Annotated in this window: 65 protein-coding genes (1 of these 65 cut by a window edge); 5 read left to right on the top strand and 60 right to left on the bottom strand. The window is 69.2% G+C overall.

Annotated elements, in window-relative coordinates; all coding sequences use genetic code 11:
• On the top strand, window positions 1-65 hold the end of the coding sequence (locus tag IH09_RS24555; protein WP_052859644.1) for a YidB family protein. It extends 334 nt beyond the left edge of the window; 65 of the gene's 399 nt are visible here — the last part of the coding sequence; its start codon lies off the left edge, out of view; its stop codon occupies window positions 63-65.
• 261 nt (window positions 66-326) lie between these two features.
• On the opposite strand, the gene IH09_RS24550 is transcribed toward IH09_RS24555, so the two are convergent.
• A complete protein-coding gene (locus tag IH09_RS24550; protein ID WP_052859643.1) occupies window positions 327-650 on the bottom strand; it encodes a hypothetical protein in 324 nt (107 codons plus the stop codon).
• Window positions 651-875: 225 nt separating this feature from the next.
• Here IH09_RS24550 and coaA point away from each other — a divergent pair, with 225 nt between their 5' ends.
• Entirely contained in the window at window positions 876-1865 is a 990-nt protein-coding gene (gene coaA, locus IH09_RS24545; RefSeq protein ID WP_052859642.1) for a type I pantothenate kinase, read from the top strand.
• A gap of 161 nt (window positions 1866-2026) precedes the next feature.
• On the opposite strand, the gene glmM is transcribed toward coaA, so the two are convergent.
• The 4 genes from glmM to IH09_RS24525 all read right to left on the bottom strand — a co-directional run bounded on the left by glmM (window position 2027) and on the right by IH09_RS24525 (window position 6450).
• Complete coding sequence (gene glmM, locus IH09_RS24540; RefSeq protein WP_052859641.1) at window positions 2027-3385, bottom strand: phosphoglucosamine mutase; 1359 nt, start codon at window positions 3383-3385, stop codon at window positions 2027-2029.
• 139 nt (window positions 3386-3524) lie between these two features.
• The gene (gene rpsI, locus IH09_RS24535) at window positions 3525-4040 is read right to left on the bottom strand and encodes a 30S ribosomal protein S9 (protein WP_052859640.1); all 516 of its coding nucleotides are present in this window, start codon (window positions 4038-4040) and stop codon (window positions 3525-3527) included.
• A 41-nt stretch (window positions 4041-4081) separates the two neighbouring features.
• Entirely contained in the window at window positions 4082-4525 is a 444-nt protein-coding gene (rplM, locus tag IH09_RS24530; RefSeq protein WP_052859639.1) for a 50S ribosomal protein L13, read from the bottom strand.
• Between the two features lie 305 nt (window positions 4526-4830).
• Complete coding sequence (locus tag IH09_RS24525) at window positions 4831-6450, bottom strand: ABC-F family ATP-binding cassette domain-containing protein (RefSeq protein ID WP_052859638.1); 1620 nt, start codon at window positions 6448-6450, stop codon at window positions 4831-4833.
• A 56-nt stretch (window positions 6451-6506) separates the two neighbouring features.
• On the opposite strand from IH09_RS24525, the gene IH09_RS24520 reads away from it, so the two are divergent.
• Window positions 6507-7343 (top strand): hypothetical protein, encoded by an 837-nt coding sequence (locus IH09_RS24520; protein WP_052859637.1) that lies wholly within the window; start codon window positions 6507-6509, stop codon window positions 7341-7343.
• A 64-nt stretch (window positions 7344-7407) separates the two neighbouring features.
• On the opposite strand, the gene truA is transcribed toward IH09_RS24520, so the two are convergent.
• From truA to IH09_RS24315, 40 genes are all read right to left on the bottom strand, one after another.
• Entirely contained in the window at window positions 7408-8259 is an 852-nt protein-coding gene (truA, locus tag IH09_RS24515; protein ID WP_052859636.1) for a tRNA pseudouridine(38-40) synthase TruA, read from the bottom strand.
• A gap of 125 nt (window positions 8260-8384) precedes the next feature.
• Entirely contained in the window at window positions 8385-8876 is a 492-nt protein-coding gene (gene rplQ, locus IH09_RS24510; RefSeq protein WP_052859635.1) for a 50S ribosomal protein L17, read from the bottom strand.
• Window positions 8877-8969: 93 nt separating this feature from the next.
• The gene (locus IH09_RS24505) at window positions 8970-9992 is read right to left on the bottom strand and encodes a DNA-directed RNA polymerase subunit alpha (protein WP_003956430.1); all 1023 of its coding nucleotides are present in this window, start codon (window positions 9990-9992) and stop codon (window positions 8970-8972) included.
• A 108-nt stretch (window positions 9993-10100) separates the two neighbouring features.
• A complete protein-coding gene (gene rpsD, locus IH09_RS24500) occupies window positions 10101-10727 on the bottom strand; it encodes a 30S ribosomal protein S4 (protein WP_052859634.1) in 627 nt (208 codons plus the stop codon).
• Between the two features lie 26 nt (window positions 10728-10753).
• On the bottom strand, window positions 10754-11158 hold the full coding sequence (gene rpsK, locus IH09_RS24495; RefSeq protein WP_004571845.1) for a 30S ribosomal protein S11: 405 nt from the start codon (window positions 11156-11158) through the stop codon (window positions 10754-10756).
• A gap of 102 nt (window positions 11159-11260) precedes the next feature.
• A complete protein-coding gene (gene rpsM, locus IH09_RS24490; protein ID WP_006604894.1) occupies window positions 11261-11641 on the bottom strand; it encodes a 30S ribosomal protein S13 in 381 nt (126 codons plus the stop codon).
• A 200-nt stretch (window positions 11642-11841) separates the two neighbouring features.
• On the bottom strand, window positions 11842-11955 hold the full coding sequence (gene rpmJ / locus IH09_RS24485) for a 50S ribosomal protein L36 (protein ID WP_003956441.1): 114 nt from the start codon (window positions 11953-11955) through the stop codon (window positions 11842-11844).
• A gap of 60 nt (window positions 11956-12015) precedes the next feature.
• Window positions 12016-12237, bottom strand: a complete 222-nt coding sequence (gene infA / locus IH09_RS24480) for a translation initiation factor IF-1 (RefSeq protein ID WP_003956442.1) — start codon at window positions 12235-12237, stop codon at window positions 12016-12018.
• A 195-nt stretch (window positions 12238-12432) separates the two neighbouring features.
• On the bottom strand, window positions 12433-13275 hold the full coding sequence (gene map / locus IH09_RS24475; protein ID WP_052859633.1) for a type I methionyl aminopeptidase: 843 nt from the start codon (window positions 13273-13275) through the stop codon (window positions 12433-12435).
• Between the two features lie 143 nt (window positions 13276-13418).
• Complete coding sequence (locus IH09_RS24470) at window positions 13419-14072, bottom strand: adenylate kinase (RefSeq protein ID WP_052859632.1); 654 nt, start codon at window positions 14070-14072, stop codon at window positions 13419-13421.
• The gene (gene secY / locus IH09_RS24465) at window positions 14072-15385 is read right to left on the bottom strand and encodes a preprotein translocase subunit SecY (RefSeq protein ID WP_052859631.1); all 1314 of its coding nucleotides are present in this window, start codon (window positions 15383-15385) and stop codon (window positions 14072-14074) included. The genes IH09_RS24470 and secY overlap by 1 nt, the downstream gene beginning before the upstream one ends.
• Before the next feature lie 227 nt (window positions 15386-15612).
• A complete protein-coding gene (gene rplO, locus IH09_RS24460) occupies window positions 15613-16068 on the bottom strand; it encodes a 50S ribosomal protein L15 (RefSeq protein ID WP_052859630.1) in 456 nt (151 codons plus the stop codon).
• 1 nt (window position 16069) lies between these two features.
• Window positions 16070-16252, bottom strand: a complete 183-nt coding sequence (gene rpmD / locus IH09_RS24455; RefSeq protein WP_052859629.1) for a 50S ribosomal protein L30 — start codon at window positions 16250-16252, stop codon at window positions 16070-16072.
• On the bottom strand, window positions 16252-16854 hold the full coding sequence (gene rpsE / locus IH09_RS24450; RefSeq protein ID WP_006604888.1) for a 30S ribosomal protein S5: 603 nt from the start codon (window positions 16852-16854) through the stop codon (window positions 16252-16254). The genes rpmD and rpsE overlap by 1 nt, the downstream gene beginning before the upstream one ends.
• Before the next feature lie 46 nt (window positions 16855-16900).
• Complete coding sequence (gene rplR / locus IH09_RS24445) at window positions 16901-17284, bottom strand: 50S ribosomal protein L18 (protein ID WP_052859628.1); 384 nt, start codon at window positions 17282-17284, stop codon at window positions 16901-16903.
• A 3-nt stretch (window positions 17285-17287) separates the two neighbouring features.
• Window positions 17288-17827 (bottom strand): 50S ribosomal protein L6, encoded by a 540-nt coding sequence (rplF, locus tag IH09_RS24440; RefSeq protein WP_052859627.1) that lies wholly within the window; start codon window positions 17825-17827, stop codon window positions 17288-17290.
• 22 nt (window positions 17828-17849) lie between these two features.
• Window positions 17850-18248, bottom strand: coding sequence for a 30S ribosomal protein S8 (gene rpsH, locus IH09_RS24435; RefSeq protein ID WP_052859626.1), 399 nt, complete (start codon window positions 18246-18248; stop codon window positions 17850-17852).
• A 236-nt stretch (window positions 18249-18484) separates the two neighbouring features.
• Complete coding sequence (locus tag IH09_RS24430) at window positions 18485-18670, bottom strand: type Z 30S ribosomal protein S14 (protein WP_004571834.1); 186 nt, start codon at window positions 18668-18670, stop codon at window positions 18485-18487.
• 2 nt (window positions 18671-18672) lie between these two features.
• Window positions 18673-19233 (bottom strand): 50S ribosomal protein L5, encoded by a 561-nt coding sequence (gene rplE, locus IH09_RS24425; RefSeq protein WP_052859625.1) that lies wholly within the window; start codon window positions 19231-19233, stop codon window positions 18673-18675.
• A complete protein-coding gene (rplX, locus tag IH09_RS24420) occupies window positions 19233-19556 on the bottom strand; it encodes a 50S ribosomal protein L24 (protein WP_052859624.1) in 324 nt (107 codons plus the stop codon). The genes rplE and rplX overlap by 1 nt, the downstream gene beginning before the upstream one ends.
• Before the next feature lie 3 nt (window positions 19557-19559).
• Entirely contained in the window at window positions 19560-19928 is a 369-nt protein-coding gene (rplN, locus tag IH09_RS24415; protein WP_030831680.1) for a 50S ribosomal protein L14, read from the bottom strand.
• Window positions 19929-20063: 135 nt separating this feature from the next.
• Entirely contained in the window at window positions 20064-20345 is a 282-nt protein-coding gene (gene rpsQ / locus IH09_RS24410; protein WP_052859623.1) for a 30S ribosomal protein S17, read from the bottom strand.
• On the bottom strand, window positions 20345-20569 hold the full coding sequence (rpmC, locus tag IH09_RS24405) for a 50S ribosomal protein L29 (protein WP_006604881.1): 225 nt from the start codon (window positions 20567-20569) through the stop codon (window positions 20345-20347). The genes rpsQ and rpmC overlap by 1 nt, the downstream gene beginning before the upstream one ends.
• A complete protein-coding gene (gene rplP, locus IH09_RS24400) occupies window positions 20569-20988 on the bottom strand; it encodes a 50S ribosomal protein L16 (RefSeq protein WP_006604880.1) in 420 nt (139 codons plus the stop codon). The genes rpmC and rplP overlap by 1 nt, the downstream gene beginning before the upstream one ends.
• Window positions 20989-20993: 5 nt before the next feature.
• A complete protein-coding gene (rpsC, locus tag IH09_RS24395) occupies window positions 20994-21836 on the bottom strand; it encodes a 30S ribosomal protein S3 (protein ID WP_052859622.1) in 843 nt (280 codons plus the stop codon).
• Window positions 21836-22183, bottom strand: a complete 348-nt coding sequence (rplV, locus tag IH09_RS24390) for a 50S ribosomal protein L22 (protein ID WP_052859704.1) — start codon at window positions 22181-22183, stop codon at window positions 21836-21838. Before rplV ends, rpsC begins: the two co-directional genes overlap by 1 nt.
• Before the next feature lie 43 nt (window positions 22184-22226).
• On the bottom strand, window positions 22227-22508 hold the full coding sequence (gene rpsS / locus IH09_RS24385; RefSeq protein ID WP_052859621.1) for a 30S ribosomal protein S19: 282 nt from the start codon (window positions 22506-22508) through the stop codon (window positions 22227-22229).
• Between the two features lie 12 nt (window positions 22509-22520).
• The gene (rplB, locus tag IH09_RS24380) at window positions 22521-23357 is read right to left on the bottom strand and encodes a 50S ribosomal protein L2 (protein ID WP_052859620.1); all 837 of its coding nucleotides are present in this window, start codon (window positions 23355-23357) and stop codon (window positions 22521-22523) included.
• A 39-nt stretch (window positions 23358-23396) separates the two neighbouring features.
• Window positions 23397-23720 carry a 50S ribosomal protein L23 gene (rplW, locus tag IH09_RS24375; protein ID WP_052859619.1) on the bottom strand — a complete coding sequence of 108 codons (324 nt, stop codon included), beginning with the start codon at window positions 23718-23720 and terminating at the stop codon, window positions 23397-23399.
• The gene (gene rplD / locus IH09_RS24370) at window positions 23720-24370 is read right to left on the bottom strand and encodes a 50S ribosomal protein L4 (protein WP_052859618.1); all 651 of its coding nucleotides are present in this window, start codon (window positions 24368-24370) and stop codon (window positions 23720-23722) included. The genes rplW and rplD overlap by 1 nt, the downstream gene beginning before the upstream one ends.
• Window positions 24371-24377: 7 nt before the next feature.
• Window positions 24378-25022: a 50S ribosomal protein L3 gene (gene rplC, locus IH09_RS24365; protein WP_052859617.1), complete on the bottom strand. Its 645-nt coding sequence runs from the start codon at window positions 25020-25022 to the stop codon at window positions 24378-24380.
• Between the two features lie 14 nt (window positions 25023-25036).
• Entirely contained in the window at window positions 25037-25345 is a 309-nt protein-coding gene (gene rpsJ / locus IH09_RS24360; RefSeq protein ID WP_004571821.1) for a 30S ribosomal protein S10, read from the bottom strand.
• 480 nt (window positions 25346-25825) lie between these two features.
• Window positions 25826-26929 carry a trypsin-like serine peptidase gene (locus IH09_RS24355; RefSeq protein WP_052859616.1) on the bottom strand — a complete coding sequence of 368 codons (1104 nt, stop codon included), beginning with the start codon at window positions 26927-26929 and terminating at the stop codon, window positions 25826-25828.
• 362 nt (window positions 26930-27291) lie between these two features.
• Entirely contained in the window at window positions 27292-27834 is a 543-nt protein-coding gene (locus IH09_RS24345; RefSeq protein WP_052859614.1) for a DUF1707 domain-containing protein, read from the bottom strand.
• Window positions 27835-28104: 270 nt separating this feature from the next.
• Window positions 28105-28314: a DUF397 domain-containing protein gene (locus IH09_RS24340; RefSeq protein ID WP_052859613.1), complete on the bottom strand. Its 210-nt coding sequence runs from the start codon at window positions 28312-28314 to the stop codon at window positions 28105-28107.
• Between the two features lie 38 nt (window positions 28315-28352).
• Window positions 28353-28562, bottom strand: a complete 210-nt coding sequence (locus IH09_RS24335; RefSeq protein ID WP_052859612.1) for a DUF397 domain-containing protein — start codon at window positions 28560-28562, stop codon at window positions 28353-28355.
• Between the two features lie 59 nt (window positions 28563-28621).
• Window positions 28622-28831: a DUF397 domain-containing protein gene (locus IH09_RS24330; RefSeq protein ID WP_052859611.1), complete on the bottom strand. Its 210-nt coding sequence runs from the start codon at window positions 28829-28831 to the stop codon at window positions 28622-28624.
• A gap of 38 nt (window positions 28832-28869) precedes the next feature.
• Window positions 28870-29079, bottom strand: coding sequence for a DUF397 domain-containing protein (locus tag IH09_RS24325; RefSeq protein WP_052859610.1), 210 nt, complete (start codon window positions 29077-29079; stop codon window positions 28870-28872).
• Window positions 29080-29141: 62 nt separating this feature from the next.
• Window positions 29142-29351: a DUF397 domain-containing protein gene (locus IH09_RS24320; protein ID WP_052859609.1), complete on the bottom strand. Its 210-nt coding sequence runs from the start codon at window positions 29349-29351 to the stop codon at window positions 29142-29144.
• Window positions 29348-30223 carry a helix-turn-helix domain-containing protein gene (locus IH09_RS24315; protein WP_052859703.1) on the bottom strand — a complete coding sequence of 292 codons (876 nt, stop codon included), beginning with the start codon at window positions 30221-30223 and terminating at the stop codon, window positions 29348-29350. The genes IH09_RS24320 and IH09_RS24315 overlap by 4 nt, the downstream gene beginning before the upstream one ends.
• A 153-nt stretch (window positions 30224-30376) precedes the next feature.
• Between IH09_RS24315 and IH09_RS24310 the strand changes: the two genes are divergently transcribed.
• Window positions 30377-30859, top strand: coding sequence for an ATP-binding protein (locus tag IH09_RS24310; RefSeq protein ID WP_404827279.1), 483 nt, complete (start codon window positions 30377-30379; stop codon window positions 30857-30859).
• A gap of 383 nt (window positions 30860-31242) precedes the next feature.
• Window positions 31243-32631: a hypothetical protein gene (locus IH09_RS39290; RefSeq protein ID WP_052859608.1), complete on the top strand. Its 1389-nt coding sequence runs from the start codon at window positions 31243-31245 to the stop codon at window positions 32629-32631.
• 196 nt (window positions 32632-32827) lie between these two features.
• Here the strand turns inward: IH09_RS39290 and tuf are convergent, their stop codons facing one another.
• The 15 genes from tuf to IH09_RS24230 all read right to left on the bottom strand — a co-directional run bounded on the left by tuf (window position 32828) and on the right by IH09_RS24230 (window position 54859).
• Window positions 32828-34021, bottom strand: a complete 1194-nt coding sequence (tuf, locus tag IH09_RS24300) for an elongation factor Tu (protein WP_052859607.1) — start codon at window positions 34019-34021, stop codon at window positions 32828-32830.
• A 158-nt stretch (window positions 34022-34179) separates the two neighbouring features.
• On the bottom strand, window positions 34180-36303 hold the full coding sequence (gene fusA, locus IH09_RS24295) for an elongation factor G (protein WP_052859606.1): 2124 nt from the start codon (window positions 36301-36303) through the stop codon (window positions 34180-34182).
• 39 nt (window positions 36304-36342) lie between these two features.
• Complete coding sequence (gene rpsG, locus IH09_RS24290) at window positions 36343-36813, bottom strand: 30S ribosomal protein S7 (RefSeq protein ID WP_030986135.1); 471 nt, start codon at window positions 36811-36813, stop codon at window positions 36343-36345.
• A gap of 2 nt (window positions 36814-36815) precedes the next feature.
• Window positions 36816-37187, bottom strand: a complete 372-nt coding sequence (gene rpsL, locus IH09_RS24285; protein WP_030062899.1) for a 30S ribosomal protein S12 — start codon at window positions 37185-37187, stop codon at window positions 36816-36818.
• Between the two features lie 397 nt (window positions 37188-37584).
• Complete coding sequence (locus IH09_RS24280) at window positions 37585-38382, bottom strand: phytanoyl-CoA dioxygenase family protein (protein ID WP_052859605.1); 798 nt, start codon at window positions 38380-38382, stop codon at window positions 37585-37587.
• Window positions 38383-38436: 54 nt separating this feature from the next.
• Window positions 38437-39183: a thioesterase II family protein gene (locus tag IH09_RS24275; RefSeq protein WP_094791262.1), complete on the bottom strand. Its 747-nt coding sequence runs from the start codon at window positions 39181-39183 to the stop codon at window positions 38437-38439.
• A gap of 12 nt (window positions 39184-39195) precedes the next feature.
• The gene (locus tag IH09_RS24270; RefSeq protein ID WP_052859604.1) at window positions 39196-40407 is read right to left on the bottom strand and encodes a cytochrome P450; all 1212 of its coding nucleotides are present in this window, start codon (window positions 40405-40407) and stop codon (window positions 39196-39198) included.
• Window positions 40408-40463: 56 nt separating this feature from the next.
• On the bottom strand, window positions 40464-41519 hold the full coding sequence (locus IH09_RS24265; protein ID WP_052859603.1) for a methyltransferase: 1056 nt from the start codon (window positions 41517-41519) through the stop codon (window positions 40464-40466).
• An 11-nt stretch (window positions 41520-41530) separates the two neighbouring features.
• A complete protein-coding gene (locus IH09_RS24260) occupies window positions 41531-42778 on the bottom strand; it encodes a cytochrome P450 (RefSeq protein ID WP_052859601.1) in 1248 nt (415 codons plus the stop codon).
• A gap of 39 nt (window positions 42779-42817) precedes the next feature.
• A complete protein-coding gene (locus IH09_RS24255; RefSeq protein WP_052859599.1) occupies window positions 42818-44059 on the bottom strand; it encodes a cytochrome P450 in 1242 nt (413 codons plus the stop codon).
• Between the two features lie 5 nt (window positions 44060-44064).
• Window positions 44065-45876 (bottom strand): non-ribosomal peptide synthetase, encoded by a 1812-nt coding sequence (locus tag IH09_RS24250; protein ID WP_110952553.1) that lies wholly within the window; start codon window positions 45874-45876, stop codon window positions 44065-44067.
• A 314-nt stretch (window positions 45877-46190) separates the two neighbouring features.
• Window positions 46191-46931: a thioesterase II family protein gene (locus IH09_RS24245; RefSeq protein WP_052859595.1), complete on the bottom strand. Its 741-nt coding sequence runs from the start codon at window positions 46929-46931 to the stop codon at window positions 46191-46193.
• Between the two features lie 49 nt (window positions 46932-46980).
• Complete coding sequence (locus tag IH09_RS24240; protein WP_240150418.1) at window positions 46981-48213, bottom strand: cytochrome P450; 1233 nt, start codon at window positions 48211-48213, stop codon at window positions 46981-46983.
• Between the two features lie 31 nt (window positions 48214-48244).
• Window positions 48245-48466, bottom strand: a complete 222-nt coding sequence (locus IH09_RS24235; protein WP_052859592.1) for an MbtH family protein — start codon at window positions 48464-48466, stop codon at window positions 48245-48247.
• Window positions 48467-48526: 60 nt separating this feature from the next.
• Window positions 48527-54859: a non-ribosomal peptide synthetase gene (locus tag IH09_RS24230; protein WP_110952552.1), complete on the bottom strand. Its 6333-nt coding sequence runs from the start codon at window positions 54857-54859 to the stop codon at window positions 48527-48529.
• Between the last annotated feature and the right edge of the window lie 192 nt (window positions 54860-55051).

The raw sequence follows: 55051 nt of genomic DNA, 5'->3' as shown, positions 1-55051 counted from the left end.
AGCTCACCCCGGCGGGCGAACTGCCGCAGGGGTCCCTGGAGGACCTGATCCGGCAGCGGATGTGACGGGCGGCGGGCGGCGGGCGAGGCTCGGCAGTCAGCGGGCGGCGGCCAGCGGGCGGCGCTCGGCCATCAGCGGACGGCGGCCAGTGGTCGGCGCTCAGCGGCCAGCGGCCAGCGATCTACGGTCCGCGGTCAGCGGTTGACGGCGACGGCGATGGCTTCCGGATGACGGCGGTGACCACGGGTCATCCGCGATGGCCGGAGGTCACCGGCGCTCGGCCGCGACACCCGCCCCCGTCCACGCCCCGCCCCGTCCACGCCCCCTCAGCGCCCCCGCTCGATCCGGTCGAGTGCCCCCCGTACCGTCTCCAGGAGCTCCGCCTCCTCGTCCTCGTCCACGCCGGGCCGGCTGCCCGGTTCGTAGTGCTCCAGGAAGTCGGCGAGGTCCTCCCCCAGGTCCTCGTCGGGGAGTTCCTCGGCCAGCTCGGCGTGGATCCGGGCCGCCGGCGCGTCCGTCGCCGCGTCCCCGGCCGTCTTCCTCGTCCCCTCCGCCCCCGGGCCGTCGCCCGGGGACCGGTTCCTCCCGCGGGCCGCCTTGCGCAGCAGCCCTGACAGGCGCGGTCGCACGCCCACCCCCATATTCGTCATGTTGCCTATCCGGCCCGTACCCGGCGCCGTCGCTTCATACGGCCCGTACGGGCGCCGTCCCCGCTGCCGACCGTACCGGCGAGCAGCCGCCGGGTACACCGGTTACGGACACGCCGGACGGCGTACGCCCCGGCCCGCGCCCCCGGCGCGGCGTACGGGAACCCGCGCCCCGCACAGGGACCACCCCGATATGAACCGCGCGACGCGCCTGCGCACAATGGGCGCGTGCCCCTCACGACAGAGCCGCAGCAACGACGCCGCGCCGACAGCTCCCCGTACGTCGATCTGACGCGTGCGGAGTGGAGCGCCCTGCGCGAGAAGACCCCGCTGCCGCTGACCGCTGCGGAGGTCGAGAAGCTGCGCGGTCTCGGCGACGTCATCGACCTCGACGAGGTGCGCGACGTCTACCTCCCGCTCTCCCGCCTGCTCAACCTCTACGTCGGCGCCACCAGCAATCTGCGCGGCGCGCTGAACACCTTCCTCGGCGACGCGGGCGGCGGCCACGGCGCACAGCCCGGCACCCCGTTCGTCATAGGGGTCGCGGGCAGCGTCGCGGTCGGCAAGTCCACCGCCGCCCGGCTCCTCCAGGCGCTGCTGGCCCGCTGGCCCGAGCACCCGCGCGTGGAGCTGGTCACCACCGACGGGTTCCTCTTTCCCAACGCCGAGCTGCAAGAGCGCGGTCTGATGTCCCGTAAGGGCTTCCCGGAGTCCTACGACCGCCGGGCGCTGACCCGCTTCGTCGCCGATGTGAAGTCCGGCAAGGCCGAGGTCACCGCCCCGGTTTACTCACATCTGATCTACGACATCGTGCCCGGCGAACGGCTGACCGTGCACCGCCCGGACATCCTCATCGTCGAGGGCCTGAACGTCCTCCAGCCGGCGCTGCCCGGCAAGGACGGCCGCACCCGCCTGGGCCTGGCCGACTTCTTCGACTTCTCCGTCTACGTCGACGCGCGCACCGAGGACATCGAGCGGTGGTACCTCGGCCGGTTCCGCAAACTGCGCGAGACCGCCTTCCAGAACCCGTTCTCGTACTTCCGCAAGTACACCCAGGTCTCCGAGGAGGAGGCGCTGGAGTACGCCCGGATGATCTGGCGCACCGTCAACAAGCCCAATCTCCAGCAGAATGTCGCGCCCACCCGCAGCCGCGCCAACCTGGTGCTGCGCAAGAGCGGCGACCACAAAGTGCAGCGGCTGTCCCTGCGCAAGCTCTGAACTCCGGCCCGCCGGCCGGTATTCGTACGGCGCCGGTGCGGCGCGCGCCCCGGCCCGCCAACGCGAAACGGGCGGGTTCCCGGCCGTAATGGCCACGAACCCGCCCGCGAGGCAACCGTCCGGCGCCCCGTCCCGCACCGGGCGGACCCGGCGCCGTCCGGTCAGCCGAGCGCCGACTTCACCGCGTCCGCGAGCCGCCCCGCGACGGCCCGCGCCTGCTCGATGTCCGCGGCCTCGACCATCACCCGTACGAGCGGCTCGGTGCCGGACGGACGGAGCAGCACCCGACCGGTCGCACCCAGCTCCCGCTCCGCCTCGGCGACCGCGGTGGTCAGCTCGGGCGAGGTGGCCACCCGCGACTTGTCGACGTCCGGGACGTTGATGAGGATCTGCGGCAGCCGCTCCATGACGCCCGCCAGCTCCCCGAGGGACCGGCCGGTGGCCGCGACCCGGGCGGCCAGCATCAGACCGGTCAGCGTGCCGTCACCGGTCGTGGCGTGGTCCAGCACGATGACGTGCCCGGACTGCTCACCGCCCAGCGCGAAGCCGCCCGCCTTCATCTCCTCCAGGACGTAGCGGTCGCCGACCCCGGTCTGCACGAACTCGATGCCCTCGCGCTCCATGGCCAGCTTGAAGCCCAGGTTGGACATGACGGTGGCGACGACGGTGTTCTTGCGCAGCACACCGGCCTCGCGCATACCGAGCGCGAGGACGGCCAGGATCTGGTCGCCGTCGATCTCGTTGCCCGCACCGTCCACGGCCAGGCAGCGGTCCGCGTCACCGTCGTGCGCCACACCCAGGTCGGCGCCGTGCTCGACGACGGCCTCGCGCAGCAGCCGCAGATGGGTGGAGCCGCAGCCGTCGTTGATGTTCAGGCCGTCGGGCTCGGTGCCGATGGGGATGACCTCGGCGCCGGCCCGCGCGAACGCCTCGGGCGAGACCCGCGCCGCCGCGCCGTGCGCACCGTCGATGACGATCTTCAGCCCGTCCAGGCGGTTGGGCAGCACGCCGATCAGGTGCGCGACGTAGTTGTCGAAGCCCTCGTCGTACACCGTCACCCGGCCCACCCCGGCGCCGGTCGGCCGCTCCCACGGCTCACCGGTGCGGTGCGAACGGTAGGTCTTCTCGATACGGTCCTCCAGCTCGTCGGCGAGCTTGTGGCCGCCGCGGGCGAAGAACTTGATGCCGTTGTCGGGCATCGGGTTGTGGCTGGCGGAGAGCATCACGCCGAGGTCCGCGCCGAGCGATCCGGTCAGATACGCGACGGCCGGGGTCGGCAGCACGCCCACCCGCAGCACGTCCACGCCGGCGCTGGCCAGCCCCGCGACGACGGCGGCTTCCAGGAACTCTCCCGACGCACGCGGATCGCGTCCGACCACCGCCACCGGCCGGTGACCTTCGAAGGTGCCCGCTTCGGCGAGCACATGCGCCGCAGCGACCGACAGACCGAGCGCGAGCTCCGCCGTCAGATCCGCATTGGCGACACCGCGCACACCGTCCGTGCCGAAGAGTCGTCCCACTGGTGTCCTCCGAGTAGATGAGCTTGGACCAGAACCTGAAGTCCAGGTATACGCCCCTGGTCGCGGATAGCCGAACGCCCCGGCAGCACGGAAGTGCCACCGGGGCGTTCGCCAAGAGCTGCCGTCGCAGCGAGCGCGATTAGCGCTTGCTGTACTGGGGCGCCTTGCGGGCCTTCTTGAGACCGGCCTTCTTGCGCTCGACCGCACGGTCGTCGCGCTTGAGGAAGCCGGCCTTCTTCAGCGGGGCGCGGTTGTTGTCGACGTCCGCCTCGTTCAGCGCACGGGCGACGCCCAGACGCAGCGCACCGGCCTGGCCGGAGATGCCGCCACCGGAGATCCGGGCGACGACGTCGTAGCGGTTGTCGAGCTCCAGCACCTTGAAGGGCTCGTTGACTTCCTGCTGGTGCACCTTGTTGGGGAAGTAGCCCTCAAGGGTGCGACCGTTGATCTTCCACTGACCGGTGCCCGGAACGATCCGGACGCGGGCGATGGCGTTCTTGCGACGGCCCAGGCCGGCGGCCGGCTGGGGGTCGCCGAAACGGGAGGCGAGGGACTCGGAGGTGTACTCCGACTCGACGACCTCGGTCTCGGTGGTGTACTCCTCGACGGCCGTCTCTTCGTCGAGGACGGGGGTCTCAGGGGTGGTCTCGGCCACGATGCTCCTCAGATTCTTTTCGTCTTAGGGGGTGGCCGGACTTACTGCGCGACCTGGGTGATCTCGAACGGGACCGGCTGCTGCGCAGCGTGCGGGTGCTCGGCGCCCGCGTAGACCTTCAGCTTCGAGAGCATCTGACGGCCGAGGGTGTTCTTGGGGATCATGCCCTTGATGGCCTTCTCGACGGCCTTCTCGGGGTTCTTCTCAAGCAGCTCGTCATAGCGGACGGAGCGCAGGCCACCCGGGAAACCGGAGTGGCGGTAGGCCATCTTCTGGCTCCGCTTGTTGCCGGACAGGTGCACCTTCTCGGCGTTGACGATGATGACGAAGTCACCCATGTCAACGTGCGGCGCGTACACCGGCTTGTGCTTGCCCCTCAGGAGGGACGCGGCCTGGGAGGCCAGACGGCCCAGGACAACGTCCTGCGCGTCAATGATGTGCCACTGGCGCTGGACATCGCCGGGCTTGGGGCTGAACGTACGCACGGTCGTAGCCTTCGCTTCTTCAGTGATGGGGTCTCCCCGAGCCCGCGAGGGCCGGGAGGACGGGTCCTGTACTGGTCACCACGGTCGATCACACCAGCTGTGGCGGTACTACGGGTGACGCAACCCGATCGAACGCCGCTGGTCATCGGCCTGGTGGACCGGCGTAAGGGCCCCTCACGTGAGATAGAGCAAGCCAATACGCATAACGAACTGGCAGAATACCGGCCCGCCCCCGGCCGGGTCAAAACGCGCCCCGAACCCCCGTACGAGCACGGCCGCGCCACCCCCTCGCCCGGCCGCCCCGGCTACCGCTTCCGCGCCACCCGGCGCTCGTCCCAGACCGGCTCCGGCGTCTCCCGCACCCGGCCGTCCTGCCCGAAGACCAGATAGCGGTCGAAGGAGCGGGCGAACCACCGGTCGTGCGTCACGGCCAGCACCGTCCCCTCGTACGCCTCCAGCCCCTCCTGCAGCGCCTCCGCCGACTCCAGGTCCAGGTTGTCCGTCGGCTCGTCCAGCAGCAGCGCCGTGGTGCCCGACAGCTCCAGCAGCAGGATCTGGAAGCGCGCCTGCTGACCGCCGGAGAGCCGCTCGAAGCGCTGCTCGGCCTGGCGCTCCAGCTCATATCGGCGCAGCGCGCTCATCGCCCTGCCGCGGTCCTTGGCGTGCTCGGTCCACAGGATCTCCAGCAGCGTGCGCCCCTCCAGCTCGGGATGGGCGTGCGTCTGCGCGAAATGGCCCGGGACGACGCGGGCGCCCAGCTTCCACCCGCCCGTGTGCGCCACGTCCTCCCCGGCCAGCAGCCGCAGGAAGTGCGATTTGCCGGAGCCGTTGGAGCCCAGCACGGCCACCCGCTCGCCGTAGAAGACCTCCAGGTCGAACGGCTGCATCAGCCCGGTCAGCGTCAGGCCCTCACAGGTGATCGCGCGCACGCCGGTCCGGCCGCCGTGCAGCCGCATCGTGATCTCCTGCTCGCGCGGCGGCTCCGGCGGCGGGCCGATCTCCTGGAACTTGCGCAGCCGGGTCTGCGCCGCCTGATAGCGCGAGGCCATCACATCGCTGCGCGCCGCGTACTGCTGCATGTCCAGCACCAGCCGCTTGAGCTGCGCGTGCTTCTCGTCCCAGCGCCGCCGCAGCTCCTCGAAGCGCGCGAACCGCTCCTTGCGCGCCGCGTGATACGTCGCGAAACCGCCGCCGTGCACCCAGACCTCGGAGCCCGTGGGGCTCGTCTCGACGCTGACGATCTTCTCCGCGGCGCGGGCCAGCAGCTCCCGGTCGTGGCTGACGAACAGCACCGTCTTCTTCGTCTCGCGGAGCCGGTCCTCCAGCCACCGCTTGCCCGGCACGTCCAGATAGTTGTCCGGCTCGTCCAGCAGCAGCACCTCGTCCGCACCGCGCAGCAGCGACTCCAGCACCAGCCGCTTCTGCTCACCGCCGGAGAGCGTGCGCACCTGGCGCCACTGCGCCTTCTCGTACGGGATGCCGAGGGCGGCCATCGTGCACATGTCCCAGACCGTCTCGGCCTCGTAGCCGCGCGCCTCCGCCCAGTCACTGAGCGCCTGCGCGTACGCCATCTGCGCGGCCTCGTCGTCCGAGGTCATGATCGCCAGCTCCGCGGCGTCCACCGCCGCGGCCGCCGTCCGGATCCGCGGCGACGCCACGGAGACCAGCAGGTCACGCACGGTCCGCTCATCGCGCACCGAACCGACGAACTGCGGCATCACGCCCAGCCCCCCGCTGACCGTCACCGACCCCCCGTGCGGCTGCAGCTCCCCCGCGATCAGCCGCAGCAGCGTCGTCTTGCCGGCGCCGTTGGCCCCCACCAGCGCCACCGACGCGCCCTCGCCCACCCGGAAGGACACGTCCCCCAGCAGGACCCGCCCGTCCGGCAGGTAGTACTCCAGATGCCCGGCCTCCACATGTCCCATGGTCTGGATTGTCACCGCCCGGCACCCTTTCGGCCAAGCGCATTAAGATGCGCGCCATGAGCTTTGGGCAAGGGGGGCCGTTCGGCGGTCCAGGGGGATCCACGCCGGACTGGGACGCACTCGCCGACGAGAGCGCGACACGCTCCCGGCGCAGGCGCTGGCTGCTGATCGGAGGCGGCGCCCTCGCGGCGCTCGCGGTCGCCGCCATCGTCGCCACCGCCGTCATCACCAGCGGCAAGGACAGCAAGGCGACCGCCCTGCCCGCGGCCCCCGACCTGCCCAAGGAACCGACCGCCAAGCCGTCCTTCCCGGATGTCTCGGTGCCGCCCCCGCCGGACCCCCGGGACTACATCTCCGACCCGGCGAAGGACACCGCGCCGCTCACCCCCGCCACCCTCTTCCCCGACGAGAACATGATCGTCGGCGAGCACAGCTACCCGCGCGCGACGGCCTCCGCCACCACGGACTGCACCGCCGCCGCCCAGGGCGCGCTCGGCTCCCTGCTCGCCGGCAACGGCTGCACGCAGGTGCTGCGCGCCACCTACGCCAAGGACGGCGTCGCGGTCACCGTCGGCGTCGCGGTCTTCCCCACCCCGGCCAAGGCCGCCAAGGTCAGGGACCAGACCAAGCCCAATCTCGCCCCGCTGGTCGGTGGCGGGGTGCCGGCCGCCTTCTGCCAGGGCACCCGCTGCCGTACGACCACCAACGCCACCGGCCGCTACGCCTACTTCACGATCTCCGGCTACACCGACGGCAAGGCCGTCACCGAGTCCGAGACCCTGGCCCAGCAGATCGGCCGGGACGGCGCCTCGTACGCCTTCACCCGGATCACCCAGCGCGGCAAGGACCAGGCCGCGAAGGCCGCGGAAGAGCAGCTCAAGTCGCAGTCCTGACGGCGAGGGCCGGGCCCCGGGCCCGCCGGGGAGCACTCCCGGCTGCCGGGGCCCCGCGCCCGCCTCAGCAGCAGCCGCGCCCCGGCAGCGTCCGCTTGTTCCGCGCCTCCTGGTTGCGCGCCATCAGCAGCTCGTCGGCCGGATAGCCGACCTCCTCCAGCGTCAGCCCGTGCGGCCGCACCACGTGCACCGCCGAGTCCCGCACCCCCGCCGCCAGGACCTTCCCGGCCCACTCCACCGGCCGGTGCCCGTCCCCGACGAACAGCAGCGCGCCCACCAGCGACCGCACCATGTTGTGACAGAACGCGTCCGCCCGCACCGTCGCCGTCACGATCCCGTCCGCGTCCCGCACCCAGCTCAGCTCCTGGAGCGTGCGGATCGTCGTGGCACCCTCGCGCCGTTTGCAGTACGCCGCGAAGTCGTGCTCCCCCAGCAGCGCCCGGGACGCCGCGTTCATCGCCGCGACGTCCAGTGCCCAGTCGTGCCACAGCACATGGCCGCGCAGCAGCGGGTCCACGCCCCCGGGGTGATCGCTCACCCGGTACGCGTACCGGCGCCAGATGGCCGAGAACCGCGCGTTGAACCCGTACGGCGCCTCCGCGACCCGCCACACCCGGATGTCCTTGGGCAGCCGCCCGGCCAGCCGGCGCCGCAGATGCTCACCGTGCTCGGCCCACACCGCCTGCGGCAGGTCCACATGCGCCACCTGGCCGCGTGCGTGCACCCCGGCGTCCGTCCGCCCCGCGACGGTCAGCTCGTACGTCTCCTGTGACCGGGTCACGGTCCGCAGCGCGGTCTCCAACTCCCCCTGGACGGTGCGCCGTTCGCGCTGCTTCGCCCAGCCGGAGAAGTCCTTCCCGTCATACGAAAGATCCAGCCGCACCCGGACGTATCCGGGCTCCACCTCATCACTCACACCGCACTCCTCTCACACCCCGCACGCCACACATCTACTACCTGCCAACCTGCCGACCCGCCCGGACAAACGGAACGGGCCCGCTCCCCCGAAAGGAAACGGACCCGTCCGCGACACAGTCAGCCTCAGGCGTCCTTGGACTCCTCGGCCGGCGCCTCGTCGGCCTTGGCCGCAACGGCCTCGTCCTTCTTCAGCGCGTCTTCCTTGACCGCACGCTTGGTGGCGGCCTCGGCCTCACCGGTGGCCTGCTGGGCCACGGTCAGGGCCTCCACCAGCTCGATGACGGCCATGGGAGCGTTGTCGCCACGGCGGTTACCGATCTTGGTGATCCGGGTGTAGCCACCCGGGCGGTTCTCGAACCGCGGACCGATCTCGGTGAAGAGCGTGTGCACGACGCTCTTGTCCGAGATCAGCTGCATGACCTGACGGCGGTTGTGCAGGTCGCCCTTCTTCGCCTTGGTCACCAGACGCTCGGCGTAGGGGCGCAGCCGGCGCGCCTTGGCCTCGGTCGTCTTGATGCGACCGTGCTCGAAGAGAGCGGTGGCCAGGTTGCGCAGCATGAGCCGCTCGTGGGCGGCGCCGCCACCCAGACGAGCACCCTTGGCGGGCTTCGGCATGTGTTTCTCCTTCATTGCTGCACCGGCCGTATCAGGTACCGGTGTCAGTTCCCGCGAGGCGGCCGCCCCGCGGAAGATTCACGAGCCCGCGGCTCAGTACTGCTCGGTCTCCACGAACCCGGCGTCCGCGTCGTCGTCGGCGCCGAAGGCGTCGGCGGCGGCGGTCGGGTCGAATCCGGGCGGGCTGTCCTTGAGCGCCAGGCCCATACCGGCCAGCTTCGCCTTGACCTCGTCGATCGACTTCGCACCGAAGTTGCGGATGTCGAGCAGGTCCGCCTCGGAGCGGGCGACGAGCTCGCCCACCGAGTGGATGCCCTCGCGCTTGAGGCAGTTGTACGACCGAACGGTGAGCTCCAGCTCCTCGATCGGCAGCGCCAGGTCGGCGGCCAGGGCGGCGTCCGTGGGCGAGGGGCCCATGTCGATGCCCTCGGCGTCGATGTTGAGCTCGCGCGCCAGACCGAACAGCTCGACCAGGGTCTTACCGGCCGACGCCATGGCGTCGCGCGGACGCATGGCCTGCTTGGTCTCGACGTCGACGATCAGCTTGTCGAAGTCGGTGCGCTGCTCGACACGGGTCGCCTCGACCTTGTAGGTGACCTTGAGCACCGGCGAGTAGATGGAGTCGACCGGGATCCGGCCGATCTCCTGGCCCACCTGCTTGTTCTGGACGGCGGAGACATAGCCGCGACCGCGCTCGACGGTCAGCTCCATCTCCAGCTTGCCCTTGCCGTTGAGCGTGGCGAGGACCAGGTCCGGGTTGTGCACCTCGACACCGGCCGGGGGCGCGATGTCGGCAGCGGTGACCAGGCCGGGACCCTGCTTGCGCAGGTACATCACGACCGGCTCGTCGTGCTCCGAGGAGACGACCAGCTGCTTGATGTTGAGGATGAGGTCGGTGACGTCCTCCTTGACGCCCGGCACGGTGGTGAACTCGTGCAGGACACCGTCGATGCGGATGGACGTGACCGCCGCACCCGGAATCGAGGAGAGGAGCGTACGACGCAGGGAGTTGCCGAGGGTGTAGCCGAAGCCCGGCTCCAGCGGCTCGATCACGAACCGTGAGCGGTACTCGTCGACGACCTCTTCGGTCAGCGAGGGGCGCTGAGCGATCAGCATGTTTCGATCCTTCAGTCGTGGGCGCCCGCTATTTGACGCCCTCTGTACTACATAAGGGTACGGGCGGTACGGCGCCAATGGCTCCGTACCGCCCGGACCATTGAGCTGCTACTTGGAGTAGAGCTCAACGATCAGCTGCTCCTGCACCTGGGTGTCGATCACCGGGCGCTCGGGCAGGGAGTGCACGAGGATCCGCAGGTTCGACGGGATCGCTTCCAGCCACGCCGGAACGGTCTTGTCGCCTGCCTCGGCCTGCGCCACCGCGAACGGGGTCAGGTTCCGGGAGCCCTCGCGGACCTCGATGATGTCGTTCGCAGCCACACGGGCCGACGGAATGTCGGTCTTGCGGCCGTTCACGTTGATGTGTCCGTGACGGACCAGCTGACGGGCGTGGTCGCGGGACTTGGCGAAGCCGGCCCGGTAGACCACGTTGTCGAGACGAGTCTCAAGGATGCGCAGAAGGTTCTCACCGGTCTTGCCGGACTTCTGGTTCGCTTCCTTGTAGTAGTTCACGAACTGCTTCTCAAGGACACCGTAGATACGGCTGCACTTCTGCTTCTCACGAAGCTGGAGCAGGTACTCGCTGTCCTTGGTGCGCCCGCGTCCGTGCTCACCCGGGGGGTAAGGACGGATCTCGATCGGGCACTTTGCGCTCTCACACTTGCTGCCCTTGAGGAACAGCTTCTGCTTCTCCCGACGGCAACGCTTGCAGTCGGCCCCGGTGTAACGCGCCATATTGTCTTGTCTCCTACTTCAGCTGGTCAGACGCGGCGGCGCTTGGGCGGGCGGCATCCGTTGTGCGGGGTGGGGGTGACGTCCTGGATCGAACCCACCTCGAGGCCGGTGGCCTGGAGGGAGCGGATCGCGGTCTCACGGCCGGAGCCGGGACCCTTGACGAAGACGTCGACCTTGCGCATGCCGTGCTCCTGCGCGCGGCGGGCGGCCGACTCGGCGGCCATCTGCGCGGCGAAGGGGGTGGACTTGCGCGAGCCCTTGAAGCCGACGTGGCCGGCAGAGGCCCAGGAGATCACGTTGCCCGTGGGGTCGGTGATCGAAACGATGGTGTTGTTGAACGTGCTCTTGATGTGAGCGTGCCCGTGGGCGACGTTCTTCTTCTCCTTGCGGCGCACCTTCTTGGCGCCGGCCGTACGGCCCTTCGGAGGCATGAATTTCTCCCGTGGAGGTGGTCGGTCCTACTACTCGGACCGCGGTGACCTGCGATGACCTGGAGGTCGCCCTCCGGAACACCGCAGTGCGTCCGGTGAGGACTACTTCTTGCCCGGCTTCTTCTTGCCGGCGATCGCGCGACGCGGACCCTTGCGGGTACGGGCGTTCGTGCTGGTGCGCTGACCGTGCACCGGCAGACCGCGACGGTGACGCAGACCCTGGTAGCAGCCGATCTCGACCTTGCGGCGGATGTCGGCCTGGATCTCGCGACGGAGGTCACCCTCGGTCTTGAGGTTGTTGTCCACGTACTCGCGGATCTTGACCAGGTCTTCCTCGGCCAGGTCGCGGACCCGGGTGTCCGGGTTCACGCCGGTGGCGGCGAGGGTCTGCTGGGACAGCGTCCGCCCGATACCGAAGACGTAGGTGAGGGCGACCTCCACACGCTTTTCGCGCGGGAGATCAACGCCTGCGAGGCGTGCCATTGATGTGGCTCCTGATGGCTATTCGGAGGTCTTCCGCAGCACCTTTCCCGTAAGACTCTGAAGAATTACGAGCCGGGTCCCCGGCCTCCGAGCCGAGGGTGTCGTCCCCACGCGACAGATGCGGGGGTCGGGTGACTGCTTATGTACGTATGTGCTTGCGTCGCGCGAAGAACTGCGAAATGCAGGTCGGTCGGCGTGCGTCAGCCCTGGCGCTGCTTGTGGCGCAGGTTGTCGCAGATGACCATGACCCGGCCGTGACGGCGGATCACCTTGCACTTGTCGCAGATCTTCTTGACGCTCGGCTTGACCTTCATGGGATGTGAGGTTCTCCGGGTCAGTGCCGTCACCCCACGGGAGCGGGGCGGCGACAAGATCTACTTGTAGCGGTAGACGATCCGGCCACGCGTCAGGTCGTACGGAGAGAGCTCCACCACGACCCGGTCATCCGGGAGGATTCGGATGTAGTGCATCCGCATCTTGCCACTGATGTGCGCGAGGACCTTGTGACCGTTCTGGAGCTCCACCTTGAACATCGCGTTCGGCAGAGACTCGATCACGGTGCCCTCGATCTCGATGGCACCTTGCTTCTTGGCCACGCTTCGCCTTTCGAATCGGCTACCTTGATCGACTCCCCTGCCGCACCTGCTCCGCAAAGCGGGCACACGGATGCACGAGAGCCGACGCGTCAGTCTACGTCAGTGCACACGAAAAGACGAATCCACGATTATTGCCCACGGAAGGCGATCGTTAAGCGTGGGGGAATCCCCTGGTCATGGGGAATCCCCTGGTCATTAAGACCTTGCGGACGGGTCCGGGGCGGTGGTGATGCCCAGCTCGGCGAGTTTGGCCTTGCCGCCGTCCACCGCGGTCAGCACCAGCGGGCCGTTCTCGGTCAGCGCGACCGAGTGCTCCCAGTGCGAGGACCAGCTGCCGTCGTTCGTCTTGACCGTCCACTCGTCGTCCAGGACGTGCGTCTTCGCGGTGCCGAGATTGACCATCGGCTCGATCGCGATGCAGAAACCGGGCACCAGCTTGGGGCCCCGGCCGCGCTTGCGGTCGACGTAGTTCAGCAGGTGCGGGTCCATGTGCATCTGCGATCCGATGCCGTGGCCGCCGTAGTCCTCGACGATGCCGTACTTACCGCCGGCCGGCCGCGGCTGGCGGCGGATGTAGCCCTCGATGGCCTTGGAGATGTCCACCAGCCGGTTGCCCTTGGCGACCGCCGCGATGCCCGCCCACATCGACTCCTCGGTCACCCGGCTGAGCTCGACCAGCTCCGCGGAGTGACCGGACCCGACGAAGGCGGTGTACGCCGCGTCGCCGTGCCAGCCGTCGATGATCGCACCGCAGTCGATGGAGATCAGGTCGCCGTCGCTCAGCACGGTCTCCGTGTCGGGGATGCCGTGCACCACGACATCGTTCACCGAGGTGCAGATCGTCGCGGGGAAGCCGCCGTACCCCAGGAAGTTCGACTTCGCACCGTGCTCGGCCAGCACCTTGCGTGCCGCCTCGTCCAGGTCCTTGGTCGTGGCGCCCGGCACCGCGACCTCACGGGTCGCCGCGTGGATGGCGGCGACGACCAGCCCCGCCTCGCGCATCTTCGCGATCTGCTCCGGGGTCTTGATCTCCACCATGGCGGCTGACGCCTTCCTGAACCGACGACTACGACACTGCGTTTCACGCGTCGGCCGACCGCCGCGCGGGCGCGCCCGCCCTGTACACGATACGGCCGCGGCGCCCTGCCGGGCATCGCGGCCGTATCGGAGTGTGTGCGGCCCTACTCGCCGCGGCCCAGCGCGGCCATCGCCCGCCGGGTGACCTCATCGACCTTGCCGAGGGCCGGGATCGTGATGACCAGGTCCTGGCTCTTGTAGTAGTCGATGATCGGCTCGGTCTCCGTGTGGTAGACCTCCAGGCGCTTGCGCACCGTGTCCTCGCGGTCGTCGTCGCGCTGGTAGAGCTCGCCGCCGCAGGTGTCGCAGACACCCTCGGTGGCCGGCTTCTGGTACTCGACGTGGAAGACGTGCGCCGAGTTGCTGCGGCAGATACGCCGACCGGCGATCCGCTTGACGACCTCGTCCTCGGGGACCTCCAGGTCGAGCACCGCGTCCAGCGCGATGCCCTTGCCCTTGAGGAAGCCGTCGAGCGCCTCGGCCTGCTTGAGGTTGCGCGGGAACCCGTCCAGCAGGAACCCGCCGGCCGTGTCCGGCTGCTCCAGACGGTCCTCGGCCATGCCGATCGTGACCTCGTCCGGCACCAGGTTTCCGTCGTCCATGTAGGACTTCGCCCGAACACCCAGCGGCGTGCCCTCGCTGATGTTGGCGCGGAAGAGGTCGCCCGTGGAGATGTGCGGGATCGCGAGGTTGCCGGCGAGGTACGCGGCCTGCGTACCCTTGCCCGCTCCCGGGGGTCCGACGAGGACGATTCGCATCAGCGGAGGAACCCTTCGTAGTTGCGCTGCTGAAGCTGGCTCTCGATCTGCTTCACGGTCTCCAGACCCACACCCACGATGATCAGGATGCTCGTCCCGCCGAACGGGAAGTTCTGGTTCGCCTGGAACAGCACCAACGCCACTGTTGGTACGAGTGCGATCAGCCCCAGGTACAGCGAGCCCGGCCACGTGATCCGGTTGAGCACGTAGCTGAGGTACTCGGCCGTCGGGCGACCAGCCCGGATGCCCGGGATGAAGCCACCATACTTCTTCATGTTGTCGGCAACTTCTTCGGGGTTGAAGGAGATCGCGACATAGAAGAAGGCGAAGAAGACGATCAGCAGGAAGTACGTAACGATGTAGACCGGGTGATTTCCCTTGGTGAAGTTGGTGGCGATCCAGGTCGCCCACGCCGCCTTCGACCCGCTGAACTGTGCGACCAAGGCCGGAATGTAGAGCAATGACGACGCGAAGATGACGGGAATCACACCGGCCTGATTCACCTTCAGCGGGATGTACGTGGACGTACCGCCATAGGACCGGCGTCCGATCATCCGCTTCGCGTACTGGACCGGAATGCGCCGCTGGGCCTGTTCGACGAAGACCACCAGGGCCACCATCGCCAGTCCCACCAGGATGACCGCGATGAACTCGACCCAGCCGTCGGCGAGCTTGCCGGTGAGCTTGATCTGCCACAGCGCGCCCGGGAAGCTGGCGGCGATCGAGATGAACATCAGGATCGACATGCCGTTGCCGATACCGCGGTCGGTCACCATCTCACCGAGCCACATCACCACGGCCGTACCGGCGGTCATCGTGATGACCATCGTGATGGTGGTGAACATCGAGTCGTTGGGCACGATCTCGCTGGCGACCGGGCAGCCCTGGAAGAGCGCACCGCTGCGGGCGGTGGCCACCAGTCCGGTGCCCTGGAGGATCGCGAGCGCGATGGTCAGATAGCGGGTGTACTGGGTGATCTTCGCCTGGCCGGTCTGGCCCTCTTTCTTGAGGGCTTCCAGCCTGGGGATCACCACGGTCAGCAGCTGGAGGATGATGCTCGCCGTGATGTACGGCATGATCCCCAGCGCGAAGATCGTGATCTGGAGCAGCGCGCCGCCGCTGAACATGTTCACCAGGGCGAACAACTGGTTGTTGGCGCCGGTCTGCTTCACGCAGGCTTCGACGTTCGCGTAGTTCACCCCGGGGATCGGGACATGCGCGCCGATCCGGTAGAGCACGATGATGCCCAACGTGAACAGCAGCTTCTTGCGCAGGTCGGGCGTCTTGAACGCTCGGGCGAACGCGGTGAGCACGGTGCCTCCTGCGCCTCCCGCCTCGGGTGCGAGAGGTGACGGTCTTGAGGATCGACGGATACATAGCGGCCGAATGCCGCACAGCCACAGGCCGTGCGGCGGGGCCCGGAGGTCGCCCTCCGGAAAACAACAGTGCATGCCACCTTACCGGCGACCATGCCCCCTTGGAACGACCAACCGGGGATGCCCCAAACGATGGGCATCCCCGGTCAGTTGAACCAACGAACTCAGATCAGTTCGGTGACGGTGCCGCCGGCAGCGGCGATCTTCTCCTTGGCGGGGCCGGAAACGGCGTCAACCGTCACCTGCAGCGCCACGGAGACCTCGCCGGCGCCGAGCACCTTGACGAGCTCGTTCTTGCGAACCGCACCCTTGGCGACCAGGCCGGCCACCGTGACCTCGCCACCCTGCGGGTAGAGCTCGGCCAGCTTGTCCAGGTTCACCACCTGGAACTGCTTGTGGGCGGGGTTCTTGAAGCCCTTCAGCTTCGGGAGGCGCATGTGGAGGGGCATCTGCCCGCCCTCGAAGCGCTCCGGAACCTGGTAACGGGCCTTCGTGCCCTTGGTACCACGACCAGCGGTCTTACCCTTGGACGCCTCACCACGACCCACACGGGTCTTTGCGGTCTTGGCGCCCGGGGCAGGACGGAGGTTGTGGACCTTCAGCGGGTTGTTCTCCGCCATGTCAGTCGACCTCCTCAACCGTCACGAGGTGGCGGACGGTGTGCACCATTCCGCGGAACTCGGGGCGGTCCTCCTTGACAACCGAGTCGTGCAGGCGCTTGAGCCCGAGCGACCGCAGTGTGTCTCGGTGGTTCTGCTTGCTACCGATGTAGGACTTCGTCTGCGTGATCTTGAGGTGCGCCATTACGCGGTCACCCCGGCACGCGCCCGCAGCAGAGCGGCGGGAGCAACGTCCTCCAGCGGCAGGCCACGACGGGCCGCGATCTCCTCGGGGCGCTGAAGGCCCTGAAGCGCGGTCACCGTGGCGTGCACGATGTTGATCGGGTTCGACGAACCGAGCGACTTGCTCAGCACGTCGTGGATGCCGGCGCACTCCAGAACGGCGCGCACCGGACCACCGGCGATCACACCGGTACCGGGGGAAGCCGGCTTGAGCAGGACGACGCCCGCAGCCTTCTCGCCCTGGATCGGGTGCGGGATGGTGCCCTGGATACGGGGGACCTTGAAGAAGTTCTTCTTGGCCTCTTCCACGCCCTTGGCGATGGCAGCCGGAACTTCCTTGGCCTTGCCGTAACCGACACCTACGGTGCCGTCACCGTCGCCCACCACGACCAGCGCGGTGAAGCTGAAACGGCGACCACCCTTGACAACCTTGGCGACGCGGTTGATCGCGACAACGCGCTCAACGTACGCGGTCTTCTCGGCGGCAGCGCCACCGTCGCGACCCTTCCGGTCCCGCCGCTCGCCGCCACCGGCACCGCTTCCGCGGCGCTGGGGTCCAGCCATTGGATTTACCTCTCTCTGTTACGTCCGCTAGCTCCGGAACCGGGGCTTAGAACTTCAGCCCGGCTTCGCGGGCGGCGTCCGCCAGAGCGGCAATGCGCCCGGCGTACTGGTTGCCACCGCGGTCGAACACGACGGTCTCGACGCCGGCGGCCTTGGCGCGCTCGGCGACCAGGGAACCGACCTGCTTGGCCTGGTCGCCCTTGCTGCCTTCGCCGCCACGGATCGACGCGTCGAGGTGCGACGCCGACGCGAGCGTGTGGCCCGCGATGTCGTCGATGACCTGCGCGGTGATGCCGCGGTTGGAACGCGTCACCACCAGACGCGGGCGGTCGGGCGTACCCGCGATCCGCTTGCGGATGCGGATGTGGCGCCGCTTGAGGGCCGCACCCTTGCGAGCGTTACCCTTCGCGATCTTCACACCGTATGCCATGGCTTACTTACCAGCCTTTCCGACCTTGCGGCGGATGACCTCGCCGGCGTACTTGACGCCCTTGGCCTTGTACGGGTCAGGCTTGCGCAGCTTGCGGATGTTGGCCGCAACCTCGCCCACCTTCTGCTTGTCGATGCCCTCGACGCTGAGCTTGGTCGGGGACTCGACCTTGAAGGTGATGCCTTCGGGAGCCTCGATCACGATGGGGTGGCTGTAGCCGAGCGCGAACTCCAGGTTGGAGCCCTTCGCCTGGACGCGGTAGCCGACACCGCTGATCTCGAGAGCCTTGCTGTAGCCCTGGGTCACGCCGGTGATCATGTTCGCCACCAGCGTGCGGGACAGGCCGTGCAGGGCCTTGTTCTGACGCTCGTCGTTCGGGCGGATGACGTTCAGCACGCCGTCCTCACCCTTGGCGACCTCGATGGGGGCGGCAACGGTGTGCGAGAGGGAACCCTTGGGGCCCTTCACCGCGACCGTGCGGCCATCGATGGTGACGTCCACACCAGCAGGAACCTGGATGGGCAGCTTGCCAATACGCGACATTAGCTATTCCTCCGTTCCCTGGTTACCAGACGTAGGCGAGGACTTCCCCACCCACGCCCTTCTTGCTGGCCTGCTGACCGGTCAGGAGACCGTGGGACGTGGAGATGATCGCCACGCCCAGGCCACCGAGGACCCGCGGCAGGTTGGTGGACTTTGCGTAGACCCGCAGGCCCGGCTTCGAAATCCGCTTGATGCCGGCGATCGAGCGCTCGCGGTTCGGGCCGAACTTCAGCTCGAGGACGAGGTTCTTGCCGACCTCGGCGTCCTCGACCTTCCAGCCGGTGATGTAGCCCTCCTGCTGGAGGATCTCCGCGATGTGCGACTTGATCTTGCTGTGCGGCATCACGACGGTGTCGTGGTACGCCGAGTTCGCGTTACGCAGACGAGTCAGCATGTCCGCGATGGGATCAGTCATGGTCATGAATTGGCCTTCGGCCTCTCTCGCCGGGGTTTCCTATGTGCGCCATCCCTCTCCCCGATCAGAGTCGGGACGGGTGCGGCGCGGGGACCTACGGCGTAGTAAGCGACGTTATGCGGGCGATGCCCGCGGTCGGTCTTGGGCGGCGGGGCCCAACCCTTCTACCCTACGGGACAAAGGGACGGGCCCCTACCGGCCAGATGCTTACCGAGAGCTTCAGGTAATTCCCAACTAGGGAATTACCAGGAGCTCTTGGTCACGCCCGGCAGCTCGCCACGGTGAGCCATCTCACGAAGGCACACGCGGCACAGGCCGAACTTGCGGTAGACGGAGTGCGGCCGGCCGCAGCGCTGGCAACGCGTGTACGCGCGCACAGCGAACTTCGGCTTGCGGGCCGCCTTCGCGATCAGAGCCTTCTTCGCCACGGTCAGTTCTCCTTGAACGGGAAGCCGAGGTGACGAAGCAGGGCACGGCCCTCATCGTCGTTCTGGGCGGTCGTCACCACGGTGATGTCCATGCCCCGGACCCGGTCGATCTTGTCCTGGTCGATCTCGTGGAACATGACCTGCTCCGTGAGACCGAAGGTGTAGTTGCCCCGGCCGTCGAACTGCTTGGGGGACAGACCACGGAAGTCGCGGATGCGCGGCAGCGCCAGCGCCAGCAGACGGTCCAGGAACTCCCACATGCGGTCACCGCGGAGGGTGACGTGGGCACCGATCGGCTGGCCCTCACGCAGCTTGAACTGCGCGATGGACTTACGGGCCTTGGTGACGGCCGGCTTCTGGCCGGTGATCGTGGTGAGGTCGCGGATGGCGCCCTCGATCAGCTTGGAGTCGCGGGCGGCGTCGCCCACACCCATGTTGACCACGATCTTGGTCAGACCGGGGATCTGCATGACGTTCTCGAACGAGAACTCGTCCTTCAGCTTCCCGGCGATCTCTTCGCGGTAGCGCTGCTTGAGGCGCGGTGCGTTGGTGGTGGCAGTCATCAGATGTCCTCACCGGTCCGCTTGGCAACGCGGATCTTGTTGCCCTCGTCGTCGAAGCGGTATCCGACGCGGGTGACGACCTTCTTGCCGTCCTTCTCCACGATCAGCTGAACGTTGCTGACGTGGATGGGGGCCTCGGTCGTCACGATGCCGCCGGTCTTCGAACCACGAGCGGTCTGGCCGGCCTTGGTGTGCTTCTTGACCCGGTTGACACCCTCGACAAGGACACGGTCCTCGCGGGGGAAGGACTGCACGACCTTGCCCTGCTTGCCCTTGTCCTTACCGGTGATGACCTGGACCAGGTCGCCCTTCTTGATCTTCATCGGTTACAGCACCTCCGGCGCGAGCGAGATGATCTTCATGAACTTCTTCTCGCGCAGCTCCCGGCCCACCGGGCCGAAGATACGGGTGCCGCGGGGGTCGCCATCGTTCTTGAGGATGACGGCCGCGTTCTCGTCGAAGCGGATGTACGAGCCGTCGGGACGGCGGCGCTCCTTGACGGTGCGAACGATGACGGCCTTGACGACGTCACCCTTCTTCACGTTGCCACCGGGGATCGCGTCCTTGACGGTGGCGACAATGACGTCACCGATGCCCGCGTAGCGGCGACCGGAACCACCGAGAACACGGATGCAAAGGACTTCCTTCGCACCAGTGTTGTCGGCGACGCGCAGTCGCGACTCCTGCTGGATCACGTCTATCTCCTGATCGTCTGCCGGTTCCCGGCAGGGGCCTGACCTCTGTGAGGTGGCGGCCCCTGCCGAGCCTGGCGGAACTGACCTGAGCAGTGAGCTCAGGTGGTACTAACGGGTTTCCCTGACGGGAAGGGCCTACTTGGCCTTCTCAAGGATCTCCACGATGCGCCAGCGCTTCGTGGCCGACAGCGGCCGGGTCTCCATGATGAGGACACGGTCGCCGACGCCCGCGGCGTTCTGCTCGTCGTGCGCCTTGAGCTTGTTCGTACGACGGATGACCTTGCCGTACAGCGCGTGCTTGACGCGGTCCTCGACAGCGACGACGACGGTCTTGTCCATCTTGTCGCTGACGACGAGACCCTCGCGGGTCTTGCGGAAACCGCGGTCGTTGGTCTCAGTCACATTCTTCTCGCTCATCAGGCGCTCTCCACCGTCTCGATGCCCAGCTCGCGCTCACGCATCAGGGTGTAGATCCGGGCGATGTCCTTGCGGACGGCCTTCAGCCGGCCGTGGTTCTCAAGCTGTCCGGTCGCCGCCTGGAAGCGGAGGTTGAACAGCTCCTCCTTGGCCTCACGAAGCTTGCCGACGAGGTCCTCGTCATTCAGCTCGCGCAGCTCGGTCGCCTTGGTACCGGCCGCCATCACGACTCACCTGCCTCGCGCCGCACGATGCGGCACTTCATCGGAAGCTTGTGGGCGGCGCGGGTCAGCGCCTCCTTGGCAACCTTTTCGTTCGGGAAGGACAGCTCGAACATCACCCGACCGGGCTTGACGTTCGCGACCCACCACTCCGGAGAACCCTTACCGGAACCCATGCGGGTTTCGGCCGGCTTCTTCGTCAGCGGACGGTCGGGGTAGATGTTGATCCACACCTTGCCGCCACGCTTGATGTGACGGGTCATGGCGATACGAGCGGACTCGATCTGCCGGTTCGTCACGTAAGCGGGCGTCACGGCCTGGATGCCGTACTCACCGAAGGCCAGCTCGGTGCCACCCTTGGCCATACCACTGCGCTTGGGGTGGTGCTGCTTGCGGTGCTTGACCCTGCGAGGGATCAGCATGTCGGTCAGGCCTCCGTTCCGGGGGTCTCCGCCGGAGCAGTGGCTGCAGCCTCGGCCTTGGGGGCCTCGGCAGCGGCGCTCTGCTGCGGCTTGCGGCCGCCGCGTCCACCACGCTCGCCACGCTCGCCACCGCCGCCACCGCGACGGGGACGGTCGTTGCCGCCACCGCGGGCCGGGCGGTTACCCGCACGGGCGGCAGCGTTCTCGGCGCGGACCTCGGCGATGTTCTTGACGTCGCCCTTGTAGATCCAGACCTTCACGCCGATCCGGCCGAAGGTGGTCTTGGCCTCGAAGAAGCCGTAGTCGACGTTCGCACGGAGCGTGTGCAGGGGCACACGGCCCTCGCGGTAGAACTCCGAGCGGGACATCTCGGCGCCGCCGAGACGGCCACCGCACTGGATCTTGATGCCCTTGGCGCCGGCCTTCATCGTCGACTGCATGCTCTTACGCATGGCGCGACGGAAGGAGACGCGGGAGGACAGCTGCTCGGCGACGGCCTGGGCCACGAGCTGAGCATCGGTCTCGGGGTTCTTGACCTCGAGGATGTTCAGCTGGACCTGCTTGCCGGTCAGCTTCTCCAGTTCGCCGCGGATGCGGTCGGCCTCGGCGCCACGGCGGCCGATGACGATGCCCGGACGAGCGGTGTGGATGTCAACGCGGACGCGCTCACGGGTGCGCTCGATCTCCACCTTGGAGATACCGGCGCGCTCCATGCCCTTCGTCATCATGCGACGAATGGCGACGTCTTCCTTGACGTAGTCCTTGTACAGCTTGTCGGCGTACCAACGCGACTTGAAGTCGGTGGTGATGCCGAGCCGGAACCCGTGCGGGTTAACCTTCTGGCCCATTACCGGGTTCCTTCCTTGCTGCTGACGACCACGGTGATGTGGCTGGTCCGCTTGCGGATCCGGTAGGCACGGCCCTGGGCACGCGGACGGAACCGCTTCAGGGTCGGGCCCTCGTCGACGTACGCCTCAGTGATGACGAGGCTGCCGGCGTCGGTGTGGTCGTAGTTGTGCGCGGCGTTGGCAATGGCGCTGTCCAGCACCTTGCCAACCGGCACGCTCGCGGCCTGCGGGGCGAAACGCAGGACCGCCTGAGCCTCCGTGGCATCCATGCCACGGATAAGGTCCACCACGCGGCGGGCCTTCATGGGCGTGACGCGGATGTACCGCGCCTGGGCCCTGGCTTCCATGGTTGTCCCTTCGGTGTCAGTCATAGTCTTCGCACTCCGCCGATCAACGACGCCGCGACTTGCGGTCGTCCTTCTCGTGGCCGCGGAAGGTGCGGGTCGGCGCAAACTCGCCGAGCTTGTGGCCGACCATCGACTCGGTGACGAACACCGGGACGTGCTTGCGGCCGTCATGCACCGCGATCGTGTGGCCGAGCATGGCCGGGACGATCATGGAGCGGCGGGACCAGGTCTTGATGACGTTCTTGGTGCCGGCTTCGTTCTGGACATCCACCTTCTTGGTGAGGTGTCCGTCGACGAAGGGCCCCTTCTTGAGACTGCGCGGCATCTAAACCCGCTCCTAGCGCTTCTTGTTCGTCTTGCGGCGGCGGACGATGTACTTGTTGCTGGCCTTCTTCGGCGAGCGAGTACGACCCTCCTTCTTGCCCCAGGGCGAGACCGGGTGGCGACCACCGGAGGTCTTGCCCTCACCACCACCGTGCGGGTGGTCGACCGGGTTCATCACGACACCACGCACGGTCGGGCGGACGCCCTTCCAGCGCATACGGCCGGCCTTGCCCCAGTTGATGTTCGACTGCTCGGCGTTGCCGACCTCGCCGATCGTGGCGCGGCAGCGGGCGTCGACCAGCCGGATCTCACCGGAGGGCATACGAAGGTGGGCCATGGTGCCCTCCTTCGCCAGCAGCTGCACGGAGGCACCCGCGGAGCGGGCGAACTTCGCGCCGCCGCCGGGCCGCAGCTCGATGGCGTGGATCGTCGTACCCACGGGGATGTTGCGCAGGGCCAGGTTGTTGCCGGGCTTGATGTCGGCGCCGGGGCCGTTCTCAATCCGGGCGCCCTGGACCAGGCCGCGGGGGGCGATGATGTAGCGCTTCTCGCCGTCTGCGTAGTGCAGCAGCGCGATGCGCGCGGTGCGGTTGGGGTCGTACTCGATGTGCGCGACCTTGGCCGGCACGCCGTCCTTGTCGTGACGACGGAAGTCGATCACGCGGTAGGCGCGCTTGTGGCCACCACCCTGGTGGCGAACGGTCACACGACCGGCGTTGTTACGGCCGCCCTTGCTGTGCAGCGGGCGGACCAGCGACTTCTCCGGCGTGGACCGCGTGATCTCGACAAAGTCGGCGACGCTGGAGCCACGACGGCCCGGGGTCGTCGGCTTGTACTTGCGGATACCCATTTCTCAGTCCTCGTCCGATTCCGGACGACTCGGACTCCGTTAGGAGACCGGGCCGCCGAAGATGTCGATACGGTCGCCCTCGGCGAGGGTCACGATGGCGCGCTTGGTGTTGGCGCGCTTGCCGAAACCGGTCTTGGTGCGCTTGCGCTTACCCTGACGGTTGATCGTGTTGACCCCGGTGACCTTGACCGAGAAGACCGTCTCGACGGCCTGCTTGATCTGGGTCTTGTTCACGCCGGGCGCGACGATGAACGTGTACTTGTTCTCGTCCAGCAGCGCGTAGCTCTTCTCCGAGACAACCGGCTTGACGAGAATGTCGCGCGGGTCCGAGAAGGTCTTGCTGGTAACGGTCGCCTCAGTCATCAGGCGTCGCTCCCTTCGAGCTCAGCGGCCTTGGGACCAGCCACGAAGGACTCGAAAGCGCCCTTGGTGAAGACCACGTCGTCGGAGATGAGCACGTCGTACGTGTTCAGCTGGCCCGGCTCCAGGAGGTGCACCTGGGGCAGGTTGCGGGCGGAGAACCACGCGGCCTCGTCGCTGCGCTCGACGACCAGGAGCACGTTCTTGCGCTCGCTGACCTTGCCGAGGAGAGCCTTGGCGGCCTTGGTGGAGATCTCGCCCTCGACCACGCCGGAGACGACGTGGATGCGGCTGTTGCGGGCCCGGTCGGTGAGGGCACCGCGCAGGGCGGCGACCTTCATCTTCTTGGGCGTCCGCTGCGAGTAGTCACGCGGCACGGGACCGTGCACGACGCCACCGCCGGCGAACTGCGGCGCACGGGTCGAACCCTGGCGCGCGCGGCCGGTGCCCTTCTGGCGGTACGGCTTGCGGCCACCGCCGCGGACCTCGCCACGAGTCTTGGTCTTGTGCGTGCCCTGACGGGCCGCGGCCAGCTGCGCGACAACGACCTGGTGAATCAGCGGAATGCTGACCTTGGCGTCGAAGATCTCCGTGGGGAGCTCGACGGTCCCGGCCTTGTCGCCTGCCGGCGAAAGGATGTCAATGGTGCTCATCGTTACCTCAGGCCCCCTTGGCCGCGGTACGGACCAGGACGAGGCCGCCGTTCGGACCAGGAACTGCGCCCTTGATGAGCAGCAGACCCTTCTCCGCGTCAACGGCATGGACGGTCAGGTTCTGGGTGGTGACCCGCTCATTGCCCATACGGCCGGCCATCCGCATGCCCTTGAACACGCGGCCCGGGGTGGCGCAGCCACCGATGGAACCAGGCTTACGGTGCACGCGGTGGGCACCGTGCGACGCCTTGCCGCCATGGAAGCCGTGACGCTTCATGACGCCGGCGAAGCCCTTGCCCTTGCTCTTGCCGGTCACGTCGACCTTGACACCGGACTCGAAGGTCTCGGCGTTCACTTCCTGACCGAGGGTGTACTCGCCGGCATCGGCGGTACGGACCTCGACGAGGTGGCGGCGGGGGGTGACGTCAGCCTTGGCGAAGTGGCCCTTGAGGGGCTTGTTCACCTTGCGCGGGTCGATCTCGCCGAAGGCGATCTGGACGGAGTCGTAGCCGTCCTGGTCATTCGTACGCACCTGGGTAACGACACAGGGGCCGGCCTTCACCACGGTCACCGGGACGACACGGTTGTTCTCGTCCCAGACCTGGGTCATGCCGAGCTTCTCGCCCAGGATGCCCTTGATCTGCTTTGCCATCTGTTCCGCGCCTCTCAGAGCTTGATCTCGATGTCAACGCCGGCCGGAAGGTCCAGGCGCATCAGCGAGTCAACGGTCTTGGGCGTCGGGTCGAGGATGTCGATCAAGCGCTTGTGCGTGCGCATCTCGAAGTGCTCGCGCGAGTCCTTGTACTTGTGCGGCGACTTGATGACGCAGTACACGTTCTTCTCAGTGGGCAGCGGCACCGGGCCCGCGACCGACGCACCAGTCCTGGTCACCGTCTCGACGATCTTCTTCGCCGACGTGTCGATGACCTCGTGGTCGTAGGCCTTGAGCCGGATGCGGATCTTCTGTCCCGCCATGGCTACTCAGTAGTCCTGTCTCTCGTAACGCTCTGGGGCCCGATGCGCCGCGTTCCCTGGGGAACGCTGTCCAACCTCCGACCCACGCGGTCGGGCGTGTCGCACCCCTTCCCGTAAATCTCCATAACGGAGATCCTTCAAGAAGGAGGTTGTGGGGGAAGAACACCCACCGGGCGCCTGGCTGGTACCCCGCTGACGCTTCCCGGAAGATTCCCGTACTTCCGCCCCTGATCAGGGACGACGAATACCTGGGACTCGCTTCCGATCCTCCCGGCGGGAGGCGCGCAGCATCGGCACTCAACCGAGCAACCTGGCCAGTGTGCCATACGGGTCATGGCACTCGCCAATCGAGCCCACGAGGTTACCGCAGCCGCACGGCACCCCGTACCGGGCGACTCGCCCATCCTGCCCCGTACACGTCATTGGAATGACATGTACGAGACAGGACGGTCGGGGGGTCAGCCCCGATTCAGGGGAGTCCTAACGCGACTGCGCCCAGTCATAGAGACGGTGCGCGCTGTCACCGAAGCGCGTGGCGTAGAGCGTGGGGGCCGGTCCGCCCGCGAGCTCCTCGTCGGTGGTGGTGACGCCCACGACGGTGCCGGTGCCGGTGCGGGTGTCGAAGTGGGCCAGGTGCGGGCCGCCGCTCGACCCGGCCGACATGTCGCAGGTCTCACCCCACAGCAGGGGGACCTTGGGGCCGGGGTGGCTCGGGCCCGCGCAGTGGATCATGCGGGATCCGACGTACTTGTCCTTGGTGTCGTTGAGTCCGTTGCTCGGGTACCCGAAGGCGTGGACGAACTCGTCCGCGACGGGCTTGCCGAACCCGATCCGCTGGCTTCCGGTGACGTCCTCGATCGGCTTCCCATCAGCAGCGGGGTTCGCGACGAGGAGTCCCGTGTCGAAGCCGGCGGCGGCGACGTCCGACGATTCCGTGGTGGCCGGATCGACGTCCCAGCGGGAAGAGGTGGCCATGGCCTTGGCGCTGAAGCCGCCGAGCGGTTTCGTTCCGTTGCGGTAGCCGGGCACGAAGTAGAGGTTGTGGTTCCAGGTGTCGTCGGCGGACGGCGACCCGACGCCTCTCAGGCAGTGTGCCGCCGTGATGACGGTGCTGCGGTTGGCGCTGGTGACGACCGTCGCGGTGCAGCTGCCGTCGTAGCCGTCGGAGAAGGTGAAGAACAGGCGGCCCACGTTCTTCTCCACCGCCCCGCCGTGCGTCCACACGGCCCCGGAGTCCGGCGTGTTCGCGGGGAGCGGCCGCGGGTCGTCCGGCGTGTTGTCGTCCTTGGGCACGGGGGTGATCTCGGGGACCATGGCCCCGGCCAGCTTCATCCGCTCGGGGGTCCAGTAGGCGTTGATCCGGTCCCGCTCCGGTGCGGTCGTGGCGCCGGCGTGCGTGGTGGTGGTGTCCGGTCCCGCCGCGCCGCCGCCGGTGGACGACGGGGTGTGCGGTGCGGCGTTCGCGGCCGGCGTGACCAGTGCGACGACGGCCGCCGACACGGCGACGGTGGCGCCGATCGCGTGCCGGAGGGGCCTGCGGGTGCTGCCCGGGTGACCGGATGGGCGGTGAGGAGGTATGCGCATGCGCGGGACAGTAGCCACGGGATGTCAGCAAACGGTCAAAGAAGTGTGGAGGCGGTGTGCGCACGGCCGGTCGGCGGTTCGTACCGGACATCGACCGGCACGGCGACTGCCTCTCCCCCTACGACGAGATCGGCGATGTCCCCGGCCTGCACGCTTACCTCCGGTGGCGCGATGCCACCGCCCGCCACCGCGACGCCCTGGCCGCCGAACGCCGGGAACCCGCCCGTATCCGCAGCGAGCAGGGCATCCGGTGGGGCGCACGGACGCCCGCTCCGAAGTGCGGCCTGACCAACCCAACCGGTCTCTACGATCACGGCATCGGCGATCGAGCCGGGGCAGGTGGCCCTCATGCCGGATGGGTCTCAACGCCGCGCGTGGCGGATCTTCAACCGGCCGAACCCCATGGTCCCGGAGATCCGGATCCTCGGCCCGCCGGAGCGGGAGCGCCGCCCGGTCTTGTAGCGCGTGTCCTTCCACCCGGTGTGCAGACCGTCGAAGTCGACGATCGCGTCGCGAGGCACCGTGATCCTGGCTCTGCCGGTGCCGAGCTGCAACTCGATGTCCACCACCGGATGTTCGATGACCGCCCGGGACAGGTCCAGGTGCACCCTTCCGTATGCGGACTCCACCTTCAGGGTCCGAGGTACCCGCCATGCGCCGCGCCGCTTGATCCGTCCGCCGGCGGCGGCAATCGTGGACGTGGTACCCGCGTTCCCCTCCGGGAGCGAGGCCAGGACCGGCACCAGCTCGCTCTGCGTCTTGGCGGTGAGCACCTGGTGGAGGCGCTCCTCCATCTCCTCGCGCGAGAGGTGCCCTTCGGCGTACGCCTCCTGCACGCGCTGCACGGCCGTGTCGCGGTCGTCTTCGCCCAGCAGTTGCGGCGGGTCTTCCGGCAGAGAAGTCACCGTTTCACCCTAGTGCCGTCCCGGCGATACGGACGGGCCAAGTTCCGTAGCGGTCAAGCCGTGCGATGGGGCGGCCGACCGCTCGTCATGAGGGTCTCGGACGGCCCAACTCTGCGAACCTGTGCGTCACAGCAACTGGACCTCAACGTCGGCCGGACTGACGAAAGTTGACCAACCGCGCCGGAGGACCCCGGCAAGCGTCACGCCGGGGTCCTCCGTTGTTCAAGATCGAGTGCTTGGCGCGCTGTACCGATGCTTCCCGAGGCCGCGTCAGACCCGGGCTGCGTACGTTACGAAGTCGGCCCAGGCGTTCGGCGCGAACCTGAGGCTCGGCCCCTGCGCGTTCTTGGAGTCACGGACGTGGATGGTGGCGGGGGTGGCGGCGACCTCGACGCAGCTGTCAATTTCGGGGCCGCTGCTGTAGCTGCTCTTGAACCATGCCGGCTCGGCAGCGTCCCCGGCGGAGGGCTTCACGATCATGTGTCTCCTCTCGCTATCTCGATCGCGGAAGTACCGGATCAGACCCCGGACGCGTACGCCACGAAATCGGCCCACGCACCCGGCGTAAACCCGAGACTCGGCCCCCGCACGTCCTTCGAATCACGGACATGGACAACACCGGGGACCGTGGCAATCTCAACGCAGCTATCGCCTTCGGGGCCGCTGCTGTGGCTGCTCTTGAACCACTTCAGCTCGACGGCGTCCTCGGAAGCGGGCTTCACGATCATGTCTCTCCCAGCGCTTTCTCGATGAAGGCCGGCGATTCCTGCGAGGGCGCCCAGGGCCGTCAGTCCTGGGCCGCGTACGTCACGAACGCGGCCCAGGCATCCGGCGCAAACCCGAGATTCGGCCCCCGCACGTCCTTGGAATCACGGACGTGGACGACGCCGGGGGCCGCCGCAACCTCGACGCAGTCAGAGCCGTGCTCGTTGGTGCTGTAGCTGCTCTTGAACCACGCCAACGTGAGGCTTTCTGCGGCAACGGGCCTGCGGGTCATGTCTCTCCTCGCGCTTTCTCGGTCGCGGAGGTACCGGATCAGACCCCGGACGCGTACGCCACGAAATCTGCCCACGCACCCGGCGCGAACCCCAGACTCGGCCCCCGCACATTCTTCGAATCACGGACGTGGACGACGCCGGGGACCGTGGCGACCTCAACGCAGCTATCAGCTTCGTTGCCACTGCTGTAGCTGCTCTTGAACCACGCCAGCTCGGCAGCGTTCCCGGTGGAAGGCTTGAGGATCATGTCTCTACCAGCACTTTCTCGACGAAGGCCAGTGAATCCCGTGGTGTGAGCGCCTGCGGCTGTCAGACCTGGGCCGCGTACGTTACGAAGTCGGCCCAGGCATCGGGCGTAAACCCGAGGCTTGGCCCCTGGAGGTCCTTGGAGTCACGGACATGGACGGTGCCGGGGGCCGTAGCGACCTCAACGCAGCTATCAGCTTCGGTGCCACTGCTGTAGCTGCTCTTGAACCACGCCAGCTGCGAAGCGTCCCCGGCGGAAGGCTTGTGGATCATGTCTCTCCCAGCACTTTCTCGATGAAGGCCAGCGACTCCCGTGGAGTGAGAGCCTGGGCCCGGATGATGCCATACCGCAGATCGAGGATCCGGAGCTGCTTCGGGTCGGAGACAGGACGACCGGCGAACGCCCCCTCGGAGCGTCCCACCGCCGTACCGTCACCGAACTTCAGCATCTCGATCTCACCGTCCACTCCGGGGTGAGCCTCGCTGTGAGTCGGCATCACCTGGAGCGTGACATTGCGCAACTGCCCCACCTCCAGGAGGCGTTCGAGCTGTCGGCGCCATTCAATTGTGCCTCCAACCGGACGTCGTAGCGCAGCCTCTTCCTGCACGAAGCTGAGCGCAGGGGCAGGTGATCGGTCGAATACCGACCGCCGGGCCATGCGTGCGGCCACCCCGTGCTCCACCTCGTCTGGCGAGTACGCAGGCCGACGTGCTTCGAGCAGGGCCTTCGCATGCCCCTCCGCCTGGAGCAGGCCATGGATGCCGAGGCTTGCGTACACCGCGATCTCGACTGCCTGCGCTTCCAGCCTGGTCAGCGCCCGAACCTTCTTCGGGTACCGCACCTCCGCCACGTCCTGCTTCATCGCGGCGATCTTGCCGCCCGCACCCAGGACCTCGTCGGCTTTCTCCAGGTACTCCGGGCGCGGGATCCGCTTCCCGGTTTCGACCTTGTAGATCAGGTTCTCGCCGTAGCCGAGGGCCTCACCGAGCTCCGCCGCCCGCAGCCCCGCTCCCTCCCGCCACAGCTTCAGCTGGCGGCCTACGGATTTCAGTACCGCCTCGCCCTCGTCATCGAGACCGGGGCCCTGGTCGGGGTCGTCCACCCCGTCCGCCACCTTGCCCGTACCGCCGTCGTCCACGCTCATCGTGCCCACCTCCGACGCATCGTTGTTCATTGCGCGCGCTCACGGAAGGTCACGCTGGACGGGCCGGACAGTTCCGGACCACGCCGAGACAGTCACCGTACGTACAGGCGGCGCTACTTTTCAGCGTAAGCACACCCGGCCACGCTGAGTGATGTGAATCACGAAATCAGCGGTCAACGGCTCCTGCCACGGCCAGTCGCCGCCACCCATGCCGCCGCACCCACCCGGCAGTTCCGCGTCCAGTTGTCCGCCACCCGCCGGGGCGCCCGGCTCGCCCGGCTGCTCACGACCGAGCAACTCCGGTCCTGGGGGCTGCCGTTCGAGACGCCGGCGCAGATCGTCGCCGAGCTGGCCGCCAACGCCATCTCGCACGGACGGGTACCGGGGCGCGACTTCCGCCTCACGGTCACCGTAAAACGGAGTGCGGACGCGGAAATCGACACGATCCGTATCGAGGTGATCGACGCGCGCAGCGAGCGACTGCCGGTTCCGGAGGCCCAACAACCCACGGTAGAACAGGAGTCGGGGCGCGGGCTGCTCCTCGTCGCCGCGTTCGCGGACCGCTGGGGAACGGTGTCCGGGCCTCCGCCCTGCAAGACGGTCTGGGCGGAATGCGACCTGTCAACACGCGCCTGAGGCCCGTCAACCGGAGGCCGGAAACCTGGCCTTCGGTGATCTGGGCGCCACGGCTTCGGGACGTAAAAAGACCAAAGAACCACAGGTAGAGAACCCCAACCCACCAAACCCCACCAGCCCGCCACAGGCCCGCCGCCCGCACCGTCACCCACTCAGGTGATCCATGACCGGAAGGCTGGCCTTCGCGGCTTCCGGCGGGGCAGGCTCGGCCCCAACACCCCCTGAAACCCCAGACATGCGACGGCCCCCGGCCGGGACGGCAATCCCGATCGAGGGCCTGACCAACGAGGAAGACGAGCCCCTTCCTGATGGCTGAACAGCAGCTTAACGCGCCCTCGTACGCGCGGTACGTCGTTCGCCGATCCCTTGCCGGGGTCCGCAAAGTGACCGAATTCCAGCATCCGGGCTTCACGATCATCGGCGATCACCTCGCCCAGCACCGTGAGCTGTCCCTCACCGCTATCGGGCTGGCGACCTACATCCAGTCGCTGCCCGAAGGCGCCCCCGTCGACATCCGCACCCTCGCCGAAAAGTTCCCGGAGGGGCGCGAGCGGGTGGCCACGGCGCTGCGCGCGCTGGAGGCGTACGGCTACATCGAGCGGGTCCGCGAACGCACCGACAACGGCAAGCTCGTCACGGTGACGTACTCGTACAACAACCCCGAGGCCACCCGCGCCCGCCGCGCCCGCGAGGCCGCCGCCCGCTCCCCCCGCCGCACCACCGGCGCCCCGACCCCCGAGGAGCCCGCCCCAGCCCGGCCCACCACGGCCGAGGCCACGCCCGACGCCATGGTCGAGGCCGCCACCGACGCCATGGTCGAGGCCACGCCCGAGCCCGCACCTGGACCGGCACCTGAGCCCGCGCCCGAGCCGGTACCTGCGTACGAGCCGACGCCTGGGCCGGTGCCTCGGCCCGCTCCCGGCCCCGCTCCCCAGCCCGCACCTGGTCCGGTGCCCGAGCCCGCACTCGGCCCCGAGCCCGCATCTGAACCCGTACCCGAGCCCGCTACCGAGCCCGGACCGGTACCGCAGCCCGCTCGCGGCCCCGCTCCCGTACGCCGCGCGCATGGCGACCCCGTACGCACGACGAACCTCGACACCGCCCCCGCCCCGGAGCTCGCACCTGCATATGAGCCCGCGCCCGAGCCCGAGCCGGTACCCGCGTACGAGCCCACGCCCGGACCGGTACCTGAACCCGTACCCGAGCCGGTACCTGCGCACGAGCCCGCTCCCGTAGGCCACGCAGAGACCGCCCCCGTACGCACAGCGGACCTCGACACCGGCCCCGCTCCAGGCCCCGCCCCCGTACGCACGGCGCACGCCGCCCCCGCGCCCCGCCGCGGACCTTCCCGTCCCCGGCTCCCACTCCCCCGCCCCCGCACGTCCGAGCACCGGCAGGCGGCCGCCGCGCTCCTCGCGGAGCTGCGCCGCGCCGACCCGCGCCTGCTGCTCTCCGTGCGGGACGTGCACCGCCTCGCCCCCGCCGTGGCCGCCTGGCTGGAACGCGGCGCCGACCCCGACGCCGTACGCCACACCCTCACCACCGGCCTCCCGGCCCCGCTGCGCCACCCCGCCGCCCTGCTCGCCCACCGCCTCACCGCGCTGCTGCCGCCACGCCTCCCAGCCGCCCCAGCCGCCCCGGCCACCGGCCACCCCCACCCGTTCCAGACCTGCGACACCTGCGACCGCGCCTTCCGCGCCCCGGCCCCCGGCCACTGCCGGGACTGCCGGGAAGCCGCCGGACGAGCAGTGCCCCAGCCCCTCGCGGCCTGAGCTCGGCCAGGCTCGGCCATCCGGGTGCACCGCTGGGAGCCAGGCGCTGTACGGCTGTACGTACACCCGCGAAAACAGAGCCGGCGGAGAACACAGAAGTGCCCGCACGACCGAAGTCGTACGGGCACTTCACGAGCCAAGGCTCAGAGCCGAGGCTCACAGCTCAACCGAGCTACCGGGTCTCCCCGATCAACAATTACTTGTTGATCTTGGTGACCTGGCCGGCGCCGACGGTCCGGCCACCCTCACGGATGGCGAACTTCAGGCCCTCCTCCATGGCGACCGGCTGGATCAGCTCGACCGTCATCTCGGTGTTGTCGCCCGGCATGACCATCTCGGTGCCCTCGGGGAGGGTCACGACGCCGGTCACGTCCGTGGTACGGAAGTAGAACTGCGGGCGGTAGTTGTTGAAGAACGGGGTGTGACGGCCACCCTCGTCCTTCGACAGGATGTACGCCTGCGCCTCGAACGAGGTGTGCGGCGTGACCGAGCCGGGCTTGATGATGACCTGGCCGCGCTCGACGTCCTCGCGCTTGATACCGCGAAGCAGCAGACCGACGTTCTCACCGGCCTGGCCCTCGTCGAGGAGCTTCCGGAACATCTCGATACCGGTGACCGTGGTGGTGGTCTTCTCGGTCTTGATGCCGATGATGTCGACGGTCTCGTTGACCTTGAGGACACCACGCTCGATACGACCGGTGACAACGGTGCCACGGCCGGTGATCGTGAAGACGTCCTCGATCGGCATCAGGAACGGCTTGTCGACGTCGCGCTCGGGCTGCGGGATCGACTCGTCGACGGCCTTCATCAGGTCGAGGACGGACTTGCCCCACTCGGCGTCGCCCTCGAGCGCCTTGAGCGCCGAGACCTTGACGACCGGAACGTCGTCGCCCGGGAACTCGTACTCGGAGAGGAGCTCGCGGACCTCGAGCTCGACGAGCTCCAGGATCTCCTCGTCGTCCACCATGTCGGCCTTGTTCAGCGCGACAACGATGTAGGGGACGCCGACCTGGCGGGCCAGGAGCACGTGCTCCTTGGTCTGCGGCATCGGGCCGTCGGTGGCGGCGACCACGAGGATGGCGCCGTCCATCTGCGCCGCACCCGTGATCATGTTCTTGATGTAGTCCGCGTGACCGGGGCAGTCAACGTGGGCGTAGTGACGGCTCTCCGTCTGGTACTCGACGTGCGCGATCGAAATCGTGATACCGCGCTGGCGCTCCTCAGGAGCCTTGTCGATCTGGTCGAAGGCCGAGGCCTCGTTCAGGTCCGGGTACGCGTCATGCAGCACCTTGGTAATGGCGGCCGTGAGGGTCGTCTTACCGTGGTCAATGTGACCGATGGTGCCGATGTTGACGTGCGGCTTAGTCCGCTCGAACTTCGCCTTCGCCACTGGGGTCCTCCTGTGGAGTGGTTCTGTACGCCTTACTCATCGGCGCCAGGTGATCTTTGCTGGGGTGCCGGCTGCCGGGGCATTCCTCACGGATTGCGGGGTTTGCCCCGGCAGACGGTGTCAAGCCTAAAGCGTGTTCCGGCTAACGGGAGCAGGAACTACTCGCCCTTGGCCTTCGCGATGATCTCCTCGGCGACGTTCCGGGGAACCTCGGCGTAGGAGTCGAACTGCATCGAGTAGCTTGCGCGACCCGACGTCTTGCTGCGGAGGTCTCCGACGTAGCCGAACATCTCCGAGAGGGGAACCAGGCCCGTGACGAGCTTGGCGCCGCTGCGGTCCTCCATGGACTGAATCTGTCCACGGCGGGAGTTGATGTCGCCGATCACATCGCCCATGTAGTCCTCGGGCGTGGTGACCTCGACCTTCATCATCGGCTCCAGCAGGGCCGGGCTGGCCTTGCGGGCGGCCTCCTTGAAGGCCATGGAACCGGCGATCTTGAACGCCATCTCGGAGGAGTCGACCTCGTGGTACGCACCGTCGAGGAGCGTGACCTTGACGCCGGTCAGCGGGTAGCCGGCGAGAACACCGAACTCCATGGCCTCCTGGCAGCCCGCGTCCACGGACGGGATGTACTCCCGCGGGATACGGCCACCGGTGACCTTGTTCTCGAACTCGTACCCGTCGCCCTCAAGCGGTGCGATGGCGATCTGCACCTTCGCGAACTGGCCGGAACCACCAGTCTGCTTCTTGTGCGTGTAGTCGAGGCGCTCGACGGCCTTGCGCAGGGTCTCGCGGTACGCGACCTGCGGCTTGCCGACGTTGGCCTCGACCCGGAACTCACGGCGCATACGGTCGACCAGCACGTCGAGGTGCAGCTCGCCCATACCCGCGATGATGGTCTGGCCGGTCTCGTCGTCGGTGTGAACCTGGAACGAGGGGTCCTCTTCGGCGAGGCGCTGGATGGCGACACCCAGCTTCTCCTGGTCGCCCTTGGACTTGGGCTCAATGGCGACCTGGATGACCGGAGCCGGGAATTCCATCGACTCAAGGATCACCGGCTGCGCGGAGTCGCAGAGGGTCTCACCGGTGGTGGTCTGCTTCAGACCCATGACGGCGACGATGTCACCGGCACCCACCGACTCGATCTCCTCACGCTTGTTCGCGTGCATCCGGTAGATCTTGCCGATGCGCTCCTTCTTGCCCTTCACCGAGTTCTGCACCTGCGAGCCGGCCTCAAGGCGGCCCGAGTACACCCGGATGAAGGTGAGCTTGCCCAGGTGGGGGTCGCTCGCAATCTTGAACGCGAGAGCCGCGAGCGGCTCGTCGTCGGACGGCTTGCGGACGATGACCTCGTCCGCGTTCTTCACCGACTGGCCCTCGACATCGCCGATGTCCAGGGGCGACGGGAGGTAGCGGGCGACGCCGTCGAGCAGGGGCTGGACGCCCTTGTTCTTGAAGGCGGTACCGCAGAACACAGGGGTGACGGTCGTGGTGCCCTCAGCGCCGGTCGAGGCGATGGTGATACGACGGATCGCCTCGTGCAGCTGCTCCTCGGTGGGCTCCTGGCCCTCCAGGTACAGCTCCATCATGGCTTCGTCGTTCTCCGCGACGGCTTCGAGCAGCTTGCCGCGCCACTCGTCGGCCGCCTCGATGTGCGTGTCGGGGATGTCGACGGTGTCGTACATCTCGCCCTTGGCAGCATCCGCGGACCAGACCAGAGCCTTCATGCTGACGAGGTCGACGACACCCTTGAAGTCCATCTCGGTGCCGATCGGCAGCTGCATGACCAGCGGAACCGCGCCGAGGCGGTCCACGATCATGTCGACGCAGCGGTGGAACTCCGCGCCGGTCCGGTCGAGCTTGTTGACGAAGCAGATACGCGGAACGCCGTAGCGGTCCGCCTGACGCCAGACGGTCTCGGACTGCGGCTCAACACCGGCAACGCCGTCGAACACCGTCACCGCACCGTCGAGGACGCGCAGGCAGCGCTCCACCTCGACGGTGAAGTCGACGTGGCCCGGGGTGTCGATGATGTTGATGGTGTGGTCGACGTTGTTCAGCGGCCAGTGGCAGGTCGTCGCGGCAGACGTGATCGTGATGCCGCGCTCCTGCTCCTGCTCCATCCAGTCCATCGTGGCAGCGCCGTCGTGGACTTCACCGATCTTGTAAGAGACACCGGTGTAGAACAGGATCCGCTCGGTGGTGGTCGTCTTGCCCGCGTCGATGTGGGCCATGATCCCGATGTTGCGGACCTTGGCCAGGTCAAGCGAAGTGGTGGCCATATCGGCTCAATCTTCTCTCGGTCTCGATGTGGGTTGCGACTACCAGCGGTAGTGCGCGAAGGCCTTGTTGGACTCGGCCATCTTGTGCGTGTCCTCACGCTTCTTGACCGAAGCGCCGAGGCCGTTGGAGGCGTCCAGCAGTTCGTTCATGAGGCGCTCGGTCATGGTCTTCTCGCGACGGGCGCGGGAGTAGCCCACGAGCCAGCGGAGCGAGAGGGTGGCGGCACGACCGGGCTTGACCTCGATCGGAACCTGGTAAGTCGCGCCACCGACACGGCGGGACTTGACCTCAAGGGTCGGCTTGATGTTCTCCAGCGCGCGCTTGAGCGTGATGACCGGGTCGTTACCGGTCTTCTCGCGCAGGCCCTCCATGGCGCCGTAAACGATGCGCTCGGCGGTGGAGCGCTTGCCGTTCAGCAGCACCTTGTTGATGAGGGAGGTCACCAGAGGAGAACCGTAGACCGGGTCGATGATGACCGGGCGCTTCGGGGCGGGGCCCTTACGAGGCATTCTTACTTCTCCTTCTTGGCGCCGTAGCGGCTGCGGGCCTGCTTACGGTTCTTGACGCCCTGCGTGTCGAGGGAGCCGCGGATGATCTTGTAGCGAACACCCGGCAGGTCCTTCACACGGCCACCACGCACGAGCACGATCGAGTGCTCCTGCAGGTTGTGCCCCTCGCCCGGGACGTAGGCAGTAACCTCGATCCCACTGCTCAGCTTCACTCGCGCGACCTTGCGGAGGGCCGAGTTCGGCTTCTTCGGGGTGGTCGTGAAGACACGCGTGCACGTACCACGACGCTGGGGCGACCCCGCCAATGCGGGTGTCTTGTTCTTCTCGACCTTGTCCTGGCGGCCCTTGCGGACCAGCTGCTGGATCGTAGGCACCGTTTCTCCGGTTTCTCGTCTCGGTACAACTAACCTGGAACATCGCCGACCCACGCGGTCGGGTGTGTCGAAGGCTGCAAACCCCCACCAGAGGCGGGGAAGGCGCAGATTTCGGTGTCTCGGACCGGTAATCGGTCGACCCGGGTCCTACGTGATCTTCAGCGCACGCAGGAACCCAGGGACACCCCAGGCACAAGGTCAGAGCGTACCTACCGCATCAGTCGCGGTCAAAACAAATGCACATGCGAAGGAAACGCCGGACACGGCGATGTTGGAGCCACCGTAGTTGGCGCGGCGCCCCTACGGAAGGAAGGCGCCGCTTCTCCGTCGGATGTCGGCCACCGGCCGATCACTCATCCGTCGGGAGAAGCGGCGCCTTCCCGGCGGCCGCGGGGTATCAGCCCTGGTCGGAGCGGCCCAGGCCCTTGCGGATGGCCCGCTCCACGGCGTTGTACTCGGTGCCGGGCCCGCCGTCCACGACCAGCGTGCCCTGGGGGAAGAGCTGCGGCTGGGCGAGGAAGCGGGGCTCCTTGCCGCGGTGCTCCTGGGCGGAGTGCACGGTGAAGGGGTGGACGAGATACACGTCACCCGCCTCTCCGGTGACCAGCGCCTCCGGGCGGCCCTCGGTGCAGCTGAGCTGGTCGATGAGGGTGCGCAGGGACATGCCCGCCTCCCCGGCCGGCTCCAGCAGCGGGGGCACGTCCAGGTGGGAGCCGACGCGCACCCGGGTGGGGCCGTCGTCCTCGGTGACGTCGGAGTACAGGAAGAGGACCAGCAGGGCGCGGTCGCGGGAGCGGAGGTTGAGCCAGAAGAAGGGGTCGTTGTCGGACTGGTAGCTGCCGTCCACGTGCCAGGCGACGTCCTGGGGCGGATTCTTGTGCGGGAAGCGGATGGGGAAGGTGCCCATCGTCCGCATCGGCACCCAGCGGTCCCGGCCGACGAGCTGGTCGTAGGCGGCCCGCAGCCGCGGGGTGTTCGCCGCCTCGATGAACGGCTCCTCGCTGCTCTCCCAGACCCGTACGACCGGCTCGGTCCAGGTGGTGGGGTCGTCGGGGTCCAGGCCCGTCTCGCGCCACAGGGCGGCGCGGCACGCCTGGGCGGTCTCCTTCGAGAAGGCGTGGTCGAGCCGGATGAAACCGTTCTCGATGAACTGATCGATCTGTTCGTCCGTGAATACCGGTTCCAGCGTTTCCATCGTTCCGGCTCTCCCGTTCGTGAGGTGGGGCGGGTGGTAGGGGTGTGGCGCGGTTCAGCCGGCCGGGGTGAGGGCGGTGGCCAGCAGGGACCGCAGTCCGGGCGGACAGTCCAGGAAGGCGAAATGGGTGCCGGTGAGGGTGCGGTAGTCGCTCTCGGCGACCCGGTCCCAGCCGTGCAGCACCTGGTCGGGCGGGACGATCTCGTCGTCGCTCCAGCCGACCACCGTCACCGGTACGGGCACCGTGCGGCCGGCGGGGTAGACGTACCGGCGCTGGACCACCTGGTCGTGGCGGAGGATCTCGGCGCCCATGGCGGCCATCTCCGGGGGGATCTCGCCGCCCATCTTGCGGGCCATGGAGCGGACCTCGGCGACGAAGTCGTGGCGGTCCAGATCGACGAAGTTCAGCGGCCCGTACAGGCCCTCGTCGGGCGGGCCCCAGGAGGAGGCGATGATCCGGCGCGGCAGGGGCAGACCGCGGTCTTGCAGGTGGAAGGCGGTGTCCAGGGCGTAGGGCACCGCGCCGCAGTGGGCGAAGAAGCCGTAGGGCCGGTCGCCGAGCTCGGTGAGGAAGCCGGTGAGGGACTCGGAGAACTCGCGGTGGGTGGCCGGCCGCGGCTCGCGGAAGCGGTTCTCGCGGCCCGGGGGCTGGAGGGCGCGGATCAGGGTGCCGTCCAGGTCCCTGGGCCAGTTGCGGTACGAGGACGCTCCGACGCCGGAGTACGGGAGGCAGAGCAGGACCGGGCCGTCCCCCGCGGGGAGGGGCAGGAACGGCCAGCGGCCGGGCTTCTTGATCGCCATCGTCGCGCCGCCTCAGGCCCGGCCGACGACCAGGTCGATGCTGCGGACGCCGAGGACGCCGGGGGTCTCGTGGTAGTCCACGTTGCGGCACTCGATCGTCGCGTAGCGCTCCAGGAGCTTCGCCACGGCGATCCGGGACTCCATGCGCAGGACCGGGGCGCCGAGGCAGTAGTGGATGCCGTGGCCGAAGGAGAGGTGGGGGTTGGGGTCACGGCGCAGGTCGAAGGTCTCGCCGTGCGGGAAGGTCGCCTCGTCGCGGTTGGCGGACATGACCCAGGAGATGACCGGGGTGCCGTCGGTGACCGGGGTGCCGTCGAGTTCGGCGCCGTTCTTGGCCAGCCGGTAGGCGAAGACGACCGGCGGGTAGTAGCGGAGCGTCTCGTCGAGGAAGCCGGGGATCAGCGAGGGGTCGGCGCGCAGGTCCCGTTCGGCGTCGGGGCGCCCGCCGAGGGCCACCAGCGCGTTGCCCAGCAGGACGGTGGTGCTGACCTGGCCGCCGATGAGGATGCTGGCGGCGAGTCCGTAGACCTCGGCGTCGGAGAGCCGCTCACCGTCGATCTCGGCCGCGATCATGCGGCTGATCAGGTCGTTCCGGGGGTCCTTACGGCGTTCCTTGGCGACCTCCAGCAGGTACTCGCGCATCTGGTTGAAGGTCTCGCTCACGCTGTCGGGGACCGTGACCTCGTTGAGCTCGCCGATGGGGTTGTCGAACGCGCCGCCGGTGGCGACCTGGGCCCAGGTCCGGAAGAGCGAATGGTCCTCGGCGGGGACGCCGAGAAGCTCCGCGGTGACGATCGCGGGCAGCGGGCTGGCGAAGTTGGTGACCAGGTCGAACTCGTCGAGGCCGTCGAGGGCGCCCAGGAGGCGGTCGGTGACCGCGGCCATCCGGGACTCCATACCGGCGATGACCTTGGGGGTGAACGCCTGGTTCACCAGCGAGCGGTACTTGCGGTGCTTGGGCGGGTCGATGGTGCCGAGGTTGACGTGATCGCGCAGGCCCGGCTCGGTGGACTCGGGGACGAGGTGGCTGAAGTCGGAGGAGAAGTGGGTGGGGTCGTGGAGGATGCCGCGGGTCTGGGCGTAGCCGAGGACGTGGTAGGCGCCGGTCACCTCGTCCTGCCAGAAGTGGCTGTCCGCGCGCATCTCCCGCAGAAACGCGGCGAGCGCCGCCCCGCCGTCCGCGGTAGTGGGGATCTTGGTGCCGTCGAACGTCTTGATGGCCATGGTGCTGGGTCCGTTCTGTGTCACGTACGGGAAGGAGGCGGCGCCGGGGCGTCCCGTCAGGCCGCGCGGCCGGCGGCGACGTACTCCACGAGGGAGGCGCCCGAGCCCAGCGGACGGGTGGTGGCGTGGACCAGGCCCGCCCGGCCGGCCAGCTCGCCGTAGTGGTCCGGCGTCCGTTCCCGGCCGCCGAAGGTGACCAGCATGCTGAGGTCCACGGTGGCGTCGGGGTAGCCCGCGGCCTCGTCGCCCAGCAGCCGCTCCACGACCAGGACCCGGCCGGTGGGGCCGGCCGCCTCGGCGCACCGGCGCAGGATGCGGACGGCGTCCTCGTCGCCCCAGTTGTGCAGGACGTGCGCGAGGACGTAGCGGTCGGCGCCTTCGGGCAGCGGGTCGAAGAAGCTGCCCTCCCGGACCGCGCAGCGCTCCCGGACGTCGGAGGCGGCGATCCGCTCGCGGGCCCGTACGGCGGTGACCGGCAGTTCGACGAGCGTGCCGCGCAGGGCGGGCCGCTCGGCGAGCAGGTTCAGCAGGAGGCTGCCGGTGCTGCCGCCGACGTCGACGACGTGGGTCACCCCGGACCAGTCGTGGGCGGCGGTCACGGCCGGTGCCCAGTGGGCCGCCATGGTCTCCATCAGGCCGTCGAAGGCGGCGCCGAAGCCGGGGTCCTGGGCCGCGTCCGCCCAGACGGGGCGGCCGACGATCCGCTCGTAGACCGGGGTGCCGGTGCGTACGGCGTCCAGCAGTCCGGCGTAGGCGAGGTCCATCCGTCCCACGCCGTCGAGGTCGAGCCAGTCGCGCATCCGGGCGGGGTGCTCGGAGGTGAGGAAACCGGCGGCGTCGGTGGTGGCGAAGGTGCCGGGCTCGGGCTCGGTGAAGAGGCCCTTGGTGGTCAGCAGGCGCAGCAGGCGGACCAGGGCCTCCGGGTCGGTGCCGCTCGCGTCGGCGAGCCGCGCCACCGGTACCGGGCCGTCGGCCAGCAGGTCGGGCAGGCGCAGGGTGGCGGCCACCCGGATCGCCATCGGGGAGACGATGTCGCAGAGCGCGGCGAGCTGCGCCGGGTCGAGGGCGGCGGGCTGCCCGGCGGGGGCGGTGTCATTGCCAGAAGACGTCATGGGTTCTTTTCCTAGGAGGTTGCCGAGCGGAGCTTGGCGCGGACCGGCAGCCGGGTCAGGCCGTTGATGAAGTTGGAGGCCAGGTGCTCGACCGGGCCGTCCAGCTCGAACTGCTCGAATCCCGCGGCCAGTTCCTCGACCAGGACGTTGAGCACCGCGCGGGCCGCCGGGGCGCCGATGCAGTAGTGGGCGCCGAGCGAGAAGGCGATGTGCTTGTTGGGCTTGCGGTCCGGCAGGAAGGCGTAGGGGTCCGCGAAGACCTCGGCGTCGCGGTTGGCCGAGCCGATCCAGGCCGCGACGATGTCGCCCGCCGCGATACGGGTGCCGCGGATCTCGACGTCCTCGGTGGTGCGCCGCATGACGTGGTTGGTCGGCGTGGACCAGCGCAGCGCCTCCTCGACGCAGCCGGAGACCAGGGAGGGGTCGTCGAGGACCTGGCGCCAGGCGTCGGGGTTCTCGGCGAGGGCCAGGATCAGATGGGCGGCGACGTGCGGCGTCGTGGTGTTGGCGCCCATGACCATGCTGTAGCAGTTGAGCAGGACCTGCTGGTCGTCGAGTTTGCGGCCGCCGTAGTCGAGTCCGACCAGGACGCTGATCAGGTCGTCCTTGGGGGCGCGCCGGCGGGCGGCGATGACCTCGGAGAACATCGCGAAGAGCTGGTGGTGCGCCTTGCGCAGGGTGCGTTCGTTGCTGCCCTGACTGTAGATGGGGTCCTCGGGGGCGATACCGGCCATGGTCCAGCCGGGGATGTCCGGCCAGACCGACTCGGGGATGCCGAGGATGTCGCCGACGGCGAGCATCGGCAGATGCAGCATGATCTGGGTGATGTCGACGGTGCCGCCGTCGTAGCAGGGCGCCAGCATCGTGCGGATGCGGGCCCGGACGTCCTCGGTGCGGCGGCTCACCACGAGCGTGGACATGGTTTTGATGGCCGGGCTGCGCAGCCAGGCGTGCTCGGGCGGGTCGGTCAGCGGCATGGTCTTGCCCCCCGCGCTGTCCCCGCTGTCGGCGACGTCGAGGACGTTGCCGTGGGTGGAGGAGAACCGGGTGGTGTCCTTCACCAGCCGCACCACGTCGTCGAACCGGGTGAGGTTCCAGAAGGCAGGCTGGCCGGGGCGCGCCTGGCGCCAGACCGGTGCCTGTTCGCGCAGGGTGTGCCAGGCGTGGTGCTGGGGAACGGTGCGGTAGCTGGTGGGCGAGAACAGGTCGATCTCGTCCAGCGGCAGGTGCTCCCCGGACTGCGGGCCCGTCATCAACATGGTGTTTCTCCGTGTGCGAGGCGGCGGACGGTCACGTGATCAGGCGCCGGTGGTGAAGTTCATGGGCAGCCGGGTGATGCCGTTGATCCAGTTCGAGTAGAGGTGCGTCGGCTCGCCGGCGAGCTCGAAGCGGATGCGGCGGCGGGCCAGTTCCCCGAAGAGCGCGGCCAGGGCGACCTTGGAGGCCGGGGCGCCGATGCAGTAGTGCGGGCCGACGCCGAAGCCCATGTGCGGGTTGGGCGAGCGGGTGAGGTCGAACGTGTACGGGTCGCGGAAGACGTTCTCGTCGCGGTTGGCGGAGGCGACCCAGGCGCACACCCAGTCGCCCTCGGCCAGGTCGGCGCCGCCGAGGGTGGTGTCCTTGGACACCCGCCGTACGAGGTGGTGGGTGGGCGAGACCCAGCGGGTGCCCTCGTCCACCAGGGCGGGCACCAGGGAGGGGTCCGCCAGGACGGCTTCCCAGAGCTCGGGCTGCTCGGCCAGGGTCAGCAGCAGTTGCGCGGCGACGTGCGGGGTCGTGGAGTTGGCGCCGAGCGCGAAGCTGTAGCAGTTCATCAGGACCTGCTGCTCGGGCATGCGGCGGCCGTGGTACTCCAGCGTCAGCAGGCCGGATATCAGGTCCTCGCCCAGGTTCCGGCGCCGGCTGCGGAGGATGTCCGAGAAGACGGCGAAGAGCTTGTGGTGGACCCGGCGCAGGGTGTCCTCGACGTTCCGGCCGACCGCGTACTCCGGGTCCTGGGGGGCGATGCTGGCCGTGGTGTTGAAGGCGACGGTGTCCCAGTACTCCTCGGGGATGCCCATCAGGTCGCCGGCCGCGGCCATCGGCAGGGTGCGCAGCAGCCGCGCCACGTCGTGCTCGCCGCCCGTCAGCAGCGGGGCGGCCAGGGCGAGGACGCGGGCGCTGATGTCGTCGGTGCGGTTGCGGACCACGGCGTGTCGCAGCCGGCGCATGGACGGCTGGCGGATCTGCCCGTGGTCGGGCGGGTCCATCAGCGTGATGGCCATGCCGCCCGCCGAGTCCCCGACGCCGACCGACGCCAGGATGGTGCCGTGTTCGGAGCCGAAGGTGGCGGTGTCCTTGATGATCCGGTCGCAGTCGGCGTACGAGACGAAGGACCAGTAGTCGGTGCCGTCGGGGGTGCGCTCCCGGCGGACCGGCGCCTGCCGGCGCAGGGTGTGCCAGGCGCCGTGCTGCGAGCCGCGCAGGTATGCGGCGGGGTCGAAGAGTTCGATGGAGTCCAGGGGTACCGGGTGGTCCGGTTCGCCGAGGCCGATGCGCATGGTGGCTAGTCCTCCTGCGCGGCGGCGGGGTCGAGGCTGTACTCGGCCAGTTCCGCGATGGTCTGGTAGTCGAACAGGGCCTCCGCCTCGATCGGGATGCCCTCGTCGGCGAGGCGCTGGATGAGGGAGACGCTGCGCAGCGAATCGCCGCCCAGCTGGAAGAAGTTGTCGTCGACGCCGACCTTGTCCAGGTCCAGGGTCCGGGACCAGATGGCGGCCATGGTCCGCTCCAGCCGGTTGCGCGGCGCGACGTAGGGCTCGTCCAGGCCGAGTTCGTCGCGGCGGTCCCACGGGTAGGGCAGGGCCCGCCGGTCGGTCTTGCGGTTGGGGTCCAGCGGCATCTCGGCGAGGATCACGAAGGCCGCGGGCATCAGGTAGGCGGGGAGCCGGTCCAGCGCCCACAGCCGCAGGTCGTTGGTGACGAGTTCGGCGCCGTCGGCCAGGGTCACGAAGGCGGCGAGGCGCTTGAGCTGGGGGCCCTCGTCGAAGACCTCGACGACGGCCTGGGAGATGTCGGGGTGGCCGCCGAGGACGGCCTCGATCTCGCCGGGTTCGATGCGGTAGCCGCGGATCTTGACCTGGCGGTCGGAGCGGCCGTGGAAGGCGAACTGGCCGTCGGGCAGTTCGGCGGCGAGGTCGCCGGTGCGGTACATCCGGGTGCCGGGGTTCAGGGCTGCCGGGTCGGCGACGAAGCGCTCCGCGGTCAGGCCGGGCCGGCCGAGGTAGCCGCGGGCGATACCGCTGCCGCTGAGGTAGAGCTCACCGACGGTGCCCGCGGGCACCGGCCGCAGCCGCTCGTCGAGGACCCGCATGGTCATGCCCGCGAGGGGGCTGCCGATGGGGACGCTGTCCAGGTCGCGGTCGGCGTCGACGGCGTGCAGGGAGGTGAACACGGTGGCCTCGGTGGGGCCGTAGGCCGCGAAGGTGGTGTGCCGGGTGAGCGCGGCGGAGGCGCGGACGTGTTCCGGGGAGAGCACATCGCCGCCGGTGATGACCCGGCCGACCGAGGCGAGCGCCTCGCTGTCCCGCTCGACCAGCAGCCGGAAGAGGCCGGAGGTGGCGAAGAGCCAGTCGGGGGTGGTCTCGCGCAGCCGGCGTCCGAGGTCGGCGACGGAGAGCGGGTTGGTGGGGATGACGGCGACCGAGGCGCCGCGGCCCAGGGCCGACCAGATCTCGAAGATGGAGGCGTCGAAGGAGGTGGGGGCGAGCTGGGCGACGACGTCACCGGGCCGGATGTCCAGGCGCGCGTCGTCGAGCACGAAGCGGCTGAGGTCGGCGTGCGGCACCATCACGCCCTTGGGCGTACCGGTCGAGCCGGAGGTGTAGACGACGTAGGCGAGGTTGCCGGGCCGTACGGGCACCGCTTCGGCCGGGGCGTCCGCCTCGTCCGCGGCCTCCGGGGTCAGGGTCTCCAGGCCGTCGTCCGCGAACGCCTTGGCGCCGTACTCGTCGGCCACCACCAGCGCGGCGCCCGCGTCCCGGGCGATGAAGCTCTGCCGGTCCTGCGGGTAGTCGGGGTCGACGGGTACGTAGGCGGCGCCGGCCTGGAGGACGCCGAGCATGGCCGCCACCAGGCGGGGCGAGCGGGGCAGCGCGACGCACACCCGGGATTCGGGGCCGATGCCGCGGGCGCGCAGCGCGGCGGCCAGCCGGCCGGCGCTGCGGTCCAGCTCCGCGTAGGTCAGGGCGTCGTCGTCGAGGGCGACGGCCACCTGCTCCGGGGTGCGTGCCGCCCATTCCCGCACGAGGTCCTGAATGGGTGTGCCGTCGCTTCGCATATCGCCGTTCTCCGGCGCGTCCGAGACTCTAGAGTTCATGAGACAAAACCGCCTTCTGCTTCCCTGACGAGACCAGGTCAATAAATGGGCAGCACAGTGAAAACGCCGAATAACTCCTGGTTCGGCAGGCCCCCGACGCAAACCGGGAACAAGCTAGCCATTCACTCACCGCACCGTCAAGCACACGTGAATTCACTACGGAAAGCCCCCTGTCAACCGCCCTCCGGGCAGGCTTGACCGGACTCCGCACCGCCGTCTCTCATGAAACGGCGGAGCGAGCCCTCGGTAATTGCCGGACGCTTTTCCGTTACTCCGTCAGCCGTTTTCCCGGATGATTTTCACGACCCTTTGACTCAGCTGTTTTCCCGCATGGCCGCGAGGACGAGCCGGATGACGTCCCGCAACTGGTCCTGGAGGAAGAAGTGGCCGCCGGGCAGGACCTCGAACCGGTACGGCCCGTCGGTCTCCTTGCCCCACGGGTCCACCTTCTCCGGCGGCGCGATGGCGTCCGCCGCCCCGGCCAGGGCGAGGACCGGGCAGTCCAGCCGCCGGGGGTAGGAGGTCAGATCGCTGGTCTCCGAGAGCTTCAGATCGGACCGGATCACCGGCAGCATCAGATGCAGGATCTCGGCCGACCGGAGGATCTCGGCCGGTACTCCGCCCAGCTCACGCAGGTGCTCGATCAGGTCCTCGTCGCCGAGGTGGTGGGCGTGGCGCCAGTCGGTGACGCTCGGCGCAGGCGTCCCGGACAGCACCAGCCCGGCCGGGCCGGGCAGTCCGCGCGCCGCCAGTTCGTGCGCCAGCGCGAAGGAGACCCGGGCGCCCATGCTGTGCCCGAAGAAGGTGAACGGCGGGCGCAGCTGCGGCGCCAGTTCGTCGGCGAGGTCCTTGACCAGCGGCGCCATGGCCTCGTACGCGGGCTCCCGGTACCGGTTCTCCCGGCCGGGCAGCTGCACGTACCGGACGTCCACCCAGTCCGGCAGGTGTTCCGTCCATTGACGGAACGCCGAGGCGCCGCCGCCCGCGTAGTGGAAACACCACAATTGCGCCCGGCCGGCCGCGGCCCTGGCCGGGCGGCGCACCCATTTGCTCAACGGTCTTTCCTTTCCACATCGCCGGACATCCGGAGATCCGGCCGCCCGGTCAGCACCAGCGCACCTTCATGGGGAGCTTCTTGATCAGCGAGTACGAGCCGAAGTACTCGACACCGTCCGCCACCTTGAAATCGGCGAAGCGGTCCAGTACCAGCCGCAGCGCGATGGTCGCCTCCAGCCGGCCGAGCGGCGCACCGAGGCAGAAATGCACACCATGACCGAATCCCATATGCGGATTGGGGCGGCGATGGATATCGAATTTCTCCGGCTGCTCGAAACGGGCCTCGTCCCGGTTGGCCGAGCCGGTCCAGAACAGGACCCGCTCGCCGGCCGGGATGGTCTGCCCGGCGATCTCCACCTCGCGGGTGGTGTACCGCAGCTGGCGGTCGGCCGGGTTGCGGTAGCGCAGCACCTCCTCGATGGTGCTGGAGACCGCCATGTCGTCGGCCCGCAGCCCGGCCAGTGAGCGGGGGTGCTCGTCCAGGCAGAGCATCAGGTTGGCCAGCAGCATGGTGACCATGAGGTGCCCGGCGATCAGCAGCAGGCTGGCGACGCCCACGATCTCGTCGTCGGTCAGCCGCTCGCCGTCCTGCTCCGCGGCGGCCAGCCGGCCGAGCAGATCGTCGGTGGGCGCCGCCCGGCGCCGCGCGATGTGCTCGCGCAGATAGCCGTTCATCTCGCGCAGCGACGCCATCGGGTCCGGCGGGGCCTGCGCCCCGGCCGCGCCCGGGGGCGCCGCCTCGACGTCCACACCGGTCAGCACCTTCGCCCAGGTCAGCAGGTGACGGCTGTCCTCGCGGGGCAGCCCGAGCAGGTCGGCCAGGACGATGACGGGGATGGGGTGGGCGAAGGCCGCGATGAAGTCGAACTCCTCGGCACCGTCCAGCGCGTCCAGCAGTTCCTTGGCGACCGCGGTGATCCGCGGCGCGAGCTGCGCCACGGCCCGCGGCGTGAACGCGCTGCTGACCAGGGACCGGACCCGGCGGTGGGCCGGCGGGTCCATCATCATGAAGTTGCCCTGGGTGAACGGATGGAAGTCCGGCAGGGCCGCCATCTGGCCGCGGGCGTCGGACGAGAACGTCGCCGGGTCGGACAGCCCCTTCGCCACGTCCTCGTAGCGGAAGACCTGCCACATCCCGAACTGCTCCTCGCGGACGACCGGGTGCTCCCGGCGCATCAGCGCGAACCACGCGGACGGGTCCGAACTGTCCGTCAGCGCCCGCTCCTTCCCCTGCTGCACCCCGTGGCCTTCCTCTGTCATCTCATCCGCTGCCGTGCTCATGCGCTGCCTCGCTCCTCGTTCGCCGGCCGGGTCAGGCCGATGCGGCACCGTCCATGGCGGCCACCAGGCTCTTGGGGCGCATGTCCGTCCAGTTCTCGTTGACGTACGCCAGCGCGGCCTCGCGCTCCCCCGGCCCGAAGACCGAGGTCCAGCCGGCCGGGACGTCGGCGAAGGTCGGCCACAGGGAGTGCTGGCCCTCGTCGTTGACGAGCACCAGGAAGGTCGCGTTGGTGTCCTCGAAGGGGTTCGACATGGTTCTTCTCCCAGATCTCGATGTGTCGGGTGGTGGTGGACCGGTGCCGGAAGGCGCCGGTCACGGTGTCCGGTTGAGCTCGCGGGCCAGGACCGCGCCGATGCCGGCGATATGGTCCGGCCAGGTCATCCGGTGGTGCGGGCAGGCCACTTCGTGGACCGCGATCTCGCCGTCCACGTAGGGCTGCCAGGATTCGGGGCCGGGCACGCCGTCGGCCCGGTCCACGGTGGCCAGGAAGAACTGGAGAGCGCCGCGGAACCGGCGGGGGGTGAACTTCTCCGCGATGGTCCGGTTGTTGGCGTAGATCGCCACCATGGCCGCGATGTTGTCCTCGGTGAGGCTCGCCAGCGCACTGCCCTCGGCGCGGAAGATCTCCACCACCCGGGCGTAGTCCAGCTCGCCCTCGGCGAGCGCCGGGCCGGCCAGGCCGAGCTGTTCGAGCAGGGCGCTGAGCAGGCCCTCCTCGCTGAACGCCCGGCGCAGCAGATCGCCCACCTCGCTGCTGAGCCCCGCCGCCTCACGCGGCAGGGACGTGGGCGGATAGCCGTCCAGCAGCGCGACGAGGGCCACTTCCTCGCCCGCTTCCTGGAGCTGGACCGCCATCTCGTGCGCGATCATCCCGCCGGAGGACCAGCCGAGGATGTGGTACGGCCCGGCCGGCTGGACGGTTCTGATCTGCCGGACGTAGTCGGCGGCCATCTCCGGGACCGACCCCGGGCGCGGCTCGGGGCGGCCCAGGCTGCGGGCCTGGAGGCCGTACACCGGCCGGCCGGGACCCAGATGCCGGATGAGACCGGCGTAGGACCAGCTGATGCCCCACCCCGCGTGCACACAGAACAGCGGCGGGCGCTCGCCGTGCGGCCGCAGCGGCAGCAGGACGTCCAGCGATCCGTCGACGTCGTCCACGCCCAGCCGGGTGGCCAGTTCGGCGACGGTGGGCGCCTCGAAGAGCGCACGGATGGGGAGTTCCACGTTCAGCGTGTCGCGGATCCGGCTCACCAGGCGGGTGGCCAGCAGCGAGTGGCCGCCCAGGTCGAAGAAGTCCGCGTCGATACCGACCCGGCCGGCGCCGAGCACCTCGGCGAACAGCTCGCACAGCAGCTCCTCGTTCGGGGTGCGCGGGGTGCGGCCCGCGCCGCTCTCCGTCTCCGGAGCGGGCAGCGCCCGGCGGTCGAGCTTGCCGCGCGGGGTCAGCGGCAGCTCCTCCAGGGCCACCACGGCGGAGGGGACCATGTACTCCGGCAGCCGGCGCTTGAGGTAGCCGCGCAGCGAGGCGACCAGGGCGCCGCTGCGCCGCGCGCCCAGTGGCGCGCTGGTGTGCCGGGCGGCCGGCGCACCGGTCTCGTCCCGGGGCAGGGCGCCCGAGAGCACCGCGCCGGCGGGCCACGCCGCGCGCGGTACGAACACGGCCTCCATCCGGTCGTAGCCCGCCCGCGACCAGGTGACGGCCACCTCGTGGCCGAGCCGTTCGCCGAGCGCGTGCAGCTCCTCCGGGTCGACGCCCGACGGCGTACGGAGGCGGCGCAGCACCTCGTCCGGCTCCGCGCCCGCGTCCAGGGCCGCCAGCGCCGCGACCTCGGGCGCCGTACGGGCGTTGGGGATGCCGGTCACCCGCAGCGCGCCCGCGGGCCGCGCGCCGAGCAGCTGCGCGAGGGCGTCGAGGTCCGCGACGTCCGGCCCGTAGGCGCGGCGGGGGGCGTCGGACACCTCGACCACGGCGGCGGGCCGCTTGTGCAGGACGACCTCGTAGCGGTGCCGGGTGAGCTCGTTGTGCCGGGTGCCGCGCTTGAGCCGGATGTCGACGGCGCCGACGGCGGCCTCCTCCGCCGCCAGCGCCCAGAAGTAGTCCGGCGCGACGGTGAGTTCCTTCTCCATCAGCACGGCGTGCTCGACCGCGCGGCGTACCCGGTCGGCGTCCCCCCGCGTCTCGGTCCGCGCGCTCTGCACGGCGGCGGCGAGCGGGCGCAGCGACCGCTGTTCCCGTACGTCGCCGACGACCACCGCCCCGCCGGGGGCGACCAGCCGCAGGGCGCCGTGCAGCACCTGGCTGAGGTAGGTCTCGCTGGGGAAGTACTGCGCGACCGAGTTCAGCAGGACGACATCGAAGCCCTCCTCGGGCAGCCCCGCCAGCTCGTCGGCGGGCTGGGCCCGCAGCACCACCCGGCCGGCCAGCTCCGGCTGCCCGGCCACCTGTGCCCGCAGCGCGTCGATGGCCTCGGCGGAGAAGTCGGTGCCCCAGTACGTCTCGCAGTGCGGCGCGATCTTGGCCAGCAGCAGCCCGGAGCCGACGCCGAGCTCCAGGACCCGGCGCGGCCGCAGCTCCAGCACGCGCCGCACCGCCGCGTCGCGCCACTCCCGCATCGCGTCGAGGGGCAGGGCCGCGCCCTCGTCGTAGGTGCTGTTCCAGCCCGCGAAGTTCTCCCCGAAGCCGGTGGGCGCGGGGGCCGCGTATCCGTCGTCGAAGATCTGCCGCCACTCGCCGACGTGCTCGTCCTCCAGCGCGGCCGTGGCCGCGGCGGGCACGGCGGACGGGACCGCGGGGACGACGTACGCCACCAGCCGCGGGTCCCCCGCACGGTCCTCGCGGAGCACCACGGCGGCGCGGGCGACCTCGTCGTGCTCGGTGAGCTGCGCCTCGATCTCCCCCGGCTCGATCCGGAAACCGCGCAGTTTGAGCTGCTCATCGGCGCGGCCCAGATACTCCAGCGCGCCCCCGGCACCCCAGCGGGCCACATCGCCGGTCCGGTACATCCGGCTGCCCGGCGCACCGTACGGGTCGGCCACGAACCGCTCCGCGGTCTGCCCGGGGCGGCCGACATAGCCGCGGGCCACACCGGCCCCGGCCACGTACAGCTCCCCGGGCACACCACGGGGCACCGGTTGCAGACCGCCGTCCAGGACCTGTACCCGTACGTTGTCGATGGGCCCGCCGATGGGCGGCGGCGCCGCGCCGTCCAGCGGGCGGCTGGTCGTGGCGCAGATGGTGGTCTCGGTCGGACCGTAGGCGTTGAACATGGTCCGGCCGGCCGACCAGCGCGCGGTCAGCTCGGGCGAAACCGCCTCGCCCGCGGCCACGACGCAGCGCAGCGCGGGGAACTCCCCGTCGGGGATGGTGCCGAGTACGGCGGGCGGGGCCACCATGTGCGTGATCTCCGCCGCCGTGAGCAGCCGGCCCAGCTCCTCGCCGATCACCTGGCCGCGCGCGGCGGGCAGCACCAGCGTGGCGCCGCCGAGCAGGCTCATGACGAGGTCGCCGACGGCCATGTCGAAGCTGCTGGAGACGGTTTGCAGCACCCGGCTGCCGGGGCCCACGCCGAAGCGGGCGATCTGGTCCAGGGCGACGTTGGCGATCGCGCCGTGCGAGGCGACGACCCCCTTGGGGCGGCCGGTCGATCCGGACGTGTAGATCACGTACGCGGGCAGCGCGCCGCCCGGGTCCGCGGTCCGCGGGGCGGTGTCCGGCCGCTCCGCCAGCTTCCCCGGCAGGAACGGGTCGTCGACCAGCAGCTCCGGCACCCCCGAGTCGGCGGGCAGATCCGCCCCCAGCTGGACGTGCCGTAGCACCAGCGCCACCTCGGCCTCGGCGAGGATATGGGCCACCCGGTCCGCCGGGAACCCGGAGTCCAGCGGCAGACAGACCCCACCGGCCTTGAGCACCGCCAGCGCGCCGACGACGAAGTCCGCCGAGCGCGGCACCGCGAGCGCCACCACCTGCCCCGGCGCGACCCCCCGCGCGATCAGCAGATGGGCCATGCGGTTGGCCTGGGCGTCGAGTTCGGCGTATGAGAAGGCCCGGTCGCCGTCGAGCAGCGCCGGCGCCTGCGGGGTACGGGCCGCCTGCGCCGCGAACAGCCCGGCCAGCCCCTCCGCCGGCCGCGCCACGGCCCGGCCGGCGCCGATACCGCCGGTCAGCTCCCGGCGCTCGTCGGCGTCCAGGATGCCGACCAGTCCGATCGGCTGCCCGGGGCGCTCCACCGCGGCCGCCAGCAGCCGGCGGAACCGGTCGGTCAGCAGCCGTACCGTCCCCGCGTCGAACATGTCCGTGTTGTATTCGACGAACCCGGTGATGCCGCGCGCGCCGCCGTCGTCGGCCCGCCGCTCGCTCAGGCTGAAGAACGCGTCCACCCGCGAGGTCCCCAGCCGCGCCCCCGCGTAACTGACCTCCAGCTCCGGCAGCGCCAGCCGCACCTCGGGGGTGTTCTGGAGCACCAGGGAGACCTGGAAGAGCGGGTTGTGCGCGGTGGAGCGCTCCGGATTGAGGACCTCGACGAGGTGCTCGAAGGGCACGTCCTGGTTCGCGTACGCGCCCAGCGCGGTCTCCCGCGTCTGCCGCACCAGCTCGCGGAACGACGGGTTCCCGGAGACGTCGGTCCGCATCACCAGCGTGTTGACGAAGAACCCGACCAGATCGTCGAGCGCCTCGTCGGTACGGCCCGCGACACCGCTGCCGATCGGGATGTCGTCGCCCGCGCCCAGCCGGGACAGCAGCGCCGCCAGCCCCGCCTGAAGGACCATGAACAGGCTCGCGCCCTCGGCCCGCGCGAAGTCGGTGAGCCGCTGGTGCAGCGCGGCGTCCAGTTCGAAGACGAGCACGTCCCCGCCCTGGGAGGGAACATCCCGCCGGGGCCGGTCGGCGGGCAGCGCGATCCGGTCCGGGAGCCCGCCGAGCTGCTCCTTCCAGTAGGCCAGCTGACGGCTGAGCAGGCTTTCCGGGTCCCGGTCGTCGCCGAGCAGTTCGTGCTGCCAGAGCGTGTAGTCGGCGTACTGCACCGGCAGGTCGGGCAGCTCGGGCGTCCGGCCCTGCCGGCGCGCCTCGTACGAGGTCATCAGGTCCCGCGAGAGCGGGGCGAAGGACCAGCCGTCACCGGCGATGTGGTGGATGACGATGCACAGCACATGGTCCTCGGCCCCGAGCGCGAACAGCTGGGCCCGAATGGGGGCCTGGGCGGCCAGATCGAAGCCGTACTGGGCGGCCGCGTCGAGCGCGGGCTGCAACGAGGGCTCGTCGAGCGGTGTCACATCGAGGGCGGGCACCGCCTCCTCGGGGGCCAGGACGTGCTGGCAGGGCGCGCCGTCGCGTTCCGGGAAGACGGTACGCAGGGCCTCGTGGCGCGCCACGACATCGGCGAACGCGGCCCGCATCGCCTCGATGTCGAGGCGGCCGCGGAGCCGGACGACCCACGGCATGTTGTAGGTCGCGCTCGGCCCCTCGAAGCGGTGGATGAACCACAGGCGGCGCTGGGCGAAGGAGAGCGGTACCCGGTCGGGGCGCTCCTGCGGCTTCAGCGGTGTCCTTACGGGGCCGTCGCCGTCCGACCAGGTGGCGAGCTCGGCGATGGTCGGCGCCTCGAAGAGCGCGCGGATCGGTATCTCGATGCCCAGGGTGCTGCGGATCCGGCTGACCAGGCGGGTCGCGAGGAGAGAGTGGCCGCCCAGGTCGAAGAAGTCGTCGTCGATGCCGACCCGGCCCAGCCCCAGTACCTGCGCGAACAGGTCACAGAGCACCTCTTCCTGCGGGGTGCGCGGCGTCCGCCCGGAGCCGGCCTCGAATTGCGGTGCGGGCAGGGCGCGGCGGTCCAGCTTCCCGTTGGCGGTCAGCGGCAGCCGCTCCAGGCGGACCAGGGCGGTGGGCACCATGTACGAGGGCAGCCGCTCATCGGCCCAGGCGCGCACCTGCTTGATGAGGTCGGTGGTGTGGCGGGTGGCGGTGGGGTTGTTGGTGTAGTGGGCGAGGGGGGCGGTGCCGGTGGGGGCGGCGTAGGTGCCGATGAGGTCTTGGGCCCCGGTGACGAAGAGGGCGTCGATCCGGTCGTCCGCGGTGGCGGACCAGGTGACGGTCACCCGGTAGCCGAGACGCGCCGCGAACGCCGTGAAGAAGCCCGGGTCGACGACCAGCTCCTTCTCCAGCACCACATCCTGCTCAATCGCACGCCGAAGCCGCGCAGGATCGGAATCAGGGTCGGCGCCATGCAGCTGAACCGCCGAACGGAAAGTACGCAGCAGACGCCGGTCACGGACATCACCGACGAAGACCGCACCCCCCGGCGCCACCAGGGAGAGCGCCTTTCGCAAGACCTCCGCCAGGTAATCGCCGTGCGGGAAATACTGGACGACCGAGTTCACGATGACGACGTCGAAGAAACCCTCCGGCAGGCCCTCCGTCACATCAGCGGCCTGTGCCCGCAGCGTCACACGATCCGACAGCTCAGGCCGCTCCGCCACCTGGCCCCGCAGTGCGTCAATCACCTGCGCCGACAGATCTGTGCCCCAGTACTCCTCCACGCCCGACGCCAAATGCGCCATGAGAAGACCCGCACCCACGCCGATCTCCAACACCCGACGCGGACCCAGCCCCCGAACACCATCCAACGTCACATCACGCCACACCCGCATATCCGCAACCGGAATCGGCGAACCCGAATAACTCGAATTCCACCCCACAAAATCCTCACCGAACGGCGCCTTGGACCCCTCATACTCCGCATCGAAAATCGCCTGCCATTCACGCACCTGCTCCACCGCAGACTCACCACTCACCCCCTCCTCCGCATCCAATTCGGCGGGGACGAGGTAGCCGACGAGGCG

The organism is Streptomyces celluloflavus, assembly GCA_000720995.1.
GTDB classification, from domain to species: domain Bacteria; phylum Actinomycetota; class Actinomycetes; order Streptomycetales; family Streptomycetaceae; genus Streptomyces; species Streptomyces celluloflavus.
Note: the sequence above shows the minus strand (reverse complement) of the source record. Positions and strands in the feature narration are given on the sequence as shown.

Bases quoted from the DNA above. Each gene is read 5' to 3' on its own strand.
- rplD (WP_052859618.1), bottom strand. From the start codon at position 24,370: ATGAGCACCATTGACATCCTTTCGCCGGCAGGCGACAAGGCCGGGACC.
- rplW (WP_052859619.1), bottom strand. From the start codon at position 23,720: ATGACTGAGGCGACCGTTACCAGCAAGACCTTCTCGGACCCGCGCGAC.
- rplB (WP_052859620.1), bottom strand. From the start codon at position 23,357: ATGGGTATCCGCAAGTACAAGCCGACGACCCCGGGCCGTCGTGGCTCC.
- IH09_RS24260 (WP_052859601.1), bottom strand. From the start codon at position 42,778: ATGTTGATGACGGGCCCGCAGTCCGGGGAGCACCTGCCGCTGGACGAG.
- rpsC (WP_052859622.1), bottom strand. From the start codon at position 21,836: ATGGGCCAGAAGGTTAACCCGCACGGGTTCCGGCTCGGCATCACCACC.
- IH09_RS24275 (WP_094791262.1), bottom strand. From the start codon at position 39,183: ATGGCGATCAAGAAGCCCGGCCGCTGGCCGTTCCTGCCCCTCCCCGCG.
- IH09_RS24505 (WP_003956430.1), bottom strand. From the start codon at position 9,992: ATGCTGATCGCTCAGCGCCCCTCGCTGACCGAAGAGGTCGTCGACGAG.
- IH09_RS24235 (WP_052859592.1), bottom strand. From the start codon at position 48,466: ATGTCGAACCCCTTCGAGGACACCAACGCGACCTTCCTGGTGCTCGTC.
- IH09_RS24255 (WP_052859599.1), bottom strand. From the start codon at position 44,059: ATGCGCATCGGCCTCGGCGAACCGGACCACCCGGTACCCCTGGACTCC.
- IH09_RS24355 (WP_052859616.1), bottom strand. From the start codon at position 26,929: ATGCGCATACCTCCTCACCGCCCATCCGGTCACCCGGGCAGCACCCGC.
- rpmC (WP_006604881.1), bottom strand. From the start codon at position 20,569: ATGGCGGCCGGTACCAAGGCGACCGAGCTGCGCGAGCTGAATGACGAG.
- rpsJ (WP_004571821.1), bottom strand. From the start codon at position 25,345: ATGGCGGGACAGAAGATCCGCATCCGGCTCAAGGCCTACGACCACGAG.
- IH09_RS24315 (WP_052859703.1), bottom strand. From the start codon at position 30,223: ATGAGCGTGGACGACGGCGGTACGGGCAAGGTGGCGGACGGGGTGGAC.
- IH09_RS24550 (WP_052859643.1), bottom strand. From the start codon at position 650: ATGACGAATATGGGGGTGGGCGTGCGACCGCGCCTGTCAGGGCTGCTG.
- rpsS (WP_052859621.1), bottom strand. From the start codon at position 22,508: ATGCCGCGCAGTCTCAAGAAGGGGCCCTTCGTCGACGGACACCTCACC.
- rplE (WP_052859625.1), bottom strand. From the start codon at position 19,233: ATGACTGCCACCACCAACGCACCGCGCCTCAAGCAGCGCTACCGCGAA.
- rpsD (WP_052859634.1), bottom strand. From the start codon at position 10,727: ATGGCGCGTTACACCGGGGCCGACTGCAAGCGTTGCCGTCGGGAGAAG.
- rpsG (WP_030986135.1), bottom strand. From the start codon at position 36,813: ATGCCTCGTAAGGGCCCCGCCCCGAAGCGCCCGGTCATCATCGACCCG.
- IH09_RS24330 (WP_052859611.1), bottom strand. From the start codon at position 28,831: ATGACCCGCAGGCCCGTTGCCGCAGAAAGCCTCACGTTGGCGTGGTTC.
- IH09_RS24280 (WP_052859605.1), bottom strand. From the start codon at position 38,382: ATGGAAACGCTGGAACCGGTATTCACGGACGAACAGATCGATCAGTTC.
- IH09_RS24230 (WP_110952552.1), bottom strand. From the start codon at position 54,859: ATGCGGGTGTGGCGTGATGTGACGTTGGATGGTGTTCGGGGGCTGGGT.
- IH09_RS24525 (WP_052859638.1), bottom strand. From the start codon at position 6,450: ATGGGACATGTGGAGGCCGGGCATCTGGAGTACTACCTGCCGGACGGG.
- IH09_RS24250 (WP_110952553.1), bottom strand. From the start codon at position 45,876: ATGAACTCTAGAGTCTCGGACGCGCCGGAGAACGGCGATATGCGAAGC.
- IH09_RS24340 (WP_052859613.1), bottom strand. From the start codon at position 28,314: ATGATCGTGAAGCCCTCCGCCGGGGACGCTGCCGAGCCGGCATGGTTC.
- IH09_RS24470 (WP_052859632.1), bottom strand. From the start codon at position 14,072: ATGCGAATCGTCCTCGTCGGACCCCCGGGAGCGGGCAAGGGTACGCAG.
- rplP (WP_006604880.1), bottom strand. From the start codon at position 20,988: ATGCTGATCCCTCGCAGGGTCAAGCACCGCAAGCAGCACCACCCCAAG.
- IH09_RS24240 (WP_240150418.1), bottom strand. From the start codon at position 48,213: ATGAGCACGGCAGCGGATGAGATGACAGAGGAAGGCCACGGGGTGCAG.
- rplX (WP_052859624.1), bottom strand. From the start codon at position 19,556: ATGAAGATCAAGAAGGGCGACCTGGTCCAGGTCATCACCGGTAAGGAC.
- rpmJ (WP_003956441.1), bottom strand. From the start codon at position 11,955: ATGAAGGTCAAGCCGAGCGTCAAGAAGATCTGCGACAAGTGCAAGGTG.
- IH09_RS24520 (WP_052859637.1), top strand. From the start codon at position 6,507: ATGAGCTTTGGGCAAGGGGGGCCGTTCGGCGGTCCAGGGGGATCCACG.
- map (WP_052859633.1), bottom strand. From the start codon at position 13,275: ATGGTGGAGATCAAGACCCCGGAGCAGATCGCGAAGATGCGCGAGGCG.
- fusA (WP_052859606.1), bottom strand. From the start codon at position 36,303: ATGGCCACCACTTCGCTTGACCTGGCCAAGGTCCGCAACATCGGGATC.
- rplQ (WP_052859635.1), bottom strand. From the start codon at position 8,876: ATGCCGAAGCCCGCCAAGGGTGCTCGTCTGGGTGGCGGCGCCGCCCAC.
- rpmD (WP_052859629.1), bottom strand. From the start codon at position 16,252: ATGGCGCACCTCAAGATCACGCAGACGAAGTCCTACATCGGTAGCAAG.
- rpsH (WP_052859626.1), bottom strand. From the start codon at position 18,248: ATGACCATGACTGATCCCATCGCGGACATGCTGACTCGTCTGCGTAAC.
- IH09_RS24265 (WP_052859603.1), bottom strand. From the start codon at position 41,519: ATGACGTCTTCTGGCAATGACACCGCCCCCGCCGGGCAGCCCGCCGCC.
- IH09_RS24335 (WP_052859612.1), bottom strand. From the start codon at position 28,562: ATGATCGTGAAGCCCGCTTCCGAGGACGCCGTCGAGCTGAAGTGGTTC.
- IH09_RS24320 (WP_052859609.1), bottom strand. From the start codon at position 29,351: ATGATCCACAAGCCTTCCGCCGGGGACGCTTCGCAGCTGGCGTGGTTC.
- IH09_RS24270 (WP_052859604.1), bottom strand. From the start codon at position 40,407: ATGGCCATCAAGACGTTCGACGGCACCAAGATCCCCACTACCGCGGAC.
- rplC (WP_052859617.1), bottom strand. From the start codon at position 25,022: ATGGCAAAGCAGATCAAGGGCATCCTGGGCGAGAAGCTCGGCATGACC.
- IH09_RS24325 (WP_052859610.1), bottom strand. From the start codon at position 29,079: ATGATCCTCAAGCCTTCCACCGGGAACGCTGCCGAGCTGGCGTGGTTC.
- rpsM (WP_006604894.1), bottom strand. From the start codon at position 11,641: ATGGCACGCCTCGCAGGCGTTGATCTCCCGCGCGAAAAGCGTGTGGAG.
- rplV (WP_052859704.1), bottom strand. From the start codon at position 22,183: ATGGAAGCCAGGGCCCAGGCGCGGTACATCCGCGTCACGCCCATGAAG.
- rplR (WP_052859628.1), bottom strand. From the start codon at position 17,284: ATGGCATACGGTGTGAAGATCGCGAAGGGTAACGCTCGCAAGGGTGCG.
- rpsK (WP_004571845.1), bottom strand. From the start codon at position 11,158: ATGCCTCCGAAGGGCCGTACGGCCGGCGCCAAGAAGGTGCGCCGCAAG.
- rplF (WP_052859627.1), bottom strand. From the start codon at position 17,827: ATGTCGCGTATTGGCAAGCTGCCCATCCAGGTTCCTGCTGGTGTGGAC.
- rpsQ (WP_052859623.1), bottom strand. From the start codon at position 20,345: ATGAGCGAGAAGAATGTGACTGAGACCAACGACCGCGGTTTCCGCAAG.
- rplO (WP_052859630.1), bottom strand. From the start codon at position 16,068: ATGGCGGAGAACAACCCGCTGAAGGTCCACAACCTCCGTCCTGCCCCG.
- rpsE (WP_006604888.1), bottom strand. From the start codon at position 16,854: ATGGCTGGACCCCAGCGCCGCGGAAGCGGTGCCGGTGGCGGCGAGCGG.